Raw genomic sequence first — 54,504 nt, 5'->3', positions numbered from 1 at the left:
CCCGACCCGGCGGCGTGGATCGCTGCGGCGGGCATACACATACAACGGGTCGGCGTTGAGCGCGAGAATGTCGGCATTGGCGCTGCAATAGCCCTGCAGCGCAGTCAGTTCGACGTCCTCGTCGGGCAGGAACAGCCGCGTCGGACCGGCCGCCCCGTTGGGGCTCGCGTTCATCGCTTCCCTTTCATGCCGACATTCTCGCGCTCAACGCCGACCCGTTGTATGTGTATGCCCGCCGCAGCGATCCACGCCGCCGGGTCGGGCTGATGTCCGGCGGCGGCAGCGGCCATGAGCCCATGCATGCCGGCTTCGTCGGTCGTGGCGGTCTCGACGCCGCCGTACCGGGCCGGGTGTTCGCCAGCCCGCACAACCGGCAGATCTATGACGCCTCGCGCCGGGTTGCCGGTGACGGCGGGGTATTACACGTGGTGAAGAACTACACCGGCGACCGGATCCACTTCGGCATCGCCGCCGAGCGGCTGGCCGCCGAAGGCATTCCGGTGGACCGCGTCCTCGTCGACGACGATCTGGCCACCGAGAACGACGAGACCGGTACCGGCCGGCGGGGCACCGGCGCGACCGTCATCGTGGAGAAACTGCTGGGCGCGCTGGCCGATACCGGCGTCGATCTGGTGCAGCTCAAGGAATTCGGTGACCGTGTGGTCGGCGACAGCCGCAGCCTGGCCGTCGCGTCGGGATCCCACACGTCGTTCGCGACGCGCCGGGCGGCGTTCGACATCGCCGAGGGCACCCTCGAATACGGCATCGGCATCCATGGCGAACCCGCACAGGAGTCGACGCGGTCGGCAGGTCTCGAGGCACTCGTGGAGCAGATGGTGACCGCGTTGCTCGACGCCTTGCCGGCCGGCACCGACCGGGTGCTCGTGCTGGTCAACGGGCTCGGCTCGACGACCGCGCTGGAACTCGGGGCGATCACCCGGATCGTCGACCAATTGCTCGGTGCGCGTGGCATTGTCATCGACGGGGCCCTGGTGGGCACCTACATCTCCGCCCTGGACATGCGGGGATTCTCGCTGACGTTGACCCGCTCGGACGATCAACGGGAGGCGCTGTGGCGACACGAGACCGCGGTACCGGGATGGCCGCCGATGTCGTCGTTCGGATCTGCCGAACCCCAGACGCCGGCCCCGACCGTCCCGCCTGCCACCGACGATGACGACCCCTTCCTGCGCTCGGTGACTGAGGTCGTCGAGCGCGCACATGGCACGCTCACCGATTTGGACCAGCGCGCCGGCGACGGCGATTTCGGCGACAACCTGGTGGCCGGAGTGCGCAACGCACACCGCCTTTCGTCGTCGCAGCCGGGACTGAACCGCCTGGCCCGCAGCTTCCTCGACACCGTCGGTGGATCGAGCGGGCCCCTGATCGGTCTGGTGCTCGACGCCATCGCCGCGGAGACGGCGGCGGCCGACCCCTCGCACTACGCGGCCGCGCTCCAACGCGGTGTGGCCCGCGGGATGCAGTCGGTGCAACGCGCCGGCGGGGCGCAGCCCGGCGACCGGACGATGCTCGACGCGCTGGACGGCGCCGGCCGGGCCGGCACTGAAAGCCTCGTCGACGTCGTCCGCGGGGTGGCCGACGGCGCGGCGGGCACGGCGCGGATGCGTCCCCGTTTCGGCCGGGCCAGCTACGTCGGCGAGCGAGCCGTCGGCAGCCCCGACGCCGGGGCAGTGGGTATCGCGCTGTTGATCGCGCTCATCGCCTCCGATCTGGACCCTGGGGTCGCCGCGGACTGCGGCCGGATCACCACCGAGCAGATCGGGCCGGCAGCGGGCGCATGAGCCGAACCCGTGCGCAGCTTCGCGCCGTGGGGCTGACCACCGGACTGGTGGTCTGGAACGGCATGGTCGATCCGCGATTACCGGCCCGCTGGCAGCCGCTGGTGCGGGCCGCGCTCGGCAGTGCGCTGATGCTCCGAACCGGGGCCCGCCCCGGCCTCCGACCCCCGGCTCTGTGGTCCGGCCTGCGGCTGGGCCTGGCAAGCGCCGCGGCGGTGACAGCCGGGGTGGCGGCAAGCTCCGCGGTGCCCGTCGTCCGCGCCGAGATGCGCCGCAAGCCCCTTCCCGAAGCGCCGGGCCGGTGGTTGACGCTGCGCATCCCGCTGGGAACGATCTGGCCGGAAGAAGCCACGTTCCGGGGCGCGCTCGCCACGGTCGGCACCGAGGCCTTCGGCCCGTCGGGCGGTCAACTACTACAGGCCAGTGCGTTCGGGCTGTCTCACATCGCCGACGCGCGGGCCGCGGGAGAGCCGGTGATCCCCACCGTGCTCGCCACCGGCGTGGCCGGGTGGGTGTTCGGCCGGCTCGCGCAACGCTCGGCCAGCCTGGCCGCGCCGATCCTGGCGCATCTGGCGATCAATGAGGCGGGGGCCCTGGCGGTGCTGGCCTACCGATCCGCGCCAGCAGTGCGGCCAACCCGAGAATCACGACGGTGACGAGCAGCGGCCACCAGGTGGGCCAGGCGTAGCCGCTGACCCGCAGCGGGATCAGCACCACACAGACGATGACCAGAGTCAGGATCAGGCGCGGCGCCTGCTGCGCTGCCGTCGACCCGGCCACGCGTGAATTGGCCTCGGTGACAAGTACATACACCACCAGAAGCAGCAGAGCCGGAACCGTCGTCTGCAACTTGCCGATGTGTTCCTGGAACCGGCAGAAGCCGACGGCCAGCACACACATCGCCGCCGGAACCAGCGTCGCCACCTCCGGTCCCGGCCCGAACAGTCGGGCTGCGACACGAGTGGCTGCCCACATCAGAACCAGCAACGCCGCCGAGGCCAGACACAACGCCCCGGCGGCGAACCAGTAGATGCCGGCGTCGGAGTAGAACTCCGAGATCACCAACGACAGATTCACGGCAGTGATCTGGAAGCCACCGGTGGTACCGACGTTGACGGCGACCAACAGCGCCAGCGCACTCAGCGCTGCGACGCCCACTGCCGCACCCACCGGACGAGCCACCGACTGCAGCCGACCGCTGACCACGGTTGCCGCTTCGAAACCCACCAAACCGAGGCCGAGCGGGATGACGGCCGCCGTGGCCAACAGCACTGATCCGAACTGTGTCGAGGAGACCTGCACCGGCGGCGTTCCCGCCACCACCCGAGCCGCGACCGCCAGCGCCAGGTACAGAAACACCAGCAGGCCCGCGCCGGCCAGGGCCGCAGCCGTCGCACCCACCGCGCGAGTGGGCAGGTATGCCACCACGGCACCGGCGATCACCACCACCGCCACCGCCCATCCCGGCCACCACCAACCGGCCAGCGCGGTCTCCAGATCCGGCGCCCCGGTCAACGGCTGCAACGCCAGACTGAGTGCCGCGCCCACCCCCAGCAACACATAGGCCGCCAGTTGGACCAGGCTGGTGAACCGACCCGCGGCCGGACCGACCGTGGAAGCCACGAGGTCACCGGTCGATACCGCGTCCGGCGCATTCCGGCGCAGCCGGGCGAACGCGAAGATCAGAACGGCCGCAACGGATGCCGCGCACAAGGCGGCCACGCCGTGGAACGCCGACGCGCAGATCGGTGCGAGGGACAACCCGACCGCGCGCCATGCCGGCAGTGCAGGAGGCCAGGTGGCGGGCTGCTCCACGCTCACCGGCACTGCGCGTTTAGGCATCGGCGTCACCGCTCATCAACGTCCCCCTCCGCGGGAAAGAACCCCTGGCTCAAGATCGTAGAGTCGTCACGGATTGATCGTGGGTTCGCCGACTTGACGACCCCAGACGTAGTCGATGAAAATCGGCGAGCCGAGCTCGACGTGGTTGTACGGGGCGATCGACAGGCCGGTGTCCATCACCAGATACGGCGCCGGCCACAGGTCGCGCGTGATCTTCTGCCAACAGCCCGGTCGGCCCTCGGGCCCACCGCTGGCGTTGACCCGCGGCAGATTGTCCGGATACACATAGGCGTTGCCCACCCCGATGCTCGACAGGGTCCCGGTGACATCCAGCGAGTATCCGTTGTCGCCGCCGAAGGTCTCCCAGAACGCCGGTGCCACATCGTGATAGTTGCGGATCGTGCAGAACAACTGCCCCTGATACTTGTCGAACAGTTGCGACGTCGGGATCAGATCCTGGGCCCCGCGCTGCAGATACGGACCGCCCCGTTCGAGAATGTCGGAACCGGTGTCGGCGAACCCGATCGCTGCGATCAGCGCCGCGTCGAGGCGCCCGCGCTGGGAATTGACCGTGGCCGCGCTGCGCGCCGCGTCGGCCAGTCCGTCGAACAGGTCGGGCCCGGCCGCCGCATAGCGTGCGCCGAGTTCGGCCAGTGCGGCGATGTCGTGGCGCAGCGCAGGCAGCCGCGGGTTCACCTGGTCAAGGATGGCGTTGCCGTCGGACAACGACTGGCCGAACTCGCTGCCCAGGCCGGACAACGCCTGCGCGGTGGCCGACAGGGTCTGGTTCAGCTTGATCGGGTCGATACGTTCGGTGATCGCCGTGATCGTCTCGAACAGGCTGTTGAACTCGGTGGTGACCGCGGTGACGTCGATCGGGGTGGTAGTTGAAACCCGTTGCGGGCTCGGGTTTTTCGGCGAGGTGAAGGCCACGTACTTGTTGCCGAACACTGTGGTGGCCGCGATCGAGACCTGCACGTTGGCCGGCAGCAGAGCAAGGTATTTCGGTGTGATGTCCAGGCGTACCAGGGCCCGGACCGGATCTCCGCCGTCCGTGTCGACCGAGGCCACCCGGCCGATCGGCACCCCGTTGTAGGTCACCTTCGAACCCGGGTCGAGCACCAGACCGGCCCGCGCGGCCAGCAGGGTCAGCGGTGCCTTGGCCTCGAACGCACCCCGGAACTGCGCGGCGATCAATCCCAGTGCCAGTGCGAGGACCGCAAGAAGCACCGCACCGGCCGTGCGATACGGCGGATGGCGGTGATCGGCAAACACTTTGCGAGACTCTATGACATGGCCGCACGAGGCAGTGTCGATCCGCAAAAGACCCGGGCAGCGGTTGGCGCCGTGGCCGACTGGTTGCGTGACCCGACCCAGCCGGAACCGGTGCGCGCCGAACTGGCCGACGCCGTCCGGCTGACCGCCCGCACCCTGGCCGCCGTCGCCCCGGGCGCCAGCGTCGAGGTACGGATACCGCAATTCGTGGCGGTGCAGTGCATCGAGGGGCCCCGCCACACCCGGGGCAACCCGCCCAACGTGGTGGAAACCGACGCCCGCACCTGGCTGTTGCTGGCCACCGGGCTCCTCGGACTCGATGCAGCCGGGGCCGCGGTGCAGATGTCGGGATCACGGGCCGGCGAGGTGGACCGGTGGCTGCCGCTGGTGCCGCTCGACCCCGAAGGCCACTGAAGGGCACTGACTACCGGAAGTACGGATACTCCTGCACCCAGTGGAAGCCCCGGTTACGCAGGGTGAACTGGTCGAGGTCGTAGCGATCCAGCCAGATCCCGACATTCCGGCCGGACAGCTCACCGGTCAGCTGAAGCTGCTGCGGCGACGGTCGGGTCGCGGTGAGCGCGGCCAGCGGGGAACCGTCCGGTCCCGACAATGTCAGGTGGTCTCCGTCGACCTTGACCGGCGCGTCCACCAATTCACCGGTCATTCGCTGATAGGTGACCACCTCGGGGGTGTCGAAAACGACGCGCTGCCAACGGTGCTGGTCGGTAATCAGCGGCGGGGCGGTCCTACCGTCGACGTCGAACCGGCTCACCGTCCAGATCCCGTACAGCTCGGGCTTGTCGCGGCCACCGCCATACTCGGTCCAGCTCTGCCAGCTGGTCAGGACGCAGCCGGCCACCATCCAGATACCCAGCAGGCCCTGGACCCGTGCCGCGATGGTGTTCGCGCGCGCAGACGCGAAGAGGTCAGGTTGGCGGGCCGGCCCCGTGTCGCGCTGCAACACCAGGAAGTCCGCCAGCCGGCGGTACTGCGGCGCCAACAACACCAGCCCCATCAACAGCAGATGCCCGGAGAGAATCTTGACCGGCACGTCGAAGGTCATGTTCAGCAGGAACACCTGCGCCATGGCGGACACGCCCAGCAGTGCGCCCAAGGTCGCGGTCCGCGGAACGAAGAGCAGCAGCCCGGCGAGGACCTCGACCGCGCCGAGCGCCATCTCGTACGGATATGAACTGCCGACCTGCAACCACAGCACCGAGGCGGGACTGAACTCGCCGTACGGGCGCAGCAGGGCCGCCAGCGGAGGGGCCGGCATCTGCGTCGGGACCAGCTTGGCGAACCCGTAGAACAGCATCTGCCCGGCCACACACAACCGGAGGAACGTCAGAAACCAGGCCCACAACCGGGCATAGTCGCGACGCCCCCGATCCACCAGTGACCACACCGCGGTACCCACGACTGCGACGACCGCCAGACAGAACACCATCACCCAGATCGCGGCCTGGTCGCCGCTGCCCGAATCCCGGTGCAGCACCGCCTCGACCCCGAAGACATGCGAGCCGACCCAACGCAGCAACGGCTCGAGCATGGTCATCTGCCACATCACGGCCCGGTCCGGCAACCAGTGGCCCACCACACCGAGGAACGCGAACAGGATCTGCGCGAACATCAGGCTGAACAGACCGAAGTACAGGAAGCAGAACCGGAATGCGATCTTCGTCACCTCCGGCCACGCCGGCAGCGGGGTGTCATCCCCGGCTGTCGGACTCGTGGTTTGCAGCGTCTCCGGGAGTTGGCGTGTCACGAAAACCATCCTTGCCCTTGGCATGTAGTGGGTCGACGAGGTTATCCCGACGTTGACGGGTGCGGCGTGTCACACCGTCGGGCGGCGCGTACGGAAATGCGATCGCCTCCTGGGCTGTTGAAAACCTTGATGCCACACCGGCCATTCGATTCTTTTGTTGGGCCGGCTGGACCGTAGACTCAGTTATGTCACCAACCGCCGCCCCGGGAGCAGCCCTATCGTGACTGGTCAGCAACTCGACGAGAACGAACCGCGCGAGGAGTGCGGCGTATTCGGGGTCTGGGCCCCGGGTGAAGACGTCGCCAAGCTCACGTACTACGGCCTGTACGCACTGCAGCACCGAGGGCAGGAAGCCGCCGGAATCGCAGTGTCGGACGGGTCGCAGATCCTGGTGTTCAAAGACCTCGGGTTGGTCAGCCAGGTGTTCGACGAACAGACTCTGGCCGCCATGCCGGGTCACGTCGCCGTCGGCCACTGCCGCTACTCCACCACCGGGTCGACCACCTGGGAGAACGCCCAGCCGGTATTCCGCAACACCGCGGCCGGCACCGGCGTCGCACTCGGCCACAACGGCAACCTCGTCAATACCGCTGAACTGGCCACCCGGGCCCGCGAGGCCGGGCTCGTCGATGTGCGGGCCGCGCAGGCAGCGCTCACCGCGACCACCGATTCCGACATCCTGGGCGCGTTGCTGGCCCACGGCGCCGCCGACGCGACCCTCGAGCAGGCCGCCCTGGAACTGCTGCCCACCGTGCGCGGGGCGTTTTGCCTGACCTTCATGGACGAGAACACCCTCTACGCCGCGCGCGATCCGCACGGTGTGCGTCCGCTGGCGCTGGGCCGGCTCGACCGCGGCTGGGTGGTGGCATCGGAAACCGCCGCGCTCGACATCGTCGGCGCCTCCTTCGTCCGCGACATCGAGCCGGGCGAACTACTGGCCATCGACGCCGACGGGGTGCGCTCCACCCGGTTCGCCAATCCCGAACCCAAGGGCTGCGTCTTCGAATACGTCTACCTCGCCCGCCCGGACAGCACGCTGGTGGGCCGCTCGGTGCACGCCACCCGCGTCGACATCGGCCGGCGGCTGGCCCGCGAACATCCCGTCGACGCCGATCTGGTGATCGGCGTCCCGGAGTCGGGCACGCCGGCCGCGGTCGGCTACGCGCAGGAATCCGGTATCCCCTTCGGGCAGGGCCTGATGAAGAACGCCTACGTGGGCCGCACGTTCATCCAGCCCTCGCAGACCATCCGCCAGCTGGGGATCCGGCTCAAGCTCAACCCGCTGCGAGAGGTGATCCGCGGCAAGCGGCTCATCGTCGTCGACGACTCGATCGTGCGCGGCAACACCCAGCGCGCGTTGGTGCGGATGCTGCGGGAGGCCGGAGCGCTGGAGGTGCACGTGCGCATCGCGTCGCCGCCGGTGAAATGGCCCTGCTTCTACGGCATCGACTTCGCCACCCCGGCCGAGCTGATCGCCAACGCCGCCTCTGCCGAACACCCCGGCGAGATGCTCGAGGCCGTGCGGCATGCGATCGGCGCCGACAGCCTGGGCTACATCTCTCAGCAGGGCATGATCGCCGCCACCGAACAGCCTCCCACCCGGCTGTGCTCGGCCTGCTTCGACGGCAACTACCCGATCGAGCTGCCCGGCGAAGCAGCGTTGGGTAAGAACGTCGTCGAGCAGATGCTTGCCACCGCGGCTCGTACCGGGGTCCCGGTGACGGCCGACAACGACAACGTGTCGGCGCTCAGGCGTCCCTGACGTCGCGCCGCGGCTGACGGGTCCCTGACGCGCGCTTAACACCTCCTGCGCTGTACCCCCGAAACAGCGGGGCGGTAGCCTTGCATCCGATGACTAAGGGCGCCGAACAGCACGGCATCGCCGAACAACACAGCATTTCCTATGCGTCGGCCGGAGTGGACATCGAAGCCGGTGACCGCGCGGTCGAACTCTTCAAACCACTCGCCGCCAAGGCCACCCGCCCCGAGGTCCGGGGCGGCCTGGGCGGCTTTGCGGGACTGTTCGCCTTACGCGGCGGATACCGCGAGCCGGTACTGGCCGCCTCCACCGACGGCGTCGGCACCAAGCTGGCCGTCGCCCAGGCCATGGACAAGCACGACACCGTCGGCTTGGACCTGGTCGCCATGGTGGTCGACGACCTCGTGGTGTGCGGAGCCGAGCCGCTGTTCTTGCAGGACTACATCGCCGTCGGGCGCACCGTCCCCGAGCGGGTCAGCGCCATCGTCGCCGGTATCGCCGAAGGGTGTGTGCAGGCCGGTTGCGCGTTGCTGGGCGGGGAAACGGCCGAGCACCCGGGCCTGATGGAACCCGATCACTACGACATCTCCGCGACCGGTGTCGGCATTGTCGAGGCCGACGACGTGCTCGGGCCCGACCGCGTCCGCCCGGGCGATGTGATCATCGCGATGGCGTCGAGCGGGCTGCACTCCAACGGCTACTCATTGGCCCGCAAGGTGTTGCTGGAGATCGACCGGATGAACCTGGCCGGCCATGTCGAGGAATTCGGCCGGACGCTCGGTGAAGAGCTTCTCGAGCCGACCCGCATCTACGCCAAGGACTGCCTGGCGCTGGCCGCCGAAACCCAGGTCCGCACGTTCTGCCACGTCACCGGCGGTGGCCTGGCGGGCAACCTGGAGCGCGTCGTGCCGCACGGACTGACCGCGGAACTCGATCGCGGCACGTGGACGCCGGCACCGGTGTTCCAGATGATCGCCCAGCGCGGACGCATCGAGCGTGCCGAGATGGAGAAGACGTTCAACATGGGCGTCGGGATGGTCGCGGTCGTCGCCCCCGAGGACACCGACCGTGCGCTGGCCATCCTGACCGCACGGCACCTGCAGTGCTGGACGCTGGGAACCGTCGAGAAGGGCGGCAAGGACAGTGTGCGCGCCCAGCTGGTCGGACAGCATCCGCGGTTCTAGGCAATCAGACAAGGTCGCGCTGGTAAGCGTTCTGCGTAACCAGCGCGACCTGTCTCTGAGAGCTGCGACGGAGTGCTGACGGCTCAGCGCCGCCAGTCATCCTCACCCGACCATTCGTCGGCGTCGTCATTGACGTCACCGGAATCGGGAGATCCCGACAGCTCACGTTGGAGCTGACTGAAGTCGGTGTTCGGTGAGCTGTACTTCAGCTCACGTGCAACCTTGGTCTGCTTTGCCTTCGCCCGGCCGCGGCCCATGGGGGGACCCCCTCGCGCAATAACGGAGCGGCCCAATTACTAGGCGGCTCCGATCTGTGTGTCTTTATTGTCCTGCCGACACTTTACCGTGCCCCGGCGGGAAGTGCTGCCAGGCCCTGCCGCACGGTGACCGGCCCAGGGGTTCGACGGCTCAACGGCCCCGCAGCCGCTCGACAGCGGCGCGACCGGCCCCGGCCGTGGCATCCGCTGCAGGCAGCGACTCCGGATCGATCGCGGCGGGCACTTGCGGCTCGCTTCCGGCCATCAGCTCGGTATCGGCCGGCAATCCCCGCTTGAGCAGTGCCAGAGCGATCGGTCCCTCGTCGGCATGCTCCACGACCGTGCCGATCCGGCCGACGTTGCGTCCGCCGGCGGTCACCGGGTCCCCGGTCGCCGGTCGCTCCGCACCGCCGTCGAGGTGCAGAGTCACCAGCATGCGGGGCGGTTTGCCCAGGTTGTGGACCCGCGCGACGGTCTCCTGGCCGCGGTAGCAGCCCTTGTCGAGGTGGACGGCGCCGACGCCGGGGCCGCCGATCCAGCCGACCTCGTGTGGAATGGTCCGCTCATCGGTGTCCACGCCCAGCCGGGGGCGGCGGGCGGCCACCCGATGCGCCTCGTACGCCCAGACACCGGCCGGGCGCACCCCGGCGTCGGTGAGCTTCTGCAGGTAGATGGGCACGGACTCGCGCGGCACCACCAGGTCCAGTTCGAGGCCCGCGGCCGGGAGCCTGCGGACGAATCCACCGCCGGACAGGGGCGTGGCCGTCGACTCTTCGGGCAGCTCGTCACAGCCCAGGGCCTTGATCACCGCCCCGTCGGCCAAACCCGGGCCGAGCAGCGACAGCACCGCCAGATCGGCCGGTTCGATCTGCACCTCGGCCCAGAACACCATCTTGCGCAGATAGGCCAGCAACGGCTCGCCGCGCCATGGCTCGGTGTCCAGGTAGGTGATCCCACCGAGGTCGGTCTGAATCCAGTGATCTTCGACACGGCCCTGCAGATCCAGGCTGAGGTTCTCGGTGACCGCCCCGTCCGGCAGGGCACTGACATGCTGGCTGGAGATGCTGTGCAACCACGTCTGACGGTCCTTGCCGGTCAACGTGAGCACCGCGCGGTGGGACCGGTCCACCACGACCGCGCCGCGATCGGCGGCATGTTGTTCACCGAGCGGATCACCGTAATGCCACGCGGCGCCTGCGTCGGGACCGGCCTCGGGCGCCGGAACTGCCGGCGGTAGTGCAGTCATACGCCAACTCTACGTTCGCGGCTGATCGCGCCCTCGGTGCTCTTGGCGCTACGCTGGCGCCCCATGGCAAGCCCACCAGCCGTGCTGGTCACCCTTGACGGGCAGATCCACGATCCCGACGTCCCGCTGCTGCACGCCGACGAGCTGGCCGCGGTCCGCGGCGACGGGGTGTTCGAGACGCTGCTGGTCCGGGACGGCCGGCCCTGCCTGCTGGAGGCGCACCTGGCCCGGCTGACGCAGTCGGCCAGGATGCTCGACCTGCCTGCCCCCGACCTGGATGCCTGGCGGGCCGCCGTCGCGCTCGGAGTGGGGCACTGGGCCGCCGGTCACGACGCCGAAGGCGTGCTGCGGTTGGTCTACAGCCGCGGTCGGGAAAGCGGTTCGCCGCCCACGGCATTCGCCACCATCGGTGCGGTCGCCGATCGGGTGGCCGGGGCCCGGCGCGACGGGCTCGCGGCGATCACCCTCGACCGGGGCCTGCCCCGCAGCGCCAGCGATCTGCCATGGCTTGCCGCCGGGGCCAAGACCCTGTCCTATGCGGTGAACATGGCGGCGCTGCGGCACGCCGAACGCCACGGGGCCGGCGACGTGATCTTCGTCAGCTCGGACGGCTACCTCTTGGAGGGCCCGCGTTCCACCGTGGTGATCGCGACCGCGGACACCGACGGTCACCCGCTGCTGTTGACCCCACCGCCGTGGTATCCGATCCTGCGCGGCACCACCCAGCAGGCGCTGTTCGAGGTGGCCCGCAACAAAGGGTACGACTGCGACTTCCGCGCCCTCACACCCGCGGATCTGCTGACCGCACAAGGGGTTTGGCTTGTTTCCAGTATCACGCTGGCCGCGCGTGTGCACACCCTGGACGGGCAGCGGTTACCGGACGCGCCCCTGGCTGCCGAGATGGCGACGCTGATCGACGCGGCGCTGCGCAGTGACCGTTGAGCGGCGGATAAATCGCTTGTCGGGTTGCGCGGACGGGGGTACCTTCGTGGGCACACAGGGAAGGAGGTGGTCCGTCAAATTGAGTGACTTATGGACATGTGAGGTGGCTGCCCGCTAGCAGCGTCGGGGTATTGCCCGCAGCGCGCTGGCGAATTCCCCGCAGCCACCCGGCCCCCGAGCCTCCGGTTTGTCCAACCAGGTACTACGGCTCGGGGGCCGCCCCATATCTGGGTCCGGCGGTTATACGTGCGTTGTGCGGGTCAGCTGGGGCCCGGCGCCAGCGTGGCACACGCTTTGGTGGCCTGCTGCCAGGTCTGATCGTCGACGCCGGCGGGCGGGCCGGCGACCGGCCCGGGCGCTGCCGGCACCCCGTGCTCGGTCAGACAGTGGGCGTACGTCCCGTGCTCGGGCGGTGGCGAGGTCGGGGCGGGCTGCGGTCCCCCCGACGAGCAGGCGGCAAGGATCGCAGCCGCGGCAAGCAGACCCGCCGTGATGATCGGGCGGCGCATCAGCCGACGAACCGTGACAGTCGGGCCGACAGGTGCGGTACCAGACCGCCGTCGGCATCCACGCGTTCCTCGACGTAGCCGAGATCGCCGCCTTCGACGATGCCGTAGAGCCGCTTGGCGCCGCCGACCAGCAGGCCCGACTTACTGCGGGCCAGGGCATCGGTGACCAGTTCCCAGGAGGCCTGGGTAAGTGGCTTGCCGTAGAAGAGTTCGACGTAGCCGGCCGAATGGGCCAGCAGCAGTTCGATGGCCTGGGATTCGTCGCGGCCGGTCGGATCGTCGGGATCGGTGACGAAGCGCCAGAAGCCGGTTTCCCGCAGGCCGGGGGAGTCGTATTCGCCGGATTCGGTCAACCGCCAGGAGCGGGAGTCCCAGTTCAGGTAGTCACCGCCGTCGTGGGAGACCACGATCTGCTGGCCGAACCGGTAGTCGCCGTTGGTGTCGCGGCCTTCGCCCTCGCCGCGCCAGACGCCGACCAACGGCAACAGCGCCAGGAGCGCATCGTTGAGTTCGACGCCGTCGCGCAGGTTGGCGGTATCGGCAGGTAACGGCAGGTCATCGAAGACCGGAATGTTGCGGCCGGCGGTGACCTTGGCGCGTTCGGCAGCAGCTGCCAAGGCCCGATCACCCGAGCCCGGCTGAACCGCCGGGGCGTCGGCCGGCACGTCCCGGTCGGAGGTCACGACTCGTCGGTGACGAGGCGGTACAGCGCGTACAGCGCGAACCACGTGATGACCACGACGGCCGCGACGAGCATTATCTCGAAGAAGAGCACCACGGTTGTGAGTCTAGTTCCTAGTCGGTGGGGTCGGCGTCCCGGGTCGGGGCGCCCTATACCAGTCGAACGTGAGCCTGGGTGCGAGAAATCATCGAAAACTCGCCCCCAAGCTCACGTTCGAGCAGCAGGCCTTAAGCGACCTTGACGTCGACCTCGTGGATGCCGGCACCGGCCGGGGCCACGCTGGCATCGCCGTTGCCCGCCGGGGACAGGGCGCGCAGCGTCCAGGTGCCCGGGGCGGCGAAGAAGCGGAAGTCACCGGTCGCCGAGGCCACCACCTCAGCGGTGAACTCGTCGCTGGAGTCCAGCAGACGCACGAACGCGCCGCCGACCGCCTGGCCGGAGCCGTCCACCACGCGACCGGTGATCACGGTTTCCTTCTCCAAGTCGACGCCGGCGGGCAACGTCAGTCCTTGCTTCGGTGCAGAGCACATATCAACTTCCCAACTCGATCGGGGCGCCCACCAGGGAGCCGTATTCCGTCCAACTGCCGTCGTAGTTCTTGACGTTCTGGTGTCCCAGCAGCTCCTGCAGCACGAACCAGGTGTGCGACGAGCGCTCACCGATCCGGCAGTAGGCGATGGTCTCCTTCTGACCGTCGAGGCCGGCCGCGGCATACAGCTTGGCCAGCTCCTCGTCGGACTTGAAGGTGCCGTCGTCGTTGGCTGCCTTGCTCCACGGAACGTTGATGGCGCCGGGGATATGCCCGGGCCGCTGGCTCTGCTCCTGCGGCAGGTGCGCGGGCGCCAGGATCTTGCCGGAGAACTCGTCCGGTGAACGCACGTCGACCAGGTTCTTCGCACCGATCGCGGCGATCACCTCGTCGCGGAAGGCGCGGATGTTGTTGTCCGGGGCCTTGGCCGAGTACGAGGTCGCCGGGCGGCTGACGGCATCCTTGACCAGCGGGCGGCCGTCGAGCTGCCAGCGCTTGCGGCCACCGTCGAGCAGCTTGACGTCGTTGTGGCCGTACAGCTTGAAGTACCAGTACGCGTAGGCCGCGAACCAGTTGTTGTTGCCGCCGTACAGGATCACGGTGTCGTCGTTGCTGATGCCCTTGTCACTCAACAGCTTCGAGAACTGCTGCTGGTCGACGAAGTCGCGCTTGACGGAGTCCTGCAGGTCGTCCTTCCAGTCCAGCTTGACGGCGCCGGGGATGTGCCCTTCGTCGTCATAGGCGCTGGTGTTCTCGTCGACCTCGACGAACACCAGGCCGGGGGTGTCGAGATTGTTCCCGGCCCATTCGGTCGAGACCAGGACGTCGGAACGTGCCATGTACGAATTCCTTTCGATTACTTCAGGTTTGAGTTTCAGGCGGGTTGGGTGGCGGATGCCGGACGACGCAGTCGCGCCACCAGCGGGTAGATCTGGCAGCCCAGGCAGATGCCGAAGGCTGCGTTGAGGAAGGCCGCCACCAACGCGAACGCGGTGGCGGTCAGCCCGAGGGCGTAGATACCGGACGCGAATCCGACGGTACCGACGACGGCGAACACCAAGCCGACCAGCTGGGCGAACTTCAGCGGTGCCACCGGTTCACGTTCGGTGACCGGCCCCAGGCGCGGGGCGATGACGGCGGCGAACAGCCGGCCGTAGGGATGCGTGCGCGGACCGCCGGCGGCGCCGACGGCGAACACCAGGGCCTGGGCACCCAACAACACCGCGGCCACCGGTTCACTCACGCCGGCAACCAGCAGGGTGGCGATCAGTACCGCGGTGGTGACCCAGGCGGCGAAGCGTGGCCCCCGCACGTCGACCTGCGAAGGCGCACCGCCGGCGGCGGGCCTGGTCGATGTCGATGACATGTGGAAAAACTCCTGTTGTTGTGAAGGTCTGGTGGTGTGCAGGCTCAGGGCACGAGACCCGAGCGGGCGCGCAGAAGCGCGCAGCTGCCCTCAACAGCAACAACAACAGCAGCAACCCGCGACGCGGCACAGATCAACTGCGCGGCGCTTGGTGAGCACAAGCTCAAGGCGGGCTGACACGAGCGACAGCTTACCCAATGACCGCCGCGTCAAGCCAACAGCGGTTCCAGCGCCGAGCGCAGGTCAGCGGCCTTGGGGACCCCGCTGGTGCGGTACCGCGGCCGGCCGTCGCGGTCGAAGATGATGGTGGTGGGCAGCGACAGCACCGAAAGCCGCCTGGCGGCTTCGGGATTGGCATCCATGTCGATCTCGACATGAGCAACGTCGGGCAGCTCCGCGCAGACCTGGTCGACCACTCGACGCACCCCGGCGCACGGCCCGCACCACTCGGCCGAGAAGTGCAGCACGGTCGGACCGGTGTGCGACAACCCCAGATCAGCGGTGTCGACGTCGGCGGCTTCCTCGCCGGCCTTGATCATCCCGGAACGCAACGTGATCAACCGGCCGAGCACGAAGGCCACCCCCAGTGCCGCGATGAGCACCGCGATCGCCGTCACCAGGGAGGCGCTCATGACTGCCGGAACCCCGCCAGGTCGATCGTGACCCCGGGTTCGATGCCCTCGATGATCACGTCTGAACCGCGCGCACCCGCGGTGGTCGGGACGATACCGAACGGCAGTTTCTGCCCGGTGATTCTGTGGCTGAACTCCGAGAGCACGGCCGCGATCTTGTCGTCGGGCACGGGCTCGTCGGCAGTGCCCGGGCCGGTCAGGATCCCGGTCGCGGTCAGCACCAGGGTGGTGTCGTCCGCCTCGGCGAACGACAGGTCGACCGAGACGCTGACCCGTTTGTCGAGTCCCGACGCCTTGGGCGTTCCGGTGAAGACGAGCCCCTGGCTGCTGGAGATCCCGGACTCGGTGGTGCCCCCGGTGGCGTCGTTGGACTCCCGCGCCGGTGCCTCCACCAGCAGGTCGTCGATGCCCATGTACCGACCGATGTGGGTGGAGTCGATGATGATGCGGCTCTCGGCCTTGTCGACGTGCATCTTGGCGTCAGGCCGGATCAACCATGACGCCTCGGCGAGATCGATTCCGTGCAGCGTGGCCTCGAGCGAGGCCTTGCCGACCACCGGATGGTCGACGCCGCCCGCTCGGATCTCGACTTCCCGGTACTTGTGGTTGCGGACCTGGGTGAGGAACGGGAAACCCAGAATCGCGACCCACGGATCCCAGCTCAGTCCGGCCGCGCTGCGGATGTTGCGGGCCAGTCGGTACTCGGCGTAGATCGCGGAGCCGAAATCGGCGCCGACGACGCCGACGACGAGCGCGGTCACGGTCGCGGTGAGCCCGATCAGCAGTCTGCGCACCGCCACATTGTCGCCCACGGGCGACGGATCAATCCGCTCGGCGCGGCTGATCCGCTGGTGAGGCGTTATCGTTACAACACTAATGGCCGGTAACGGCTTCATGTCAGTCATGAATCCGACCGTGCGGACACCGGGGTCCGGGCGATCGTGGGAGTGATTGCCGGCGCGCCGGAGGACCTGTTGGATCTGCTGCTACTGACCGTCGACCCGCATCCCGAGTCTGTCCTGCCCTCCCTGTCCCTGCTGGCCCACACCGTGCGCACAGCACCGACAGAGGTGTCCTCGCTGCTGGAAGCGGGCAGTGCCGATGTGGCGATCGTCGACGCGCGCACCGACCTCGCGGCCGCTCGGGGCCTCTGTCGACTGCTGGGGACCACGGGCACGTCGGTGCCGGTGGTCGCGGTGATCAACGAAGGCGGTCTGGTGGCCGTCAACCATGAGTGGGGATTGGACGAAATCCTGCTGCCGGGCACCGGCCCGGCCGAGATCGACGCCCGGCTGCGGCTGCTGGTCGGCCGGCGCGGGGGCGGCGCGAATCAGGAGAATGTCGGCAAGATCACCCTCGGTGAGCTGGTGATCGACGAAGGCACCTACACCGCGCGGCTACGGGGACGTCCGCTCGACCTCACCTACAAGGAGTTCGAGCTGCTCAAATACCTCGCCCAGCACGCCGGGCGGGTGTTCACCCGGGCCCAGCTGCTCCAAGAGGTGTGGGGCTACGACTTTTTCGGCGGCACCCGCACGGTCGACGTGCACGTCCGTCGACTGAGGGCGAAGCTCGGGCCCGAGTACGAAGCACTCATCGGCACCGTTCGCAACGTCGGGTACAAGGCGGTGCGTCCGTCCCGCGGCCGCACTCCCGCCGCCGAGTCGCCCGACGCCGAACCCGACGATGGTGACGCCGACGACGAATTCGACCCCACCCACGACGCCGGCGAGCCGTTGGCCGGGAGGCTGCCCAGCCAGTGATCGAACTCGACTGGCGCGCCGGGCTGTCCCCGGCCGAACAGACCCGTATCCGTGACCTCATCGCCGCCGCCACCGACAGCGACGGGGTGGCCCCGGTCGGCGATCAGGTGTTGCGCGAGCTGAGCCAGGACCGCACCCGGCACCTGGTGGCGACCGACGGTGCCGACCTGGTCGGCTACCTGAACCTGGCCCCGGCCGACGGTGACGACCCGGCCATGGCCGAGCTCGTGGTGCACCCCGACGCCAGACGCCGCGGTATCGGTGCGGCGCTGGCCCGCACCGGGCTCGCCGCGGGCGGCGCGGGCACCAGGATCTGGGCGCACGGCAACCTCGACGCGGCCCAGTCCTTGGCGACGTCGCTGGATCTCACCGTGGCGCGGGAGCTGCTGCAGATGCGGCGACCGCTGACCGACCTGCCGCCGGTGCGGACTGCCGAGGGCGTGCAGATCAGGACCTACGCCGGTCCGCAGGACGACGCCGAGATCCTGCGCGTCAACAACGCGGCCTTCTCCTGGCACCCCGAACAGGGCGGCTGGACCGAACGGGAGATCGCCGAACGACGCGACGAGCCCTGGTTCGACCCGGCCGGACTGTTCGAGGCGTTCGACGCCCAGACCGGGGTGCTGTTGGGATTTCACTGGACCAAAGTGCATGCCGCGTCCCGCGGCGAAGTGCATGGCGAGGCCCACGAGTCCGAGCTGGGTGAGGTCTACGTCGTCGGCGTCGATCCGGCCGCCCAGGGTCGGGGGCTGGGCTCGGTACTGACGCTGATCGGGCTTCACCACCTGGCCGACCGGTCCTGTTCGACGGTGATGCTTTACGTGGAGGCAGATAACTCGGCGGCCGTCGCCACCTACCGGAAATTGGGTTTCGAGGTGTTCAGCGTCGACGCCGCGTACGCCGCCGGTTAACCCGTTTAGCTGTGAACACGCTGAACCTGTTCACTGCCGATTCACCTGCCGTCCGCGAGTTGTCCACTGCGGCCGAATAGGTTGCCGGAGAGTCCGAAGCCGTCAACTGGTCGACTGAAAGTGGGACATGTGAAGCTCATCAGCATTGGCAGGGGTGTAGGCAAGCCGGTCGGGGTCGCGCTCTCGGCGACCGCCATCGCGGCGCTCACCCTGACCGCGTGCGGTAGCGACAACAACACGGGCACCTCCGGCTCCGCGACTTCGGGCGGCACTTCGGCTTCCTCGGCCGAGTGCGTCGGCAAGAACTCCCTGACCGCCGAGGGCTCGACGGCCCAGCAGAACGCGATCGCCGAGTTCAACAAGGTGTGGGGCCAGGTGTGCTCCGGCAAGAATTTGTCGTACAACCCGACGGGGTCGGGCGCCGGGGTCGATCAGTTCATCGCCAAGCAGGTCGACTTCGCCGGTTCCGATTCGGCGCTCAAGGACGATCAGGTCGCCAAGGCCGCCGAGCGCTGTGGCGGCAACGAGGCCTGGAACCTGCCGCTGGTGTTCGGCCCGGTCGCGCTGGCCTACAACGTCGAAGGCGTCGACAAGCTCGTGGTGAACCCCGACGTGCTCGCCAAGATCTTCTCCGGCCAGATCACCAAGTGGAACGATCCGGCGGTGGCCGCGCTGAACGCCGGCACCACCCTGCCGGATCTGGCGATCACGCCGATCTACCGGTCGGACTCCTCGGGCACCACCGACAACTTCCAGAGATACCTGGCCGCCGCCGCACCGCAGACCTGGACCAAGGGCGCGGGCAAGGAGTTCCAGGGCGGAGCCGGCGAGGGCGCGCAGAAGTCCTCCGGAGTGGTTCAGGCCGTGCAGGCCACCCCCGGCTCGATCGGCTATGTCGAGAAGAGCCCGGCCGCCGCCGCGGGTCTGCCGTACGCCGAGATCGACAGCGGCGCCGGAGCCGTCCCGCTGGACGACCAGTCGACCACCAAGGCCGTCGGTGCGGCCAAGTTCGAGGGTGAGGGCAAGGACCTCGTGCTGGACCTGAACGCGCTGTACGCCTCGAAGGAGGCCGGGGTTTACCCGCTGGTGCTGGCCACCTACGAGATCGTGTGCTCCAAGGGCTACGACGCCGACACCGCCGCGGCCGTCAAGTCCTTCCTGACCGTGGCGGCCAACGAGGGGCAGGCCAGCCTGTCGCAGGCCGGATACATCGCGCTGCCCGACGAGTTCAAGCAGCGTCTGCTGACCTCCGTCGAGGCCATCGCATAGACAGCCCGCTGGCATTAGGGGAGGAATCTGGGCAAGGATGGGTTTTTCGACCATATGACCAACAGGGGCCCTGACGGGACAACAGTGACGACGCCGAATCCATCTGAATCCGGGTCGGGGGAGACGCTCGCCTCCCCCTTCCCGGAGCCAGAACCCATCTCCACCAACCCGTCCAGGGGTGCCAAGGTTCGCCTCGGCGACCGGATCTTCCATGGCCTGGCCGAAGGTTCGGGCATCCTCATCGTCACGCTCATCGCGGCGATCGGGGTTTTCCTGCTGTGGCGGGCAGTGCCGGCCCTGACCCGTAACGAGGAGAACTTCTTCCTCTACGGCGGCAACTGGATCACCACCGACACCTCGGCGATGCACTTCGGCATCTTCGATCTGCTGCAGGTGACGGTGTTCGTCTCGCTGTTCGCCTTGGTGTTGGCGATGCCGGTGGCGCTGGGCATCGCGATCTATCTCACCCAATACGCGTCGCGCCGACTGGCCGGACCGCTGGCCTACCTGGTGGACCTGCTGGCCGCGGTGCCGTCCATCGTCTACGGCGTGTGGGGCCTGTACGTGTTGGCCCCGGCCATCAAACCCTTTGCCGTGTGGCTCAATACGAACCTGGACTGGCTGTTCCTGTTCAAGACCGGCAACGCCTCGGTGGCCGGCGGCGGCACCGTCTTCACCGCGGGCATCGTGTTGGCGGTGATGATCCTGCCGATCATCACCGCGGTGACCCGTGAGGTGTTCATCCAGACCCCGCGCGGCCAGATCGAGGCCGCGTTGGCACTCGGGGCCACCCGCTGGGAAGTGGTGCGCACGACGGTGCTGCCCTTCGGCCTGTCGGGTTACATCAGCGGCGCCATGCTGGGGTTGGGCCGCGCGCTCGGTGAGACCATCGCGCTGCTGATCATCCTGCGCGGCACGCAGACCGCGTTCAGTTGGACGCTGTTCGACGGCGGCTACACCTTCGCCAGCAAGATTGCCGCCACGGCAAGCGAATTCAACGACGAGTACAAGGCCGGGGCCTACATTGCCGCCGGACTGGTGCTGTTCATCCTCACCTTCGTGGTGAACTCGCTGGCCCGGGCCGCGGTCGCCGGAAAGGGGCGCTGATGAGCGCTTGCGCGAAGAGGAGACAGCACAGATGACATCCACTCTCGAACGCCCGGTCAAGGCGGCGGCGTTCCAGGGCGTGAGCCTGCGACGCAAGCTGACCAATCACGTTGCCACCGTGCTGGTGACCCTGTCGGTGCTGATCGCTTTGATCCCCCTGGCCTGGGTGTTGTACGCGGTGGTCGTCCGGGGCTGGAGCGCATTGACTTCGGCCACGTGGTTCACCCATTCCCAGGCCGGGATGACGACGTTCAGCGAAGGCGGCGGGGTCTACCACGCCATCGTCGGTACCGTCCTGCAGGGCTTGGTGTGCTCGCTGATCTCCATCCCGATCGGCGTGATGGTGGCGGTCTACCTGGTCGAGTACGGCGGCGGCACCCGGCTGGGCAGGGTCACCACGTTCATGGTGGACATCCTCACCGGCGTGCCCTCGATCGTCGCCGCGTTGTTCATCTACGCATTGTGGGTGGCCACGCTCGGGTTCGGCCGGTCCGGGTTCGCGGTGTCGTTGTCGCTGGTGCTGTTGATGATCCCGGTGATTGTGCGCGCCACCGAGGAGATGCTGCGTATCGTGCCGATGGACCTGCGTGAGGCGAGTTACGCGCTGGGCGTGCCGAAATGGAAGACGATCGCGCGGATCGTCATCCCCACGGCATTGTCGGGCATCGTCACCGGCGTGATGCTGGCGCTGGCCCGGGTGATGGGTGAGACGGCGCCGCTGCTGATCCTGGTCGGCTACGCCCAGGCGATGAACTTCGACATGTTCAGCGGGTTCATGGGATCGCTGCCGGGCATGATGTACGACCAGATCTCGGCGGGCGCGGGTGCCAACCCGGTGCCCACGGACCGGCTCTGGGGCGCGGCGCTCACGCTGATCCTGCTGATCGCCCTGCTCAATGTCGGCGCTCGGGCGATCGCCAAGTTCTTTTCCCCCAAGAAGGTGTAGGAGTCATCCATGGCCAAGCGGCTGGATCTCAAGGACGTCAACATCTATTACGGTGCGTTCCACGCGGTTTCGGAAGTTTCGTTGTCGGTACAGCCGCGCAGCGTGATGGCCTTCATCGGTCCGTCGGGCTGCGGCAAGTCGACGGTGTTGCGCACGCTGAACCGGATGCACGAGGTGATTCCTGGTGCCCGCGTCGAGGGCTCGGTGCTGCTCGACGGTGAGGACATCTACGGCCCCGGGGTGGATCCGGTGGGCGTGCGCAAGACGATCGGGATGGTGTTCCAGCGTCCGAACCCGTTCCCCACCATGTCGATTCGCGACAATGTGGTGGCCGGGCTGAAGCTGCAGGGCGTGCGCAACCGGAAGACCCTCGACGAGGTGGCCGAGCGGTCGCTGCGCGGGGCCAACCTGTGGAACGAGGTCAAGGACCGGCTGGACAAGCCCGGCGGTGGACTCTCCGGTGGTCAGCAGCAGCGGTTGTGCATCGCCCGCGCGATTGCGGTGCAACCCGACGTGTTGTTGATGGATGAGCCGTGCTCGGCGCTCGACCCGATCTCGACGTTGGCCATCGAGGACCTGATCTCCACGCTCAAGCAGGATTTCACGATCGTGATCGTCACCCACAACATGCAGCAGGCCGCCCGGGTGAGCGATCAGACCGCGTTCTTCAATCTCGAGGCCACCGGCAAGCCGGGCCGGCTGATCGAGATCGACGACACCGAGAAGATCTTCTCCAACCCGACCCAAAAGGCCACCGAGGACTACATCTCCGGCCGCTTCGGCTGACTGCTCGCGGAAGAAGATCAGGGGGTCAGCACGACGCGGGTGCCGGCCGGTTCACCGCCGGCCCATGCCTCGGCCACGTCGGCCAATGCCCGTGGTTGCGTGCGTAAGTCGAGCCGGCCGTCGGCGACCATGGAGAAGAGTTCGGGTAGCACCTCGGTGCGGGCCCGGGTCATCACCTCAGGTGGCACACTGCCGAATCCGACTCCGCTCAGCGTGATCCCGGTGCTGCGCAGCACGCCCGCGTCCAGAGACAACGTGGGCCCGGTCATCGAGCCGATCTGGATGAACCGCGTCGAGTGGTAGTGCGCGGCCGGGTGGCTGGCGGCCAGTGCCGTCAGCACCTCCGTGGCGGGTTCTCCCCACAGGTAGTCCAGCACGGCGTCGAACGGGTGATCGGCGTGCATCTCGGTGACCAGCCGGCCCAGGTCCTGCTCGCCGAGCGTGATCGTGGCATGCGCGCCCGCCGAGCGCAGCCAGGCCAGTCGATCGCTGTTGCGGCCGGCGACCACCACGGACCCGGCGCCGAACATGGTGACGGCCAGTTGCGCTGCCATGGAGCCGGTTACGCCGGTGGCACCGAGTATCAGCACGTGATCGCCAGGCTTGACCGCGGCAGCGTGTGACAGCGCGGTCCACGCCGAGATACCGGGGTTGGGCAGGGCGGCCGCGGTCACCGAGTCCAACTGCTCGGGGACCGTGACGCCGCCGTGGGCGTCGACGAGGGCGCGCTGCGCCATCATCCCGGTGAACCCCAATGCTGCGGTGTAGATACGACGCCCGTCGGCGAGCCGAGCAACGCCGTCCACGCCGGGTATGGCGGGAAGCTGAATTTCCTTGCTGGCGTAGTGTTTTCCCGATACCACGCCCCGGGCGAGGTTGGTCAGGGCCGATGCTTCGACCTCGGCCACCTCGGCGTCGTCGCGCGGTGTGGGCTCGGGTACGTCGGTATAGACCGGCGTTGCGTCCCATTCGGTGACCAATGCGGCTTTCATGGTGGCTCCTTGGTTTCCGGCAATATTGTTTCTGCGGAAACAATATACGCAGACGTGCCGCGGATGGCAAAATAGTTTCCGTGAAAACCAAACTTGAGCTGATCGACGCCATCACCGGACTGATTGCCACGGTGGGTGAACGGCTCGGGAATGACGGGGAAGGTGACGCGGAACGCGATTTCCTGGCGGCTCGATGCCCGCAGCGGTTGCAGCTGCTGGCGCGTTCCCTGCCGACGTCGTCGATGCACCTGCTGGCGGAGATCGCCGAGGGACCTGTCAGCGTGGTGGGGCTGGCGGCCCGTTCCGGGCGGCTCAAGGGCACGGTGTCCAAGCAGGTGCAGCGGCTGGTGGAAGCCGGCCTGGTGGAGCGCACCCCGGTGCCCGGCAACCGCAAAGAGATCGAACTCAGCCTGACTGCCGACGGTGAACTCGTCGCCGACGTGCACCGGGAAATGCACGAGGAGATGGACCGCGGAACCCGCGACTTCTTACTGCGCTACAGCGGTGCTGACCTGCAGGTGCTGGTCAAGGTGCTCGGGGACCTGGCCGCGGCACACAAAGACGGGGTTCGGCTGGTGCCGCCCGCCGGCCGGCCGTGAGTCACTGGTTGGAGGTGACCGATTCTCCGTCCGGGTAGGTGCCGGTGACCTGGAAGATCACCCGGCGGGCCACCTCGACCGCGTGATCGGCGAATCGCTCGTAGAACCGGCTCAACAGCGTCACGTCGACGGCCGCCGTCACGCCGTGCTTCCACTCGCGGTCCATCAACACCGAGAACAGGTGACGATGCAGATCGTCCATCGCATCGTCTTCCTCCTGAATCCGGGCCGCCTTCTCCGGATCCTGGGTGAGCAGCACCTCCCGGGCGGCGTGGCCCAGTTCCACCGCGACCCGTCCCATCTCGGCGAAGTAGCCGTTGACCTCTTCGGGAAGCACATGCTGGGGGTGGCGGCGGCGCGCGATCTTGGCCACATGCAGGGCCAACGCGCCCATCCGGTCCACGTCGGCCACGATCTGGATCGAACCCACCACCGAGCGCAGGTCACCGGCCACCGGTGCCTGCAGCGCAAGCAACACGAACGCCGACTCCTCGGCCTGAGTACTCAATGTGGTCATCTGGTCGTGGTCGCTGATCACCTGTTCGGCCAGCGCCAGATCGGCCTGTAACAGCGCCTGGGTGGCGCGCTCCATCGCAGTACCCGCCAAATCGCACATGCCGGCGAGTTGGTCCGTCAATGAACGCAATTGCTCGTTGTACTGGGTACGCATGGTGCAAGGTTATGCGGTCAGCGGCGTGATAGTCACGGTCCGACGATGAACGACGCGTGAACGCGCCCCCGCCCAGACGCCCGGAACTATTCGCAGGTGGTGTCAGCCGCGTTCGTGACGGTCAGATCCTCCGGCAGATGCGTCGGGCTACTGCTGGCGCCCTTGATCACGTGTACCTGCACCTCCGACCCACTCGGGGTCGGCGGATTCACCGAGTAGAAATCGGTGCCCAGCACCACCTGCACCACGTCGCCCATCCCCGTCACCCGTTCGATCGTCGGGTTGGCGAACGAGCTGGCCACGGTGGCGGCAGCCTCCTCGTTCCCGGGCGAGAAGAACACCGTGGTCGCCGGCAGCATGCTGGGATAGTCGTCCGGAGTGTTGACGTTGAAGCCGTGTTCCTGCAGTTCGGTGGCCGCTGTGGAGGCCAGGCCGCTCTGCCCGGTCGAGTTGGACACCTGCACCGTGACCTGCTGCGGTTCGGTGGTGACCGCGCTGACCGTCTCTCCGCTGTCCGTGGCGGCCGGAACGGGAGCCGCCGTCGCCGTTTCGGGCGTCTGTGACGGCGCTGCGGCCTGCACCGATGACGTCGTCGACTCCGGAGTGCCCGGCACCGGGCTGTTGTCCGGATTCTTCTCACCCGGCAGCGGGTCGTCGTTGATGATCGCGTCGAACAGGGCCCGCATGTCATCGGTGCGCGGCACCTCGTTGCCGTACTCGTCGGCGTATCCGACCGTCGGCACCGTCACGAACGTGATCCGGCCGGCGTTGACGCCCTGCACGGATTGACCCAGGTCGACGAGGTCCTTGGTCTTGATGTTGTCGACGAAGCTGTCGCTGATGAACATGTTGACCACGTTGTTCAGCTTGTTCAGCGAGAAGAAGGTGTCCCTGGAGATCAACGAGCGCAACAACGAGGACAGGAACAGCTGCTGGCGTTTGATGCGGCCGTAGTCACCGTTGTACTCGGTGGTCACCTGGCGGGCCCGCACATAGTTCAGTGCGGTGTGACCGTCGATCATCTGACGGCCGGCCGTGGGCAGGACGGTGCCCAGCTCGTAATCCTCCAGCGGCGTGGTGCTGCACACCTCGACCCCGCCGAGCGCGTCGACCATCTTGGAGAAGCCGGAGAAATCGACGGCCATGAACCGGTTGATGGACAGACCGGACAGCTTCTGGATCACTTTGACGAGGCATTTCGGGCCGCCGAACGCGAAGGCCGAGTTCAGCTTCGTCTCGGTGTAGACCTCGTCGGGTCCGTAGGTTTCGGTCTCCTCGTCGTACAGCGGGCCGTAGGCCGCCGTCTCCGGGTTCCAGGGCTCGCACTGCATCGGGGTGATCGACAGGTCGCGGGGGAACGACACGGCGACGACGCGTTCGCGGTTGGCCGGGATGTTCACCAACATGATGGTGTCCGAGCGGGCACCGCCGGCATCCTCGGTGTCACCGGCGCCCATGCCCGCGTTCTCCCCGAAGCGGCTGTCGGTCCCGACGATCAGGAAGTTCTCGTCACCGAACTGCGCGTTGGGGTCGAGGATGTCGCGCGAGTTGGGATCGAGCGCGGCCACCTTGTTGAGGCTGTTGTTCTTCGAGCTCTGCCACTGCCAGGCTCCGCCGGTGAGGACCAGGGAGAGTACGGCGATCATCGCCGCGATGGCCCGACCGGCCAACATCACCCGATGGTTGCGCTGCGGCCGGTGCTCGTCGGTGTCCTCGCCCCATCCGTCGGCGGGCTCGTCGGCGTCGTGGCCGTTCGGTGCCACCCGGCCGGCGCGCCACGAGGGGCGCGAGCGGGCCAGGTCGTAGTCGTACACCTGGACGGCCGGCAGGACATCGGTTCTCGCGTGGTCGGTCTCGCGGGTGTCGTGCTCGGTTGATGCCGGCTCATACGGCGCGTCGAACGGAGCCTCGAACGTCTCGAAAGGTTCTCCGAACGGCTCCGGGAAGGCCTCGTGGCCGGGAAAGTCCTCCGGAAAGGCTTCGGGGTAATCCTCGGGTCCGCGCACTGCCGGGATGACGTCGGTCGGGTCGGGCACCTGCGGGCGGCTGTACGCCGGCTGGTGCTCTGGCTCCGGTTCGGCGTCGACGACATCCGGGTCGACGGCGTCGTCTGCGTCGGCTACGTCGTCAAAATCGTCAGCATCGTCGGGGTCGAGGCGGTGGCGCGTCGGTGTGAACCCGGTGCCGGCCACCTTGGCGATCAGATCGGCGACAGTTACCCCGTCGGCGTGGCTTCCGGTCGGCTCGTCGAGTGGTGAATCATCGGGTAGGGGCCGATCTTGACGTTCCCACGGCGCGGCGCCTGGCAAAGGCCGCGGCGATCGGGTAAGCCATTGGTTGTCCGACTGACCCTCGGGCGTGCGGTGCCGACGGCCGGGAGTGGCGTTATCACCGTCACTCATGTCCTTACCGGCCTCCGACTCTTCGAGCTTGCGCGAGCGCGTCGGTGCGCATCGCTCCCACTGTTGTGCTGGGCGCTGCTGAGGTTTTCTCCTCATCTCTTCTAGCAGCACTGTGCCGCGCTGGCTACCTGAGCCGGCCGCGGCAAGGTCCTCATCGTACTGAGACATCCTGAGACTGATCTAGACCCAACCTGGTGACAGAGCCATCTCGATGCCGTCTCGACGACAACGGATCAGCCCCCGGAGTTCATCACATCGGCCGCCACCGGCACCGCGCAGTCGTCGGGATCGTCGAGCCAGCCCTCGGGCAGTGACACCGAGGCGGCCGAGCCCTGCCGCCCGCGCGGACCGCCGGCAGCGGCCGGGAAGGGGACGTCCGGGTCGAGTTGACCGAGCAGCTCGTCGAGTTGGGCGCGCGTCTTGACCAGGGCCAGGCCGCGGCGCAGATCGGCCCCGGCCGGAAAGCCGTGTAGATACCAGGCCACGTGCTTGCGGATGTCACGCATGCCCTTGTCCTCGCCGAAGTGCTCACTGAGCAGTTCGCCGTGCCGACGCACGATGTCGGCCACCTCGCCCAATGTCGGGGGCGTGGCGGCCGGGCGGCCGGTGAAGGCCGCCGACAGCTCGGCGAACAGCCAGGGTCGGCCCAGGCAGCCCCGGCCGATCACCACGCCGTCGCATCCGGTGGCGGCCATCATGGCCAGTGCGTCGTCGGCCTCGAAGATGTCGCCGTTGCCCAGCACCGGGACCGTGGTGACGTGAGCCTTCAACGCGGCGATCTGATCCCAGTCGGCCGTGCCCGAATAACGTTGGGCCGCGGTGCGAGCGTGCAGTGCGACGGCCGCGGCGCCCTCCTCGGCGGCGATCCGCCCCGCGTCGAGGTGGGTGTGGTGCGCGTCGTCGATGCCGACCCGGAACTTCACCGTCACCGGAATGTCGGTGCCCTCGACACCGCGCACTGCGGCGGCCACGATCTGGCCGAACAACCGCCGCTTGTACGGCAGCGCCGATCCGCCGCCGCGCTTGGTCACCTTGGGCACCGGGCAGCCGAAATTCATGTCGATGTGGTCGGCCATGCCTTCGTCGGCGATCATCTTGGCCGCCAGGTACGTGGTGTCCGGGTCCACGGTGTAGAGCTGCAACGAGCGCGGTGATTCCTCGGGCGCGAACGTCGTCATGTGCATCGTGACCGGGTGGCGTTCGACCAGGGCTCGCGCCGTGACCATCTCGCAGACATACAGGCCACTGACCGTTCCGGCCCGGGCGATCTCAAGCTCGCGGCACAACGTACGGAACGCCACGTTGGTCACGCCGGCCATGGGGGCGAGCACGACCGGGCTGGGCAACGCGAACGGCCCGATCCGCAGTTGGGATCGGGCCGGCGCTGCCGTTTCGGCGGGGAGAGTTGCTACGACGATGACGACACCAACAGGTTCTTCATGGCCTTCTTCTCGGCCACCTTGCGTTCGCGCTCCAGGCGACGCTCCTTGGCAACCTCGAACTTGTCGCAGGCGTCCTCGAGTTCCTCGACGATGCGGCCGAGATCGTCACGCAGCCGCGCGCCCTCGCCGGTGAAGTCCTCGCGCTCGAAGATGCGCCACTTGCGCAGCACCGGCATCACCACGTCGTCGAGGTGGATGCGCGGGTCGTAGACACCGCCGACGGCGATGACGACGGCCTTGCGGCGGAAGTCGGGCACGGTGTAGCCGGGCATCTTGAAGTTGTCCAGCACCCGGTGCAGCGAGGCCATGCCCTGGTTGGGCGCGATGTCCAGGCCGGCCGCCGAGACGTCCCGGTAGAAGATCATGTGCAGGTTCTCGTCGGCGGAGACGCGCTGCAGCAACTGGTCGGCGATCGGGTCGTCGCAGGCCTTGCCGGTGTTGCGATGGCTGACGCGGGTGGCGAGCTCCTGGAACGACACGTACATCACCGAGTCGAACAGGCTCTCGGCGAACAGGTCGCCCTGCTGGTTCTGGCCGGGGGAGAAGCCGCGGGTGACCTGCTCGACGCGCAGTTCTTCGAGTTCGACGGGGTCGACCGCGCGGGTGACGACGAGGTAGTCGCGCAAGGCGATGCCGTGACGGTTCTCCTCGGCGGTCCAGCGGTTGACCCACTCGCCCCAGGCGCCGTCCATGCCCATGTTCATCGCGATCTCGCGGTGATAGGAGGGCAGGTTGTCCTCCGTGAGCAGGTTCTGGATCATCGCGGTCTTGGCGACCTCGGACAGCTTGGACTGTCCGGGCTCCCAGTCCTGCCCGCCGAGCGCGTAGTAGTTCTTGCCGTCCGACCAGGGGATGTAGTCGTGCGGGTTCCAGTCCTTACGCATCCGCATGTGGCGGTTGATGCTGGTTTCGACGACAGGCTCGAGTTCGTGCAGGAGCTGCAGGTCGGTGTATTCCTGCGACATATGCCCTCAACTCTCCGTGGCGCCCCTCCGGGACGCTCAGTTATCTGTACCTGTTGGTTGCAGTCAATATATCTGTGTAACCCGGTGACATTCAAGTTACTCCGCGTGTGTCATACGAGCGCTGCGGCGCGCGGTTTGCGACGGTACGATCCGCAGTCACAGGCGTTGGTTACCCACACTCGGAGGTTGGGCACACGTGAAGAAGCTCATCGTCGTCGGCACCGGAGCTGCCGTCGCCACCGGTGCGGCGGTATCCCTTCTTTTCGGGTCGGGCCTCGCGGCCGCTGCGCCCGACGTGGTGGGGCAAACCTACTCGGACGCCTCGGCCGCGATCGAGGACAGCGGCGCGAGCGCCAAGGTTGCCGTGACCGTGGGCAGCAAGCTTTCTCAGGGCGACTGCATCGTCACCAATGCGTGGGACGCTCCGTTCGTGCGCGACGGTGGCGGCGAGTTCGGCCATGCCGACGGCGAGGTCATGGTCGCGCTGAACTGCGACGGTGCCCACGCCACCGCCAACCACTCGGGCGCCTCGATTGCCAGCCCGGCAGGTCGTGAGGCCAAGGCCGCTGATGATCTGGAGGCTGCGAAGCAGGCGTACGCCGAGCAGCAGGCCCAGCTCGCCGAGCAGGAAGGGCTTGCCGAGGCCAGCACGCCCGACGAGTAGCCGTACCCGTTCGCCTTGCCGCCACATAGCGTTCACGCGCAATTCCTTTCTGCGCCATAGCATTTCATTGGTCTCTCGGTAACCTCGCGCACTGACGTTGCAGTCGGTGATGAGCGTGAGGAGTCGGGCGCTGATGAGGAATCTCGTCGTTTCTGGGGTCGGAGTGGTCGCTTTCGCTGCCGCGGGACTTTTCGGTGCGGGTGGGGCGTCTGCCGCCCCTGATGTGGTGGGTGACAAATACGGAGACGCCGCCGCGACGATCGAGGACGACGGCGGTACGGCCAAGGTCGCGGTGACCGTCGGCAGCAAGCTGTCGCAGGACGATTGTGTGGTCACCCATGCCTGGGACGCCCCGTTTGTGCGCGATGCCGGCGACGAGTACACCCACGCGGACGGTGAGGTGATGCTCTCCCTCAATTGCGAGGGCGGGTACGCGTCGTCGACCCACTCCGGCGCGTCAGTGGCCAGCCCGGCCGGCCGCGAGGCCAAGAAAGCCGCCGACGAGGCTGCCGCCGAGCAAGAAGAACTCGCCGAAGCCAGCACGCCCGACGAGTAGAAGTCACGGTCTGTGAACCGGCCCCGCGGCTAGAATTCAACTAGCTCCCCGTAGCTCATGGCATGGGTCATGGGTCGTGGGGCGACTCAAGGCACTACCGAAAGCGCTGCCGCCCCACTCCGGGAGAGATCACCGGACGGGAAGGTCGGGTCAGATGAAGATCGCGATTGGGTTCGGAAGTGTTTTTGCCACGTCGGCGGCGGGAATCGCGCTTGCGATGACCGGCGCTGGGACCGCCGGTGCGTCCCCGGCCGTGGTCGGTCAGACATACAGCGATGCGGTCAGCGCGATCGAGGGCGGCGGTGGCTCCGTGCACGTCGCGGTCACGGTGGGCAGCCGGTTACCGCGCGATGAATGCATTGTCACCCACGCGTGGACTGTCCGACCGCTCGTGCCGCAGACCTCCGACACCTACTTCGAGTACCGCGAGGACGTGACCCAGGTGGCGCTCAATTGCGATGGAGACCATGCCACCGAGACCCATCCCGGGGCGTCGATCGCCAGCGAGGCAGGCCGGGAGGCCAAGGCTGCCGAAGACGAGGCCGCCGCCGCGCAACAGCCGATCGTCGAGGCCAGTACGCCCGACGAGTAGCGCGGATCAGAAACTGCCGACCCGGCCGACGAGCATGTCGACGCAATAGTCGATGAACTGTTCCCGGCTGGCCGGCAAGCGGTCGTCGAGGTAAGCGGTGAACAGCGCGGTGAGCGCACCGATCAGACTCGTGGCGACCATGGCCTGACGGACCGGGTCGGCGATCCGGGTCAGCTTCCGCTGCAACAGCCCGATGAAGTTGGGCATCCACTCGGCGCCGGACCGCGTCAACACCGGCTCGGATTCCGGGGCCAGGAGCAATACCCGGCCCCGCATGGGGTCGTCGACCATGAGGGAGACGAACTGCTCGACCGCCTCGCGCGGCGTGACGGCGGTCGTCAATGCGGACATCGCCCGGGCGCAGACGTCGTCATAAACCGCCCGGACGAAAGTGTCACGGTCGGCGAAGCTCTCGTAGAAGTACCGTTCGGTGAGTGCGGCAGCCCGGCACACGGCCCGTACCGTCAAGGCCGGTCCGTCGGATCTGCCCAGCAACGTGACGCCCGCGGTGATCAGCTCGTCGCGGCGACGGGCCGCACGTTCCGGCAGAGGAACGCCCGACCATCGGCCGCGTCGTTGACCGGAGGGCACATCTACTCCTAGCGTCCGGGGCAACTGAGGTTGTCACACCTGCGACACAAGATACTTCTGAGCCAGGCTCGGTGACCAGCAGATCCGCGGGCGCTCCGGCCGCTCTGGGTGCCGGGAAACAGGGCTCCGTCGGTGCCTCAGCGTCCGACGAGCGAGGAGTACTGCGGGCAGTAGACCTTGACCGCGCCCCACACCACGTGGGTGGCCTGACCCTTGTCGATGCCGGCTTTATTACGAAGCTGGTTGATGATGCCCCGCACCGTGCGGGCCGGCTCGATCTTGCCCTTCTCGACCGCATCACAGACGCCACGTCCGACCGTGCCGGCCTCCTCGGCCGAGTTGGTGGGGACGCCCAGATCCTTGACGATCGTGAAGAACTGGTCGTCTTGAGCGGTGGCGTGCGCCGGTGCGACCCCCACAGCGGCGCCTACGGCCAACGCGGCAGCGCAGATCGCCGTGGCTGTGACGCGAATGCTCAGGCGCCCGGAGGACATGCGGTGACTCCTTCATCGAAAACGGCCGACCTCGCGCTCAACGATAAACGGGCCGGCCCGAGCGCGCTCGCCCATGTGGCCCAAGCCCACACCTGTGAGGTCGCCGTAGCCGAGCTGCTACCCGTGTGAAATTGGGTGGCAACGGTTTCCGCCCAGGCTGTCGCCATGACGACCATTTATGACCAGATCGGCGGCGCCGAGGCACTCGAGACCGTCGTCGACGATTTTTACCGGCGGGTGCTGGCCGACGACCAACTGGCCGGGTTCTTCAGCGGCACCAACATGGCCCGGCTCAAGGGCAAGCAGGTGGAGTTCTTCGCCGACGCGTTGGGCGGACCGGTGGCCTACAGCGGGGCGCCGATGCGTCAGGTCCATCAGGGCCGCGGGATCACCATGCACCACTTCAACCTGGTGGCCGGTCATCTCGGTGACAGCCTGGCCGATGCCGGAGTGCCGGAGGCGCTCGCCGGGCAGATCATCGCTGCGATCGCGCCGCTGGCCGACGAGATTGCCACCGCGCGGAGCGCGTGAACGGCGACCGTGAACCCGCCTTGCGGCGGGTGTCTGGTGCCCCCAGTAGGGCTCGAACCTACGACCTGCGGATTAAAAGTCCGTAGCTCTACCAACTGAGCTATAGGGGCGCGAGAAGACAGGGTACAAGATGACGCAAATTGGTGTTGCGACCACACGGTTTGAGGATTTGGGCATCTGTACCCTAAGCTATCGAAGCTCCCAACGAACGAGGTTGACGAGTGCCCCGGAGAGATTCGGATTAGGCCCCCATCGTCTAGTGGCCTAGGACGCCGCCCTTTCACGGCGGTAGCACGGGTTCGAATCCCGTTGGGGGTACGCAACACGGAAACGTGGAGCATGCAGGAAAAGTAAGGCCCTGTGGCGCAGTTGGTTAGCGCGCCGCCCTGTCACGGCGGAGGTCGCGGGTTCGAGTCCCGTCAGGGTCGCCATCACGGCGAGGCAGTTCGGTTTGCAAGAGCCGGTGCCTTCCGGCCAGGTAGCTCAGTTGGTACGAGCGTCCGCCTGAAAAGCGGAAGGTCGCCGGTTCGATCCCGGCCCTGGCCACTGAGAGAACCCACCGGCGACGGTGGGTTTTTCTGCTATCTGGGGACGTTGCTCAGGAGCCCGAATCTGACACATGTGACACATCGGCTTCCTATTCTCCGCGGCGGTCTACGAGGTGACACATCTCGTGTCACGTCGGCCAAACCTTCGACGACCTCTGGATTCCCGACACCGTGAACGACGGTTCGATTTCTACGGCCTTGTACCAGTTCTTTGCGGCGTACTTTCACCAGGACTGGGATCTGGAAGCCGACGACTGGGAAGGAATTGTCGGCGGCTACGCGACCGATCACCCGAGCGCAGAGTCCTTACTGGCGTTGGCCCAGGAGATCGACGGCCTGTGCGCAGCCCGCTCGGAGCCGCACCTCGAAGAGTTTCTCGTGAACACTGTCGGCGTCTACTACGGCCCCGAGCCGCTGACCTACAAGGAGTGGCTAGCCCAGATCGCAGACCGGTTGCGCCAGTACGCCGCCGAGCTCGGCAACGGCAACGCGTCCTTGCGTTGATCTCGACACCGAACTGTTGGTCACGGCTATGACGAAGACGCTCGCCGCGAGCGGTCTCGACGAAGTGCCGCAGTGATTTGCTGTGGAGGATGACGTGGCTTACATGCCGGGGCAGCTGCTGTTCTGGCGGCCGGCGCGGCGATGATCGGCGGCGTGGCTACCCGCCGGGGCTACACCGTGCGCAGCACCTTGTTCATCGGCTTGCCGCGCGCCAGCTCGTCGACGAGCTTGTCGAGGTAGCGGATGTTGCGCATCAGCGGATCCTCGACCTCCTGTACCTTGACCCCGCACACGACACCGGTGATCAGCGAGGCGTTCGGGTTCAGCGAGGCGTCGGCGAAGAACTCCGCGAATGTCGTCTCGTCGTCGAGGTGGCCCCTCAGCGTCATCTCGTCGAACCCGGTCAACCAGCAGATGGCCTCGTCGAGTTCGGCCTGGGTGCGGCCCTTGCGCTGCATCTTCGCCAGGTAGTGCGGGTACACCGCCGCCACGGCGGTGCCGAAGATCCGGTGCTCCATGCGTCGAGGCTACGGCGTGGTGACCTTTCTGCCCGCCGTGCCAGACTTCGTTCGTGACCGGCAGCGTGGATCAGATCCCCAAGGCCACCACCGAGTGGACCGCTCAGGCCGGCGACGCCCGCCGGGCAACACTTTCAATCCTGCGGCAACCCGCGATGTGGAAACGGCTGCTGACATTCACCACGGTGGTCGCCGCGATCGCCGCAGGCGTGTACGTCGTCAACGGCAGCGGGTGGCTGGTCGGGTTCGTGATATTCGCGGGGGTGGCCGTGGTGTACGCGGCGTTCGCTCTCACTGTCAGTCTGGTGTGCGCCTACATCCCGAATCGGCGCGTCCTGCGCACTGGATCGCGGTGGGCCGCCGGCGGCGATGAAACCCGAATCCGTATCGACACCCCTGCGACCACCCTGGTCATCGACCGCAGCAACATCATCTCGGTCCGCACGGCCGGTGCGCTGATCGTGCTGCGGGTACGCCCCAAGCAGGTTCTCGGCATCCCGACAGCGCTATTCGCCGATCCGGCACTCATCAGCCTCATCGACTGATGCGACCGGCGTCGAGTACGGCGAACTCACGCGGTAGGGGGAATCTCCACCGGATGCTCACCGAAAGGATCGATGACGATCCCCGCACTTCTCATGAGTTCGATCGAGCGGTTGGTGTCCATCACGGTCTTCACGTCACCTTCGAGGACCATGTACGCGGCCCGGTTCATCCGCTCATAGAAGGCCTTCATCGAGTCAAAGGTCCGAAAAACCGGTACATACCGCACGCCATCTCGTTCCAGCAGGAACAGTTTCTGCCGGCCGTCCTTCGTGTCCCCAAAGGGCGTGGAGTAGAACACTTTCAGCCGCCAAACATCAGCGTCGTCGGCGGGCGGAACGGTCGCGCCTGACGATGGTGTGAAGCGACCAGGGGAGCGGACAGGCGCCGGCGGGCCGGCAAGAGCATGGGTGACCTGCTCGCGCACCACTCGCTCCAACTCGTCTCGGTCAGGGGGTAATCCCGGTGCATGCCCGGGTTCGGCAAGCAGCACAACAGGTTTGGTGAGCCCTGCAACGGTCACGGTGCCGACGGGTGTCAGCAGCGTGCCCGGCAGGATGGCAACCTCACGCTCTTCAGGGTGGCGTGAGAGCGGCCCGACGAACCGACCCGTGACGGTGACGATCGCCGCGACCCGGTCTGCCGTGAAGTTCTCGGTGGCGATCCGTGGATCAGCCGACGTGGGAAGAACCGCCGTCACCGTAAAAGACTCCCGCGGCGGCGGACCGCTCATGCCGCGGTAGGTGATTCCCGGCGTAGCGGGAAGCGTGGCAATGGCATCAGGCACTCGCACAGCTGTGTATACCACCGCAACCGGCTCGTGGGACCGCACGCCGATTCTTTCTCGAGCCTTGACGGAACCGCACCTTGGTCACTTTTTAGCGCGGTTCTCCGTCGCTGCATCGTCGTACGCTCTCCACCATGACCGACGGGTTCCTCGAGGAACTGGAAGCCCATGCCGAAGTTCGTCTCGGATTGCGTGCGGCCAACGCACTGGGGATGTTGCGGGATCGGTGGGTGTTCGTCGGGGAGGACCACGATGTCCTGCGCGCGCTGACCGAGCAGCTCGGCAAGGACCCTGAATACCGTGAATTCGCGCAGCGCATCCTCACCCTCGCGGACTCGCGACTGGCGGCCATCCATGAGGGGACCGAGCCGTTCGTCGCCGACAAGGCGTTCACCGCGGCCGACGCACGGGTGATCGAGCGAGCTGCGCTCGTCGCGCTCAGTCTGGACGCCGACTGGGCCGAGCCCATCCCCCGATTACTCGGACGAGCCGCCATCGCACCCCAGGCGGCAGCCAAATCAGCGCCGTCCCAGGCGGCGGCTTTCGCGTTGGCGCGGGCCATCATGGCCGCGCCGACCCCCGAGAGTGTGGCGGGTCTCGCCGACACCACGCGCGACGTACGGCACGCCGGGCTCAAGAAGAAGTTCGCCCGGTACACGAAGGAGGCTCGCCGGGCGATCGGCGGGCGCCCGGACGTCGCCTTACGCCTACCTCTCGAAACCGCGCCCACAAAGGCCCAATTGACCACGTGGACCAAGGCGTTGGAGGCGGGATGGCTCGTGGGCGCGTCGTGGCCGTATCAGACCTGGGTCGAGGCGGCCTTCGCCGCGCCGGTCGCTCCGATCAGTGCCGGCCTGGTCTGGCGGATCGTCGACGGGCCGGCGTTCCTCGGCGCACCGGGCGACTTCGCGGACGCGGAGGGCCGCCCGGTGACCGTCCCGGCCACCTCCAGGATCCGGCTCTGGCACCCCGCCGCGGCGGCTCCCGCCGAACGGAGCGCGTGGCGGCTTCGCGTCCGAAGCCTGCGACTGGTGCAGCCTTTCGTGCAAGCGTTCCGCGAGCACTACACCGGTGTTGACGCCGACCGGTTGGTCGCGGTGCACGCGATTCTGAACGTGCGGCAACTGAGCGGGCTGTACCGGGCGGAGGGATGGACCAGCGAAGGCCACGAGACCATCGCCCGACGGGTCGGGATGGTGGGTGCGGAGATGTGGTTCAACGCCCCGGTGTACCCGGGCTCGGGCGTGGAGACATGCAGTGCGGTAGGCCTGCGGGTGGGCGCCGTGGGAATGGCCGCCGACGGCTCGGTGACACTTGCTGCCGAGGGATGCGACGACGTGGTCGCGGTGTGCGAGATCATGCGCTCGGCGGATCTGATCCTCAGCGCCTCCACGGTCGCGCACGACGGCGGCGCCTCGACTCAGTCACCGGCGGGGGTACTCGCCACGCGACGAGTGGTTCTCGAGCACATCCTGGCCGAACTCGGCTCGGCCGAGCCGGTCGAGATCGGCCAAAGGCACCTGGGGGTCAACGGATTCAGGATCAGCCTGGCCACGGGCCGCGTCACCAGGGACGGTGACCCGGTCGAGGTCACACCGAAGAAGCGCCACGGGCTGTGGCAACCGGCCGCGGACCGATTGTTGACGACGATCGTCGGAACCGTCGTGGCGCTTCTCGAAACCTAGATCTGCCAGTCGTTGGAGCCGTCGTACCGGGTGTAGGTGCCGGTCGAGTTCTGCACGATGATCGGATCGCCGGGCTTGACGGTGTCAAAGAACCACTTCGCGTTGGCGGGGCTGATGTTGATGCAGCCGTGGCTGACATTGCGTTTGCCTTGATCGGCGACAGACCACGGCGCGCTGTGCACGAAGTCGCCGCTGTCGTCGAACCGGACGGCCAGATCGACCGTCAGCTTGTATCCGTTCGGCGAGTTGACCGGGACACCGTAGGTGGACGAATCCATCACCACCGACGGCAGTTTTTCTTGCACGTAAAACGTGCCGTTCGGAGTTTGGTGGCCGCCGGATGCCTTGCCCATCGACATCGGGATGGTTTTTTCCACGGTCCCGTTGCGGGTGACGGTCAGTTGGTGGGTGGTGTCGTTGGCCGTGGCCACCAGTGCGTCGCCGACGGTGAAGTTGGACACCGTGCCGGCGGCATCGACGGTGACGGCGGTGTGTGCCGGCCAGAAGCTCAGCGGACGCCAGCGCAGTTGCGTCGGGGTGATCCAGTAGAACTTGCCGGGAACCTCCGGGACCGACGAGATGTGGATGGCGTTTTCGGTGGCGCCGGCATCGTCGACGGGGCCCGGGAAGTTGATGATGACGGGTTGGGCAACGCCGACGGTCGAGCCGTCTGCGGGCACGAGCCTCGGTGGCTCGAACGGTGCCGGATCTGCCTGTGCGGCACCGGCGCCCAGTACCAACGCACAGCCCACCATCGAAGCCGCTGCGGCTGCCCGCAATGCGCCGAAAAGTCTTCCCGTCGTCCCGTCGCTCATCTCACCATCGTGTCACGCTGGTCGGACCGCTCGGTGTTTCACCGCCCTACCCACCGCCACCAGCGGGTCCGTCGTGTCTCGACGCCGGCATGTGCGTCACGTTTGTGCCGGCACACCTCGCCGGCCGCGGCCACCGCGACCGGATCGAAGCCCGACGGCACCGGGCCGCCGGCCACCAACGCCCGCACAAGGGCCTCCTGTCGCTGAGCCAAGGAGTCGGTCATGTCCATGCCTTCCGTGCCCAGGTCGTGATCGGTGCGGTCCCCGCGGCCGCGGCGATCGCATCCAGCTCGTCGAACAGTTCTGCGGCCGGTGGGTAGCGGCCGTCACGCTCCAGCATGAACGGCGTATCCACCCGCTCACGTAATGCGGTGACCAGCTCGAGCACTTCGGCAGGTGTCCGGTTGGTGTGGGTGTCGTGGTAGAAATCCTCGCCGTCGCGTCCGCCCGCGACGTGGCTGTAGGCCACCCGCTCGATCGGTAGCCGGGCCAGTTCCCGTTGCGGGTCCAGACCCCGATTGCGGGCATTGGCATAGACATTCGCCACATCGAGCACCAGGAGCGCCCCGGTGCGTTCGACCAGTTCGGTGAGGAACTCCGACTCGCTGAGATCCGATTCCGGCCACTCCACGAACGAGGCAATGTTCTCCACCGCCAACGGCACCGGCAGCTGGTCGGTGACACATTGGATGTTGCGCGCCAACACATCCAGCGCTTCGTGGGTGCGGGGGACCGGCAGCAGGTGGCCCGCCTCGATGCCGCCGGCGCGGACGAACGCGACGTGCTCGCTGACCAGTGGCGACCCCAGCGCCTGTGCGCACGCCGCCAACCGGCGGACCCGGGCCGGTTGCAGCGCCTCCACGCCACCCAACGACAGCGCCACCCCATGCGGGATCACCGGGACGCCGGCGGCCGCCAGGTCCGTGAGCATCGGCTCCGGTCGGGCCCGGCCGCGCCGCACCGGCACCGATTCGGCGATCACCTCACAGAACCCGGGCGTCAAATCGGCGATCACGCCGGCGATCTCGCGGCGCCAGCCCAGGCCCAGGTCGCCCAGTGCGGGCACGGCGCGGTCCGTGGTCATCCGCCGCACCCACCACAACCGCCGCATCCTCCGCAACCACCACCACCGCCGCCGTCGCCGCCGCAAGAGGCCCCGCAGCCACCGCCGTCGCCGCCGCCGGAATCGCCGCCGGCAAGTTCCACAGAGCTCGAGTAGTCACCGTCGATCGCCCACAGCGCGCCGGTGCCGAACAGGGCGGCGGACAACGCCACCCCGACCGGACCGTAGGTCTCGAACGCGGGGCGCTTTGCCGGATCGAGGTAACGCAGCTCAAGCTGCCTGGCGGCCAGCAGCTTACGACCCGCACGGGTCAACCGATTCACCTCGAGCAGGTGCGGAAGCACGAGCGTCGCGCACAACACGGTGGTGACCACCACCGCGGCGAACGTCACCGCCAGGCGAGGTTGCTCGGACAGCGAGGGTCCCAGGTAGATGGCGTAGCCCACGCCGACTGCCAGGACGGCGATCAAAGGTGCTGTGCCCCATCGCATGCGGGCTCGTTCGGCAGAGCTCCGCACCAGACCGCGGTCGCTCAGGTGCTGTTCCAGGGCAGCCAGGTCGTTTTCGGAGTCGGCGAACAGGCCCGGCACCGTGTGCTCCGGATCGGTGGCAGCCCGGGCCAGCACCCGCTCGGCGAACGGATCGGCCTCCTGGGACTTCACCGCCGGGTCCACCCGCCGGTTTCCGGTGATCCGGCCACTGGCGCGCAGGCCGGCCAGGGCGGTGACCACCGGGGCGATGTTCGAGCGTAGGAAGGCCAGCTCGGTCGGGTTCAGCGGTTCGGTCACCGCAGGCTTGCGCGGCGTCATCACGATCCGCCAGATCACCGCGAAGATCATTGCCGCGGCCAACCCGGCCAGATAGCCGTATCCCGCATCGGACATCGCCGACGCGTACCAATCGATGAGCTTCTCGATCGACATCACAGTCACCTCCCTGGTGTTCGGTCCAGATCACCGTGCCGCGGCTGTGCCGGTTACCGGTCACAAGTTTCAGACGGGTCGGGTGGTTGTCGGCCCGGCTGGATCAGCCAGCGTGCACGGCGGAAGACAGAAGTCGGTGAGGCTGCCATGGCGGTTGCATGAGGAAGTCGCGCAGTACGAGGCCCGGAACAGCGCGATGTCACAGTAGACACACTGCGCCTCGTGGACCTTATCTGTAACATCGCCCTCAGAAGCATCGATAATCACGCGTGTCGCAATTTGTTGGGGGTGAAGCTGTGCGCCGAGCGTTGGCGGCCACCATGCTGGCGCTGACGGTGGCGTGTGGTGGGGTGACCCCGGCGATCGCCCAGGCCGCCCCGCCGGTGGCCGGAAAGGACTTCACCAAGCCTGCGATCGTCATCCTCGGCTACGGGCTCAAGCCCGACGGTTCGATGCGTGCGATTTTGTATCACCGCGTGCTCACCGGCCTGGCGATCGCCCAGGCGTTCCCGCAGGCCCCGGTCATCGTCACCGGCGGCAACCCGCAGAACGGCCGGAGCGAGGCCGCTCAGATGCGCAATCTCCTTCTCATGCTCGGCTTTCCGGCCAACCGGATCATCGTCGAGGACCGGGCCAACAGCACGGTTCAGAACGCACAGTTCTCGGTTCCGTTGGCGAAGAAGGCCGGTGCCACGGGCATCATCGTGGTGACGTCCTCGACCCATCAGGGTCGCGCCGATCAGAACTTCGCCGATGCGGGCGGCAACGTGCTGGCCACGGTGAGCTTCCCGGACGGCAACCCATCGGTGAACATCGCCCAGTTCGTCCGCGATGTGTTGAGTCCGTTGACGCCGATCGGTTGAGTGTCGGCGACTACGCTGGATGTTGTTTGGACGAAAGTGTGACGACGATGCGTAAGGCAAATCGGCTCTCCCGATTGCTCGCCGGGTGCTGCGCCGCGGCCGTCGCCCTGGCCCCGGTGGCCACCGCCCAACCGGAGCCGTTCGATCCGACCGGTAATCGTTCCGGTGGGCCGGTACCCACGGTCAACGGTGTGCCGTGCGTCGGCGGAGGCCTGGGTGTATGCCTGAGTTTTCGGCAGAACCATCCGCCCAGTGCCAATTCCGAAGCGCGCTCGAGCTTCGGACACAGCCCCACTGTGCGGCGCTGACCGGCATTACGATGCAGGCCGAGATGAACAGTTCCACCACCGCTGCTGTGCCCGAGAAGGGCGCTGCGACCGACAAGAGTGAATTCCGATCACGCCTGCTCAACGCCCTGATCGAATCGATCATCGAGGTCGGCTACCAGAACACCACGGTGGCCGATATCGTGCGACGGGCGAAGACTTCTCGGCGCACCTTCTATGAGCAGTTCGCCAGCCGTGAGGACTGCTTTGTGGCCCTGTTGACCAGTGTCAACGCCAAGCATGTGCGTGAGATCGGCGGCGCGGTCGACCAGCAGGCGTCGTGGCAGGCGCAGGTGCGCCAGGCGGTCGAGGCGTGGATCGGCTCCTACCAGGCCCACCCTGAACTGATGGTGGCCTGGATCCGTGATCTGCCGACTCTGGGGGCTGCCGCGCGGGCGCTGCAACGCGAGTCGATGGAGAAGTTCATCGCCTTGGTGCAGGCGATGACGAGCACCGAGGCGTTCCGCTCGGCCGGGGTGGAGATCTCGCGCCGGCGCACCATCATGATGCTGGGTGGATTGCGGGAGCTCACGGCGATCACCGTGGAGAGCGGTGGGCAGATCGGAGAGATCACCGAGGACGCCGTGCTGGCCTGCACTGCGATGCTGACGCCGCTCACCTGACCGCGCCGCATCCCGTCGATGATCGTAAACAGCGGCAGCAGAATGACATTGGCGAAGGCCGAGATTTGCCGGCGTGTCATCGAGAAGATCGCGCGGGTGGCACCGGATTTCGAGCGCCGGATCATCCGGCACACCACGTTCACCCCGCGGCACATGGGCACCATGTTCGGTGCGCCCGGCGGTGACTACTGCCACGGCCTGGTCCATCCCGAGCAGATGGGGCCCAGCCGGCCAGGGCCCAAAGACTATGTCGGCCAGCCGATTCCGATCGGCGGGCTGTACCTGACCAGCGCTGGGTGCCACGGTGGCCCGGGCATCACCTTCATCCCGGGTTATAACGCCGCCAGGGCCGTGCTGGCCGAGTAATCTCCCGGTATGGCAACCAGTGATTCCCGTGAAGTAGTGATCGAGGCGACGCCGCAGGAGGTCCTCGACGTCGTCGCCGACGTCGAGGCCACGCCCAGCTGGTCGCCGCAGTACCAGCGCGCCGAGATCCTCGAGACCTACGACGACGGCCGGCCCAAGCGCGTGAAGATGACGGTGAAGGCCGCCGGGCTGACCGATGAACAGGTGATCGAATACACCTGGGGCGAAAACAAGGTCAGCTGGACGTTGGTGAGCGCCGGCCAGCTCAAGGCTCAGGACGCCAGCTACACCTTGACTCCCGACGGAGCCAAGACCAAGGTCCGGTTCGACATCTCGATCGACCTGTCGGTGCCGCTGCCCGGCTTCATTCTGAAGCGAACCATGAAGGGTGGCGTGGAGACCGCCACCGAAGGCTTGCGCAAGCAGGTGCTCAAGGTCAAGAAGGGTTAGCCCGCCGGTTAGGGTGCCTCCCATGACGAAGACGGGACCCCTGGCCGGAGTGCGCGTGATCGAACTCGGTGGCATCGGCCCCGGGCCGCACGCCGCGATGATGTTGTCGGACCTGGGCGCCGACGTGGTCCGTGTGCGTCGCCCGGGCGGCCTGACGATGCCGGCCGAGAACGTCGACCTCCTGCACCGGGGCAAGCGGATCGTCGACCTGGACGTCAAGGCCGAGCCGGGCAAGTTGCTGGAGCTGGTCGCCAAAGCCGATGTGCTGCTTGACTGTTTCCGGCCCGGCACCTGCGAACGGCTGGGCATCGGTCCGGCCGAGTGCGAGGCGGTCAACCCGCGGTTGATCTTCGCCCGCATCACCGGCTGGGGTCAGGACGGTCCGTTGGCCACCACGGCCGGCCATGACATCAACTACCTGTCGCAGACCGGGGCGCTGTCGGCGATCGGATACCGCGACCGCCCGCCGGTGGCGCCGCTGAACCTGGTCGCCGATTTCGGCGGCGGTTCGATGCTCGTCGTCATCGGCATCGCCACCGCCCTGTATGAGCGGGAACGCTCGGGTGTGGGGCAGGTGATCGACGCGGCCATGGTCGACGGGGTCAGCATGCTGTCGCAGATGATGTGGACCATGCGGGCCACCGGTGTGTTGCGCGACGAGCGCGAGTCGTTCCTGCTCGACGGCGGCGCCCCGTATTACCGCACCTATGAGACCTCCGACGGCGGCTACATGGCGGTCGGTGCGATCGAACCGCAGTTCTTCGCGCAGCTGGTCGCCGGGCTCGGATTGGACGCCGCCGCGATCCCCGGGCAGTTCGAGTTGGCCCGGTATGACGAGCTGCGCGACATCTTCACCGAGCGGTTTGCCACCAAGACCCGCCAGGAGTGGACGGAGATCTTCGCCGGTACCGATGCCTGCGTGACGCCTGTGCTCACCTGGGGTGAGGCTGCCGAGAGCGAGCATCTGCTGGCCCGCTCGACGCTGGTGTCGGTCGACGGTGTGGCCCAGGCCGCGCCGGCCCCGCGGTTCTCGCGGACAGCAACCGGCACACCCGGTCAGCCACCGCAGACGAGCACCAGCATCGACGACATCGGCTGGGCCTAGATCGGCACCGAGAGTCTTTGGTCCCTGGCCATCGCGGCGCGCAGCGGCCACGATGAAGGTGTGACTTCCTCGGACACTCCGGTTGTGGTTGGAATCGACGGCAGTGACGGCGCGCTCGCCGCGGCCCGGTGGGCGGGCGCGCTCGCCGAACGGTTCGGCGCGCCGCTGCGCATCGTGCACGCGCTGCCCTCTCTGGGCCGCAACCTCACCCAGACCGCAGCCGCCCTGACCGCCGCGATGGTGTCGTATCAGCAGGACATGGCGCAGGCGTTCCTCAAGGCTGCCGAACAGGCCGTTCACGCCGAACGCCCCGAGCTGGAAGTGACCGCGGTCTCGTTCAACGAACCTGCCGATCAGGTGTTGATCGAGGCCAGTCGGCAGGCACGCCTGATCGTTCTCGGCGGTAAGACGGTGACCCCGGCCGCGGCGCTGCTGCTCGGTTCGACGGCGCTGTCGGTGGCCACCCGGGCCGCGTGCCCGGTGGTGGCCTTCCGTGGCGATCAGGTGGCGCCGGGCGACGGTCCCGTCGTCGTCGGGGTCGATGACAGCCCCGCCGCGCAGGCGGCGTTGGCGATGGCGTTCGAATTCGCCGACCGGTTCGGCTTGCCGCTGAATGCGGTGCGGTCGCTGTCGTTGGCCGCGCCGGCCGAGACCGGGGTCAGCATCCCGCTGCTGATCGACTGGGACGGTGTGGAATCCGCTGAACTGACCGCGCTGACGGAGGCGGTCGATGTGCACAACAAACGGCACCCCGCGGTCGCGGCCAAATGTTTCGTCGAGCCCGATTCACCCGGCAAGGCGCTGCTCAAGCACGTCACCGAATCCGGACTGGTGGTGGTCGGCTCCCGCGGCCGCAACGCGCTGGCCGGTGTTCTGCTGGGGTCGACGAGCCTGAACCTGTTGCACCACAGCCCGGTTCCGGTGCTGATCTGCCGCGCACTGACACAAGGAGATTCGCATGAGTGACCATGACGTCCGGCACGGAATCGTCGTCGGCGTCGACGGGTCGCCGTCGTCGGATGCAGCGGTGGCCTGGGCCGCGCGCGATGCCCAGCTTCGCGGTGTCGAGCTCACGCTGATGCATGCACTGCCCGGGGCGATGTCGCCGGTCTGGCTCGATGTCGCCCTGCCCGAGGAGTATCTGCAGTACCAGGACGACCAGGCACGGGACGTTCTCGACGCCGCCCGCCGGATCGCCGTCGAAGCCACTACCGCGACGTCGGGGGCGCACCCGCTGCGGATCGTCGACAAGGCAGTGCCCGGGCACGCGGTCGCCACCTTGATCGAATATTCGCGGCGGGCCGATCTGGTGGTCGTCGGTTCCCGCGGGCTGAGCAAATGGGGGCGTCGGCTTCTCGGGTCGGTGAGTTCCAGCCTGGCCCAGCACGCCCATGGGCCGGTAGCGGTGATCCCGGAGGATGCGCCGGCGGCCACCGCGCCGGTGGTGGTCGGGGTCGACGGATCGCCGGCGTCCGAGCTGGCCACCGAGATCGCGTTCGACGAGGCGTCGCGGCGCAAGGTAGAGCTCGTCGTGGTGCATACCTGGACCGATGTGAACTTCGAGTTCCCCGACATCAAGTGGGACGATCTGACGCCGCGTGCCGAGCGGGCGCTGGCCGAACAGCTCGCCGGGTGGGGCGAGCGGTACCCCGACGTCGTCGTGCGACGGGTGGTCATGCCCGACCGGCCCGCCCGTCAACTGCTGACGCAGGCCGAGTCGGCGCAACTGGTGGTGGTCGGCAGCCGGGGCCGAGGCGGATTCACCGGGATGTTGCTGGGGTCGGTCAGCTCTGCCGTCGTCCATTCCTCCGCCGTTCCGGTGATCGTCGCGCGTAGCTGAAATCCCGTCCGGTTCGGGACCTGGCCACTACATTCGGTCGTATGGCAGTGCGGGCCTCGCGGGAGGCCGTGTTCGATGCCTCACCGGAGGCGATCATGGCGGTGCTCGCCGACGTCGAGGCGTTGCCGGCCTGGTCGCCGGTGCATCGACGGGTCGATGTGCTCGATCGGTATCCGCATGGTCGCCCCCATCACGTCAAGACCACGGTGCGGCTGCTCGGTGTCACCGACAAGGAGATCCTCGAATACCACTGGGGTGAGCACTGGATGGTCTGGGACGCCGAGGCGAATCTGCAGCAGCGCGGCCAACACGTCGAGTACAACCTGACTCCCGAGATGGACCGCACCCGGGTGCGGTTCGACATCATCGTCGACCTGGCGATGCCCATCCCGGACTTCCTGGTCCGCCGGGGCAAGAACCTGGTGCTCGACGTGGCCATCGAGCGGCTGCGGCGGCAGGTCACGGGTAATGCTCACCGTGCGTGAAACGGAATGGCCGCACGTCCGCGGACCGTTGGTGCCGGTATGCCGACCGGAGTCGTCCTTGCCCTGAACCCATCCGCCTCGAACGTTGTGGATGACGCGATCTCACAGGCCCGCGCCGCGTATGCGGCCGGGGTTCGCCGGCTGTGGCTGGCCCAGCAGTTCGACGTCGACGCCATCACCCTGGCCGCGCTGATCGGGACCGCGGTGCCCGACCTCGCCGTCGGTACCTCGGTGGTGCCGCTCAATCCACGTCACCCACTGGTGGTGGCGTCGGCAGCGCAGACTGCACAGGCCGCCGCCCACGGGAACTTCACATTGGGCATCGGCCTGGGGTCACACGCCCCCGAGCAGCGCGCCTTCGGCACGGTGTGGCCCGATCCGGTGGGCCGGCTGCGTGAACATCTGCAGGTGCTGCGTTCGATCTTCCACGATCGCGCGGTCAGCTTCCACGGCAGCGAGTTCAGCGCGGACCCCGAGTGGCCCGTGCACGTGCCCGGTGGTGCGCCGGTGCCGGTGTACGTCGCCGCGATGGGGCCCAAAGCGCTCGCGGTGACCGGGGAACTGGCCGACGGAACGCTGCCGTATCTCGCCGGACCGCGCACGATCGGCGAGTTCATCGTCCCGACGATCACCGCCGCGGCCACCGCGGCGGTGCGGCCGCAACCCCGCGTCGTGGCCATGGTGCCCGCCCTGATCGACGATGACGCCGACGCCGCCCGCGACGCTGCAGCGCAGAAGTTGGAGTTCTACGAGACCATCCCGTCATATCGGAAAGTCATTGCCCGAGAACAGGTTTCCCATGTTGCGGAGCTGGCGGCGGTCGGGTCGGCGACGCAGGTACGCGCCCAGTTGCAGCGTTACCTCGACGCCGGCGCCACCGAGGTGGCGCTCAGCCCGATCCGGACCGAGGCGGACGATCTGGCCGCGCTGTGGGAGGTGGCCGCCGCCCTCCGATAGCCGATAGCGGGAATCGGCGGCCATACCATCTGCGCTCCGGTCGTGGGCCGGAATCGGGCGACAATGTGTCGCCATCTGCGGTGGATTCCTTACATGATGACAGGGCGGGGCGGCCGACGGGACTGGCAGCATGACAGGCCACACGTCAATTCCGTCCAAAGGGTGATCGCCGTTGTCTCGCACGCTTTTCGACCCCCGGCCGCCGGAACCCGTTGCGCCACAGGAAGTATCCGGCCGCCCGGCAATCCCGGTCTACCGGTCCCCGCGCAACCTGCCGCCACCGGCTCTCGACGAATGGAGTTGGCAGCTGGACGGCAGCTGCCGCGACCATCCGGCCGAGGTGTTCTTCCCCGACGAGGTGCGGGGTCGCAAGCTTCGCCGCCAGGAGGAGGCGGCGAAGGCGATCTGCCTGCAATGCCCGGTGCTGAAGCGGTGCCGGGAACATGCTCTGACGGCACCGGAGCCCTACGGCATCTGGGGGGCGATGACGGCCAGGGAGCGTGCCGTCACACTGTGCAGCAGGTTCGGTTCCTGACGATCGGGCCGGATCACCGGCGGGGCCGCAAGACCCCGAGCCGTCGGATCGCCTCTTCCAACGTGTCGTCGCGCTTGCAGAATGCAAAGCGCACCAAGTGTTTCCAGGCATCGGCAGGGGCTTCGCAGAAAGCTGACATCGGTATCGCCGCCACCCCCGCTTTGTGCGGAAGCTCGGCGCAGAACTGCGTGCCGTCGGAATAGCCCAACGGTCGCGGGTCGGCGCACAGGAAGTACGTGCCGCGGCTGTCGTGTACCTCGAACCCGATATCGGCGAGCGCGTTGCCCAGCCGGTCCCGCTTGGTCCGGAACGATTCGCGCAGATCGGCCACCCAGCCGTCCTCGTGATCCAGGGCGTGGGCCACCGCGGGCTGGAACGGTCCGCCGCCCACATAGCTCAGGTATTGCTTGGCGGCGCGGACGCCGGCGATCAGGTCGGCAGGCCCGCACGCCCAGCCGATCTTCCAACCCGTGACGTTGAACATCTTGGCCGCGCTGGAAATGGTCACGGTCCGGCCTGCCATGCCCGGATAGCCGGCCAGTGGGCGATGCTGGACCCCGAAGACCAGGTGCTCGTACACCTCGTCGGTGATCACCAGCAGATCGTGCTCGATCGCCAGCGCCGCGATGGTGCGCAGCTCGGTGTCGGAGGCCACCGCACCGGTCGGGTTGTGCGGTGAGTTGAGGATGAGGGCTTTCGTCTGCGGCGTCACCGCCGTGCGCAGTCCTTCGACGTCAATCCCGAACCCGGCACCGTCGGCGACCATGGGAACCACCCGGCGGACGCAGCCGGCCATCGCGATCACGGGCGAGTAGGAGTCGTAGAACGGCTCGATCACCAGGACCTCCGACCCTGGCTCGACCAGGCCCAGGACCGAGGCGGCGATGGCCTCGGTGGCGCCGACGGTCACCAGCACCTCGGTGTCGGCGTCGTAGTCGATGCCGTAGTGGCGTTTGCGCTGTGCGGCGATCGCGGCGCGCAACTCCGGGATACCGAGCCCGGGCGGGTATTGGTTGTGGCCGCCGGAGATCGAGTCGATGGCGATTTTGAGCATGTCGGCTGGGCCGTCCTGGTCGGGGAAGCCCTGGCCCAGATTGACCGCGCCCAGTGCGGTGGCCAGTGCAGACATCTCCGCGAAGATCGTCACTTCGTACGGCTGCAGCCCTCTGACAGTCATGGTGCCAAAGGGTAGTGCGGGAATGATCGGCATGCCGGTGGCGCTTTAGAGCGGCGTGACCCACAAACTGAGCGCCGACGCCGCACTGCTGCAGCCGATCCAGGTGGGTGACACCGCCGCCACCAACCGTCTGTTCATGGCACCACTGACGCGTTCCCGTGCCGACGCCGACGGCGCGCCCTCACCGCTGGCCGCGCAGTACTACTCGCAGCGGGCCGGCGCGGGCCTGATCATCAGCGAGGCCACCGCCGTCGCCGAGACCGCCAACGGCGCGTACATGAACACCCCGGGCCTCTACACCGACCGTCACCAGCACGGCTGGGCGGAGATCGCAGCGTCGGTGCATGCCGCGGGCGGCAAGATGTTCGTCCAGCTCTGGCACGTCGGCCGCTTGGCGCACCCCGAGATCAGTGGCTTCGAACCGGTCGCGCCGTCGGCGATCGCCGCGGACGTACTCACCCACACGCCCACGGGTAAGCAGCCGCTGCCGACGCCACGTGCCCTCGACATCGCCGAGATCCCGGGCATCGTCGAGCAGTTCCGCGCCGCCGCACGGCGCGCGATCGACGCGGGCATGGATGGTGTGGAGATCCACGGCGCCAACGGCTATCTGCTGCATCAGTTCGCCTCCGATGTGGTCAACCAGCGCACCGACGCCTACGGCGGTTCGCCGCAGAACCGGGCCCGGTTGACCGCCGAGGTGGTCGAGGCCGTCGTCGACGAGATCGGCGCGGGCCGGGTCGGTGTGCGGATCTCGCCGGGGAACACCGCGGGAGGAATGCGGGAGAACGACACGATCGGCACCTACGAGGCCGTGCTGGAGCGCATCGCGCCGTTGGGCTTGGCATATCTGCACGTCGTCATCGACCCGGCGGCGCACGATTTCGGTGTCATCCGCGCGCTGTGGCCGGGAACGTTCGTGCTCAACACCGGGCGCGCCAACGGCACGGATTTCTGCCAGCTGGAGAGTTACGCCGAGTGGGGTGCGATCAGCGCGGCCGCGGTGGGGCGGGCGTTCTTGGCGAATCCCGACCTGATCGACCGGTTGGTGTTGGGTGCCGAACTCAATGAGCCCGAGCCGACGACGTTCTATGCACCGGGGCCGGTCGGCTACACCGACTACCCGACGCTGGCCGAGGTCGAGGAGCCCCGCTCTGCCTGACGTGTGCGCCCGGTGCCGCGCCGTTTTCTACGTCAGGGTCGCTGCGGCGCGCGATGCACAGCCCCCATGTCGAAAACGGCGTTTGGGTGTGGCCTGGTGTGGCGGCGCCTCACCCCCGTTTTCTACGTCACGGTCGCTGTGCCACGCGATGCGCAGCCTTGGCGTCGAAACCGGCGGCGAGGCCGGGTCGGTCAACCGCGGTTCAGGGAGATGCTGAGCACAGGCCCAACCAACGGGTTGGGCGAGGCTGATACGCTGCCGATCAGAGGACTGCCCACATTCGCTGGACGGTTCCACAACCCAACCTGAACCTGAACGCCGATACGGCAGGGGAGCAGACATGTCCGAAGAAGCCTTCATCTACGAGGCGATCCGCACGCCGCGTGGCAAGCAGCGCGGCGGCGCACTCAACGAGATCAAGCCCGTCAACCTGGTCGTCGGCCTGATCGAAGAGATCCGCAGCCGCTACCCCGACCTGGACGAGACGCTGATCAGCGACGTCATCCTCGGTGTCGTCTCGCCGGTCGGCGATCAGGGCGGCGACATCGCCCGTACCGCCGGTCTGGTGGCCAAGCTGCCCGAGACCACCGGTGGTTTCCAGCTCAACCGCTTCTGCGCCTCGGGCCTGGAGGCCGTCAACCTGGCCGCCCAGAAGGTCCGTTCCGGCTGGGACGACCTGGTGCTGGCCGGTGGTGTCGAGTCGATGAGCCGCGTTCCGATGGGCTCCGACGGTGGTGCCTGGGCCTCTGACCCGGAGACCAACTACCGCATCGGCTTCGTCCCGCAGGGCATCGGCGCCGACCTGATCGCCACCATCGAGGGCTTCTCCCGCGAGGACGTCGACGCTTACGCGGCGCGGTCGCAGGAGCGCGCCGCGGCAGCCTGGTCCGGCGGCTACTTCGCCAAGTCGGTCGTCCCGGTCAAGGACCAGAACGGCCTCGTGGTCCTCGACCATGACGAGCACATGCGTCCCGGCTCCACCGTGGAGAGCCTGGGCAAGCTGAAGACCGCGTTCGACGGCATCGGCGCGATGGGCGGCTTCGACGACGTGGCGCTGCAGAAGTACCACTACGTCGAGAAGATCAACCACGTCCACACCGGTGGCAACAGCTCGGGCATCGTCGACGGTGCCGGCCTGCTGCTGATCGGTAGCGAGAGTGCAGGCGCTTCGCAGGGCCTGACCCCGCGCGCCCGCATCGTGGCCACCGCCACCAGCGGCGCCGACCCGGTCATCATGCTCACCGGCCCCACCCCGGCCACCAAGAAGGTGCTGGACCGGGCCGGCCTGACCGTCGATGACATCGACCTGTTCGAGCTGAACGAGGCGTTTGCCTCCGTGGTGCTGAAGTTCCAGAAGGACCTCAACATCCCCGACGAGAAGCTCAACGTCAACGGTGGCGCGATCGCGATGGGCCACCCGCTGGGCGCCACCGGCGCCATGATCACCGGAACCATGGTCGACGAGCTCGAGCGTCGCGGCGCCAAGCGTGCCCTGGTCACGCTGTGCATCGGCGGCGGCATGGGTGTGGCCACCATCATCGAGAGGGTCTAAGGAAAAGTCATGGCAGAGAACACCATTCAGTGGGACAAGGATGCCGACGGCATCGTCACCCTGACGCTGGACGACCCGACCGGTTCGGCCAACGTGATGAACGAGCACTACAAGGAATCCATGCACAATGCCGTGGAAAAGCTTGTAGCCGAGCAGGATTCGATCACCGGTGTGGTGATCACCAGCGCGAAGAAGACCTTCTTCGCCGGTGGTGACCTCAAGGGCATGATGAACATCGGCCCGGACGACGCCGCCGAGGCGTTCGAGATGGTCGAGACCATCAAGGCCGACCTGCGCAAGCTGGAGACGCTGCCCAAGCCCGTCGTGGCCGCCATCAACGGCGCCGCGCTCGGCGGCGGCCTGGAGATCGCGCTGGCCACCAACCACCGCATCGCCGCTGACGTCAAGGGCAGCCAGATCGGCCTGCCCGAGGTCACCCTGGGCCTGCTGCCCGGCGGTGGCGGCGTGGCCCGCACCGTGCGCATGTTCGGTATCCAGAAGGCCTTCATGGAGGTCCTCTCGCAGGGCACCCGCTTCAGCCCGGCCAAGGCCAAAGACACCGGCCTGGTTGACGAGTTGGTCGGTTCCGTCGACGAGTTGGTCCCCGCCGCCAAGGCTTGGATCAAGGCCAATCCCGAGGCCCACACCCAGCCGTGGGACGTCAAGGGCTACAAGATCCCCGGTGGCACCCCGTCCACCCCGGCGCTCGCCGCGATCCTGCCGTCCTTCCCGGCGCTGCTGAAGAAGCAGCTCAAGGGCGCCCCGATGCCGGCACCGCGGGCCATCCTCGACGCCGCCGTCGAGGGTGCGCAGGTCGACTTCGACACCGCGAGCCGCATCGAGAGCCGTTACTTCGTCTCGCTGGTCACCGGCCAGACCGCCAAGAACATGATTCAGGCGTTCTTCCTGGACCTGCAGGCCATCAACGGCGGCGCTTCGCGTCCCGAGGGTATCGCCAAGCAGGAGATCAAGAAGATCGGTGTGCTGGGCGCGGGCATGATGGGCGCCGGTATCGCTTACGTGTCGGCCAAGGCCGGCTATGACGTCGTGCTCAAGGACGTCAGCATCGAGGCCGCCCAGAAGGGCAAGGCGTACTCGGAGGGCCTGGAGGCCAAGGCGCTCAAGCGTGGCAAGACCACCGAGGAGAAGTCCGCGGCGCTGCTTTCTAAGATCACCCCGACCGCCGATCCGCAGGATCTCAAGGGCGTCGACTTCGTGATCGAGGCGGTGTTCGAGAACCAGGAACTCAAGCACAAGGTGTTCCAGGAGATCGAGGACATCGTCGAGCCCAACGCGCTGCTCGGCTCGAACACCTCCACGCTGCCGATCACCGGTCTGGCGACCGGCGTGAAGCGCCAGGAGGACTTCATCGGTATCCACTTCTTCTCACCGGTCGACAAGATGCCGCTGGTGGAGATCATCAAGGGCGAGAAGACCTCTGACGAGGCGCTGGCCCGGGTGTTCGACTACACCCTGGCCATCAAGAAGACCCCGATCGTGGTCAACGACAGCCGTGGCTTCTTCACCAGCCGCGTGATCGGCACCTTCGTCAACGAGGCGCTGGCCATGCTGGGCGAGGGCGTGGAGCCCGCGTCGATCGAGCAGGCCGGCTCGCAGGCCGGTTACCCGGCGGCGCCGCTGCAGCTGAGCGATGAGCTCAACCTGGAGCTCATGCACAAGATCGCCGTCGCCACCAAGGAAGGCATCGAAGCTGCCGGCGGCACCCACGTGCCGCACCCGGCCGAGGCCGTGGTGGAGAAGATGATCGAGATCGGTCGCCCGTCGCGTCTGAAGGGTGCCGGCTTCTACGAGTACGTCGACGGCAAGCGGACGCAGCTGTGGCCGGGTCTGAAGGAGACCTTCAACTCCGGAAGCTCGTCGATCCCGCTGCAGGACATGATCGACCGCATGCTGTTCGCCGAGGCGCTGGAGACCCAGAAGTGCATCGACGAGGGTGTGCTCACCTCGACCGCTGACGCGAACATCGGCTCGATCATGGGTATCGGCTTCCCGCCGTACACCGGTGGTTCGGCCCAGTTCATCGTCGGTTACCAGGGTGAGCTCGGCGTCGGCAAGGAGGCCTTCGTGGCCCGCGCCAAGGAACTGGCCGCCCGCTATGGCGACCGCTTCCTGCCGCCGGCCTCGCTGGAGTCTTAAGCACCAAACGTCAAAAGCCCCCGGCGCAAGTCGGGGGCTTTTGCGTGCTTGGACATCGAGATTGCGCTCAGGGCTGTTGATTTCGAGATTTCACGACCCTGTACGCATCTCGACGTCAGCCGGGGTTCGAATACACCCGCGTGGGGGTGATCAGCACCGCGGCACGGCGTTCTTCGCGCATGACGCGGTCGTAGGTGTCCCAGTCGTCGTGGGTACCTCCGGCCGCCTCGAAGACGGCGCGTAACAGCAGCCGTAACGCCTCGGCGTCGGTGTCGGGATCGGGATCGTCGGGCCCGATGATCTCGGCGGTGCCCTCGACCGTCACCCATTGCCAGCCGATCCCCGGGGCCCCCCCGCCGGGCCGGGGTGGGGGCGGCAGGTGGGGGGGTTTGGGGGGCCCCCCCCGGGGGCCCCGGGGGCGCCCGGGAGGGCGGGGGGGGGGGGGGGCCG

General features: G+C 67.6%; 60 protein-coding genes, 4 tRNA genes and 2 pseudogenes. 37 read left to right on the top strand and 29 right to left on the bottom strand.

The window, feature by feature from the left end; translation table 11 throughout:
- Positions 1-194: 194 nt before the first annotated feature.
- Positions 195-1,802 (top strand): dihydroxyacetone kinase subunit DhaK, encoded by a 1,608-nt coding sequence (locus A5740_RS28950; protein WP_256386380.1) that lies wholly within the window; start codon positions 195-197, stop codon positions 1,800-1,802.
- Positions 1,799-2,455: a CPBP family intramembrane glutamic endopeptidase gene (locus A5740_RS21390; protein WP_076197350.1), complete on the top strand. Its 657-nt coding sequence runs from the start codon at positions 1,799-1,801 to the stop codon at positions 2,453-2,455. Before A5740_RS28950 ends, A5740_RS21390 begins: the two co-directional genes overlap by 4 nt.
- On the opposite strand, the gene A5740_RS21385 is transcribed toward A5740_RS21390, so the two are convergent.
- On the bottom strand, positions 2,376-3,641 hold the full coding sequence (locus tag A5740_RS21385) for a hypothetical protein (protein WP_076197349.1): 1,266 nt from the start codon (positions 3,639-3,641) through the stop codon (positions 2,376-2,378). The two genes, A5740_RS21390 and A5740_RS21385, sit on opposite strands and share 80 nt — an antisense overlap.
- Positions 3,642-3,707: 66 nt before the next feature.
- A complete protein-coding gene (locus A5740_RS21380) occupies positions 3,708-4,916 on the bottom strand; it encodes an MCE family protein (RefSeq protein ID WP_076197348.1) in 1,209 nt (402 codons plus the stop codon).
- Between the two features lie 18 nt (positions 4,917-4,934).
- Here A5740_RS21380 and A5740_RS21375 point away from each other — a divergent pair, with 18 nt between their 5' ends.
- The gene (locus A5740_RS21375) at positions 4,935-5,330 is read left to right on the top strand and encodes a sterol carrier family protein (RefSeq protein ID WP_076197347.1); all 396 of its coding nucleotides are present in this window, start codon (positions 4,935-4,937) and stop codon (positions 5,328-5,330) included.
- Between the two features lie 10 nt (positions 5,331-5,340).
- On the opposite strand, the gene A5740_RS21370 is transcribed toward A5740_RS21375, so the two are convergent.
- A complete protein-coding gene (locus A5740_RS21370) occupies positions 5,341-6,693 on the bottom strand; it encodes a DoxX family protein (protein WP_371454784.1) in 1,353 nt (450 codons plus the stop codon).
- Positions 6,694-6,904: 211 nt separating this feature from the next.
- Here A5740_RS21370 and purF point away from each other — a divergent pair, with 211 nt between their 5' ends.
- Entirely contained in the window at positions 6,905-8,446 is a 1,542-nt protein-coding gene (gene purF, locus A5740_RS21365; RefSeq protein ID WP_076197346.1) for an amidophosphoribosyltransferase, read from the top strand.
- A gap of 89 nt (positions 8,447-8,535) precedes the next feature.
- A complete protein-coding gene (gene purM, locus A5740_RS21360) occupies positions 8,536-9,627 on the top strand; it encodes a phosphoribosylformylglycinamidine cyclo-ligase (protein ID WP_076197345.1) in 1,092 nt (363 codons plus the stop codon).
- A gap of 83 nt (positions 9,628-9,710) precedes the next feature.
- Here purM and A5740_RS21355 read toward each other — a convergent pair whose 3' ends face one another.
- Positions 9,711-9,884, bottom strand: coding sequence for a DUF3073 domain-containing protein (locus tag A5740_RS21355; protein WP_019342977.1), 174 nt, complete (start codon positions 9,882-9,884; stop codon positions 9,711-9,713).
- A 151-nt stretch (positions 9,885-10,035) separates the two neighbouring features.
- Positions 10,036-11,130: a folate-binding protein YgfZ gene (locus tag A5740_RS21350; RefSeq protein WP_076197344.1), complete on the bottom strand. Its 1,095-nt coding sequence runs from the start codon at positions 11,128-11,130 to the stop codon at positions 10,036-10,038.
- A gap of 63 nt (positions 11,131-11,193) precedes the next feature.
- Between A5740_RS21350 and A5740_RS21345 the strand changes: the two genes are divergently transcribed.
- Positions 11,194-12,072, top strand: coding sequence for an aminodeoxychorismate lyase (locus tag A5740_RS21345; protein WP_076197342.1), 879 nt, complete (start codon positions 11,194-11,196; stop codon positions 12,070-12,072).
- Positions 12,073-12,332: 260 nt separating this feature from the next.
- On the opposite strand, the gene A5740_RS21340 is transcribed toward A5740_RS21345, so the two are convergent.
- The 8 genes from A5740_RS21340 to lmeA all read right to left on the bottom strand — a co-directional run bounded on the left by A5740_RS21340 (position 12,333) and on the right by lmeA (position 16,602).
- Entirely contained in the window at positions 12,333-12,581 is a 249-nt protein-coding gene (locus A5740_RS21340) for a hypothetical protein (protein WP_076197340.1), read from the bottom strand.
- A complete protein-coding gene (locus tag A5740_RS21335) occupies positions 12,581-13,264 on the bottom strand; it encodes an FABP family protein (RefSeq protein WP_076197338.1) in 684 nt (227 codons plus the stop codon). Before A5740_RS21335 ends, A5740_RS21340 begins: the two co-directional genes overlap by 1 nt.
- Before the next feature lie 226 nt (positions 13,265-13,490).
- Positions 13,491-13,793 (bottom strand): DUF1416 domain-containing protein, encoded by a 303-nt coding sequence (locus tag A5740_RS21330; protein WP_044520476.1) that lies wholly within the window; start codon positions 13,791-13,793, stop codon positions 13,491-13,493.
- 1 nt (position 13,794) lies between these two features.
- Positions 13,795-14,631, bottom strand: coding sequence for a sulfurtransferase (locus A5740_RS21325; protein WP_076197336.1), 837 nt, complete (start codon positions 14,629-14,631; stop codon positions 13,795-13,797).
- Positions 14,632-14,666: 35 nt separating this feature from the next.
- Positions 14,667-15,158: a DUF4395 domain-containing protein gene (locus A5740_RS21320; protein ID WP_076197334.1), complete on the bottom strand. Its 492-nt coding sequence runs from the start codon at positions 15,156-15,158 to the stop codon at positions 14,667-14,669.
- A 90-nt stretch (positions 15,159-15,248) separates the two neighbouring features.
- Entirely contained in the window at positions 15,249-15,338 is a 90-nt protein-coding gene (locus tag A5740_RS29415) for an Ms5788A family Cys-rich leader peptide (protein ID WP_350222965.1), read from the bottom strand.
- 29 nt (positions 15,339-15,367) lie between these two features.
- Complete coding sequence (locus tag A5740_RS21315) at positions 15,368-15,790, bottom strand: thioredoxin family protein (RefSeq protein WP_076197332.1); 423 nt, start codon at positions 15,788-15,790, stop codon at positions 15,368-15,370.
- The gene (lmeA, locus tag A5740_RS21310; RefSeq protein WP_076197330.1) at positions 15,787-16,602 is read right to left on the bottom strand and encodes a mannan chain length control protein LmeA; all 816 of its coding nucleotides are present in this window, start codon (positions 16,600-16,602) and stop codon (positions 15,787-15,789) included. Before lmeA ends, A5740_RS21315 begins: the two co-directional genes overlap by 4 nt.
- Positions 16,603-16,761: 159 nt before the next feature.
- Here lmeA and A5740_RS21305 point away from each other — a divergent pair, with 159 nt between their 5' ends.
- From A5740_RS21305 to pstB, 6 genes are all read left to right on the top strand, one after another.
- Positions 16,762-17,553: a response regulator transcription factor gene (locus tag A5740_RS21305; protein ID WP_254849283.1), complete on the top strand. Its 792-nt coding sequence runs from the start codon at positions 16,762-16,764 to the stop codon at positions 17,551-17,553.
- Positions 17,550-18,464, top strand: a complete 915-nt coding sequence (gene mshD, locus A5740_RS21300; RefSeq protein WP_076197328.1) for a mycothiol synthase — start codon at positions 17,550-17,552, stop codon at positions 18,462-18,464. Before A5740_RS21305 ends, mshD begins: the two co-directional genes overlap by 4 nt.
- Before the next feature lie 129 nt (positions 18,465-18,593).
- Positions 18,594-19,733, top strand: coding sequence for a phosphate ABC transporter substrate-binding protein PstS (gene pstS / locus A5740_RS21295; protein WP_076197326.1), 1,140 nt, complete (start codon positions 18,594-18,596; stop codon positions 19,731-19,733).
- Between the two features lie 54 nt (positions 19,734-19,787).
- Positions 19,788-20,840, top strand: coding sequence for a phosphate ABC transporter permease subunit PstC (gene pstC, locus A5740_RS21290; protein ID WP_076197324.1), 1,053 nt, complete (start codon positions 19,788-19,790; stop codon positions 20,838-20,840).
- Between the two features lie 31 nt (positions 20,841-20,871).
- A complete protein-coding gene (pstA, locus tag A5740_RS21285; protein WP_076197322.1) occupies positions 20,872-21,786 on the top strand; it encodes a phosphate ABC transporter permease PstA in 915 nt (304 codons plus the stop codon).
- A gap of 9 nt (positions 21,787-21,795) precedes the next feature.
- Positions 21,796-22,572: a phosphate ABC transporter ATP-binding protein PstB gene (gene pstB, locus A5740_RS21280; RefSeq protein ID WP_076197320.1), complete on the top strand. Its 777-nt coding sequence runs from the start codon at positions 21,796-21,798 to the stop codon at positions 22,570-22,572.
- A gap of 17 nt (positions 22,573-22,589) precedes the next feature.
- Here pstB and A5740_RS21275 read toward each other — a convergent pair whose 3' ends face one another.
- Positions 22,590-23,564 (bottom strand): zinc-binding alcohol dehydrogenase family protein, encoded by a 975-nt coding sequence (locus A5740_RS21275; RefSeq protein WP_076197318.1) that lies wholly within the window; start codon positions 23,562-23,564, stop codon positions 22,590-22,592.
- An 80-nt stretch (positions 23,565-23,644) separates the two neighbouring features.
- Here A5740_RS21275 and A5740_RS21270 point away from each other — a divergent pair, with 80 nt between their 5' ends.
- Positions 23,645-24,163: a MarR family winged helix-turn-helix transcriptional regulator gene (locus A5740_RS21270; RefSeq protein ID WP_076197316.1), complete on the top strand. Its 519-nt coding sequence runs from the start codon at positions 23,645-23,647 to the stop codon at positions 24,161-24,163.
- Between the two features lies 1 nt (position 24,164).
- Here the strand turns inward: A5740_RS21270 and phoU are convergent, their stop codons facing one another.
- From phoU to A5740_RS21250, 4 genes are all read right to left on the bottom strand, one after another.
- Positions 24,165-24,833, bottom strand: a complete 669-nt coding sequence (gene phoU, locus A5740_RS21265; protein ID WP_076197314.1) for a phosphate signaling complex protein PhoU — start codon at positions 24,831-24,833, stop codon at positions 24,165-24,167.
- Positions 24,834-24,919: 86 nt separating this feature from the next.
- On the bottom strand, positions 24,920-27,235 hold the full coding sequence (locus tag A5740_RS21260) for an LCP family protein (RefSeq protein ID WP_083654312.1): 2,316 nt from the start codon (positions 27,233-27,235) through the stop codon (positions 24,920-24,922).
- Positions 27,236-27,468: 233 nt separating this feature from the next.
- Entirely contained in the window at positions 27,469-28,602 is a 1,134-nt protein-coding gene (gene dusB, locus A5740_RS21255) for a tRNA dihydrouridine synthase DusB (protein ID WP_076197310.1), read from the bottom strand.
- A 41-nt stretch (positions 28,603-28,643) separates the two neighbouring features.
- A complete protein-coding gene (locus tag A5740_RS21250) occupies positions 28,644-29,642 on the bottom strand; it encodes an acyl-ACP desaturase (RefSeq protein ID WP_076197308.1) in 999 nt (332 codons plus the stop codon).
- A 196-nt stretch (positions 29,643-29,838) separates the two neighbouring features.
- Here A5740_RS21250 and A5740_RS21245 point away from each other — a divergent pair, with 196 nt between their 5' ends.
- The 3 genes from A5740_RS21245 to A5740_RS21235 all read left to right on the top strand — a co-directional run bounded on the left by A5740_RS21245 (position 29,839) and on the right by A5740_RS21235 (position 31,454).
- Positions 29,839-30,306 carry a hypothetical protein gene (locus A5740_RS21245; protein ID WP_076197306.1) on the top strand — a complete coding sequence of 156 codons (468 nt, stop codon included), beginning with the start codon at positions 29,839-29,841 and terminating at the stop codon, positions 30,304-30,306.
- A gap of 133 nt (positions 30,307-30,439) precedes the next feature.
- The gene (locus A5740_RS21240; protein WP_076197304.1) at positions 30,440-30,862 is read left to right on the top strand and encodes a hypothetical protein; all 423 of its coding nucleotides are present in this window, start codon (positions 30,440-30,442) and stop codon (positions 30,860-30,862) included.
- Between the two features lie 154 nt (positions 30,863-31,016).
- Positions 31,017-31,454 carry a hypothetical protein gene (locus tag A5740_RS21235; RefSeq protein ID WP_076197302.1) on the top strand — a complete coding sequence of 146 codons (438 nt, stop codon included), beginning with the start codon at positions 31,017-31,019 and terminating at the stop codon, positions 31,452-31,454.
- Between the two features lie 6 nt (positions 31,455-31,460).
- Here the strand turns inward: A5740_RS21235 and A5740_RS21230 are convergent, their stop codons facing one another.
- The gene (locus tag A5740_RS21230; protein WP_076197300.1) at positions 31,461-32,045 is read right to left on the bottom strand and encodes a TetR/AcrR family transcriptional regulator; all 585 of its coding nucleotides are present in this window, start codon (positions 32,043-32,045) and stop codon (positions 31,461-31,463) included.
- A gap of 137 nt (positions 32,046-32,182) precedes the next feature.
- The gene (locus tag A5740_RS21225; RefSeq protein ID WP_076197298.1) at positions 32,183-32,539 is read right to left on the bottom strand and encodes a DUF732 domain-containing protein; all 357 of its coding nucleotides are present in this window, start codon (positions 32,537-32,539) and stop codon (positions 32,183-32,185) included.
- A 165-nt stretch (positions 32,540-32,704) separates the two neighbouring features.
- On the opposite strand from A5740_RS21225, the gene A5740_RS21220 reads away from it, so the two are divergent.
- A complete protein-coding gene (locus tag A5740_RS21220) occupies positions 32,705-33,070 on the top strand; it encodes a group 1 truncated hemoglobin (RefSeq protein WP_076197296.1) in 366 nt (121 codons plus the stop codon).
- Positions 33,071-33,104: 34 nt separating this feature from the next.
- Here the strand turns inward: A5740_RS21220 and A5740_RS21215 are convergent.
- Positions 33,105-33,180 (bottom strand) — tRNA-Lys (locus A5740_RS21215).
- A 135-nt stretch (positions 33,181-33,315) separates the two neighbouring features.
- Between A5740_RS21215 and A5740_RS21210 the strand changes: the two genes are divergently transcribed.
- From A5740_RS21210 to A5740_RS21195, 4 genes are all read left to right on the top strand, one after another.
- Positions 33,316-33,388, top strand: a tRNA-Glu gene (locus A5740_RS21210).
- Between the two features lie 36 nt (positions 33,389-33,424).
- Positions 33,425-33,501 (top strand) — tRNA-Asp (locus tag A5740_RS21205).
- 41 nt (positions 33,502-33,542) lie between these two features.
- Positions 33,543-33,616, top strand: a tRNA-Phe gene (locus tag A5740_RS21200).
- 173 nt (positions 33,617-33,789) lie between these two features.
- Positions 33,790-34,122, top strand: coding sequence for a contact-dependent growth inhibition system immunity protein (locus tag A5740_RS21195; RefSeq protein ID WP_076197294.1), 333 nt, complete (start codon positions 33,790-33,792; stop codon positions 34,120-34,122).
- 170 nt (positions 34,123-34,292) lie between these two features.
- Here A5740_RS21195 and A5740_RS21190 read toward each other — a convergent pair whose 3' ends face one another.
- Positions 34,293-34,640, bottom strand: coding sequence for a DUF2200 domain-containing protein (locus A5740_RS21190; RefSeq protein ID WP_076197292.1), 348 nt, complete (start codon positions 34,638-34,640; stop codon positions 34,293-34,295).
- Positions 34,641-34,693: 53 nt separating this feature from the next.
- Here A5740_RS21190 and A5740_RS21185 point away from each other — a divergent pair, with 53 nt between their 5' ends.
- Complete coding sequence (locus A5740_RS21185) at positions 34,694-35,185, top strand: hypothetical protein (protein ID WP_076197290.1); 492 nt, start codon at positions 34,694-34,696, stop codon at positions 35,183-35,185.
- A 26-nt stretch (positions 35,186-35,211) separates the two neighbouring features.
- Here the strand turns inward: A5740_RS21185 and A5740_RS29205 are convergent, their stop codons facing one another.
- On the bottom strand, positions 35,212-35,490 hold the full coding sequence (locus tag A5740_RS29205; protein WP_076197359.1) for an SseB family protein: 279 nt from the start codon (positions 35,488-35,490) through the stop codon (positions 35,212-35,214).
- A gap of 614 nt (positions 35,491-36,104) precedes the next feature.
- Between A5740_RS29205 and A5740_RS21175 the strand changes: the two genes are divergently transcribed.
- Entirely contained in the window at positions 36,105-37,655 is a 1,551-nt protein-coding gene (locus A5740_RS21175) for a DUF4132 domain-containing protein (RefSeq protein ID WP_076197288.1), read from the top strand.
- On the opposite strand, the gene A5740_RS21170 is transcribed toward A5740_RS21175, so the two are convergent.
- From A5740_RS21170 to A5740_RS21155, 4 genes are read right to left on the bottom strand one after another with little or no spacing between them, the layout of a single operon-like run.
- Entirely contained in the window at positions 37,652-38,470 is an 819-nt protein-coding gene (locus A5740_RS21170) for a L,D-transpeptidase family protein (RefSeq protein WP_076197286.1), read from the bottom strand. The genes A5740_RS21175 and A5740_RS21170 overlap by 4 nt on opposite strands.
- A gap of 38 nt (positions 38,471-38,508) precedes the next feature.
- Positions 38,509-38,694, bottom strand: coding sequence for a hypothetical protein (locus tag A5740_RS21165; protein WP_254849281.1), 186 nt, complete (start codon positions 38,692-38,694; stop codon positions 38,509-38,511).
- Entirely contained in the window at positions 38,691-39,554 is an 864-nt protein-coding gene (locus tag A5740_RS21160; RefSeq protein WP_076197357.1) for a DUF692 domain-containing protein, read from the bottom strand. The genes A5740_RS21165 and A5740_RS21160 overlap by 4 nt, the downstream gene beginning before the upstream one ends.
- On the bottom strand, positions 39,551-40,456 hold the full coding sequence (locus A5740_RS21155) for a TIGR04222 domain-containing membrane protein (RefSeq protein WP_175616317.1): 906 nt from the start codon (positions 40,454-40,456) through the stop codon (positions 39,551-39,553). Before A5740_RS21155 ends, A5740_RS21160 begins: the two co-directional genes overlap by 4 nt.
- 320 nt (positions 40,457-40,776) lie before the next feature.
- Here A5740_RS21155 and A5740_RS21150 point away from each other — a divergent pair, with 320 nt between their 5' ends.
- The 11 genes and pseudogenes from A5740_RS21150 (at position 40,777) to A5740_RS21100 (ending at position 48,006) form a co-directional block, all read left to right on the top strand.
- The gene (locus A5740_RS21150) at positions 40,777-41,319 is read left to right on the top strand and encodes a YdcF family protein (protein ID WP_076197355.1); all 543 of its coding nucleotides are present in this window, start codon (positions 40,777-40,779) and stop codon (positions 41,317-41,319) included.
- A 47-nt stretch (positions 41,320-41,366) separates the two neighbouring features.
- On the top strand, positions 41,367-41,627 hold the full coding sequence (locus tag A5740_RS21145) for a hypothetical protein (RefSeq protein ID WP_175616316.1): 261 nt from the start codon (positions 41,367-41,369) through the stop codon (positions 41,625-41,627).
- A gap of 23 nt (positions 41,628-41,650) precedes the next feature.
- Positions 41,651-42,268, top strand: coding sequence for a TetR/AcrR family transcriptional regulator (locus A5740_RS21140; protein WP_076197353.1), 618 nt, complete (start codon positions 41,651-41,653; stop codon positions 42,266-42,268).
- 54 nt (positions 42,269-42,322) lie between these two features.
- Positions 42,323-42,634: pseudogene (locus tag A5740_RS21135) on the top strand (NAD(P)/FAD-dependent oxidoreductase); the annotation flags it as partial.
- 9 nt (positions 42,635-42,643) lie between these two features.
- Positions 42,644-43,084, top strand: a complete 441-nt coding sequence (locus tag A5740_RS21130; RefSeq protein ID WP_076197280.1) for an SRPBCC family protein — start codon at positions 42,644-42,646, stop codon at positions 43,082-43,084.
- Between the two features lie 22 nt (positions 43,085-43,106).
- Complete coding sequence (locus A5740_RS21125) at positions 43,107-44,189, top strand: CaiB/BaiF CoA-transferase family protein (RefSeq protein WP_076197278.1); 1,083 nt, start codon at positions 43,107-43,109, stop codon at positions 44,187-44,189.
- A gap of 60 nt (positions 44,190-44,249) precedes the next feature.
- The gene (locus tag A5740_RS21120) at positions 44,250-45,155 is read left to right on the top strand and encodes a universal stress protein (protein ID WP_076197276.1); all 906 of its coding nucleotides are present in this window, start codon (positions 44,250-44,252) and stop codon (positions 45,153-45,155) included.
- On the top strand, positions 45,148-46,029 hold the full coding sequence (locus A5740_RS21115) for a universal stress protein (RefSeq protein ID WP_076197274.1): 882 nt from the start codon (positions 45,148-45,150) through the stop codon (positions 46,027-46,029). The genes A5740_RS21120 and A5740_RS21115 overlap by 8 nt, the downstream gene beginning before the upstream one ends.
- Positions 46,030-46,070: 41 nt before the next feature.
- Entirely contained in the window at positions 46,071-46,514 is a 444-nt protein-coding gene (locus A5740_RS21110; RefSeq protein ID WP_076197272.1) for an SRPBCC family protein, read from the top strand.
- Between the two features lie 39 nt (positions 46,515-46,553).
- Positions 46,554-47,471: a TIGR03564 family F420-dependent LLM class oxidoreductase gene (locus A5740_RS21105; protein WP_076197270.1), complete on the top strand. Its 918-nt coding sequence runs from the start codon at positions 46,554-46,556 to the stop codon at positions 47,469-47,471.
- Between the two features lie 172 nt (positions 47,472-47,643).
- On the top strand, positions 47,644-48,006 hold the full coding sequence (locus A5740_RS21100) for a WhiB family transcriptional regulator (RefSeq protein WP_371454783.1): 363 nt from the start codon (positions 47,644-47,646) through the stop codon (positions 48,004-48,006).
- A 13-nt stretch (positions 48,007-48,019) separates the two neighbouring features.
- Here A5740_RS21100 and A5740_RS21095 read toward each other — a convergent pair whose 3' ends face one another.
- Complete coding sequence (locus tag A5740_RS21095) at positions 48,020-49,183, bottom strand: pyridoxal phosphate-dependent aminotransferase (RefSeq protein ID WP_076197268.1); 1,164 nt, start codon at positions 49,181-49,183, stop codon at positions 48,020-48,022.
- Positions 49,184-49,238: 55 nt separating this feature from the next.
- On the opposite strand from A5740_RS21095, the gene A5740_RS21090 reads away from it, so the two are divergent.
- The 3 genes from A5740_RS21090 (at position 49,239) to A5740_RS21080 (ending at position 54,054) form a co-directional block, all read left to right on the top strand.
- Complete coding sequence (locus tag A5740_RS21090) at positions 49,239-50,345, top strand: alkene reductase (RefSeq protein ID WP_076197266.1); 1,107 nt, start codon at positions 49,239-49,241, stop codon at positions 50,343-50,345.
- Positions 50,346-50,685: 340 nt separating this feature from the next.
- A complete protein-coding gene (locus A5740_RS21085; RefSeq protein ID WP_076197264.1) occupies positions 50,686-51,897 on the top strand; it encodes an acetyl-CoA C-acetyltransferase in 1,212 nt (403 codons plus the stop codon).
- Positions 51,898-51,906: 9 nt separating this feature from the next.
- Positions 51,907-54,054 carry a 3-hydroxyacyl-CoA dehydrogenase NAD-binding domain-containing protein gene (locus tag A5740_RS21080; RefSeq protein ID WP_076197262.1) on the top strand — a complete coding sequence of 716 codons (2,148 nt, stop codon included), beginning with the start codon at positions 51,907-51,909 and terminating at the stop codon, positions 54,052-54,054.
- Positions 54,055-54,169: 115 nt separating this feature from the next.
- Here A5740_RS21080 and A5740_RS21075 read toward each other — a convergent pair.
- Positions 54,170-54,504 (bottom strand): annotated as a pseudogene (locus A5740_RS21075) (hypothetical protein); the annotation flags it as partial.

Source organism: Mycobacterium sp. GA-1841, from assembly GCF_001954135.1.
GTDB lineage: Bacteria > Actinomycetota > Actinomycetes > Mycobacteriales > Mycobacteriaceae > Mycobacterium.
This window is presented reverse-complemented; position numbering and strand designations above follow the sequence as displayed.

Coding starts and splice junctions, on each gene's coding strand:
- A5740_RS21330 (WP_044520476.1), bottom strand. CDS start 13,793: ATGTGCTCTGCACCGAAGCAAGGACTGACGTTGCCCGCCGGCGTCGAC.
- A5740_RS21080 (WP_076197262.1), top strand. CDS start 51,907: ATGGCAGAGAACACCATTCAGTGGGACAAGGATGCCGACGGCATCGTC.
- A5740_RS21175 (WP_076197288.1), top strand. CDS start 36,105: ATGACCGACGGGTTCCTCGAGGAACTGGAAGCCCATGCCGAAGTTCGT.
- A5740_RS21325 (WP_076197336.1), bottom strand. CDS start 14,631: ATGGCACGTTCCGACGTCCTGGTCTCGACCGAATGGGCCGGGAACAAT.
- A5740_RS21375 (WP_076197347.1), top strand. CDS start 4,935: ATGGCCGCACGAGGCAGTGTCGATCCGCAAAAGACCCGGGCAGCGGTT.
- A5740_RS21155 (WP_175616317.1), bottom strand. CDS start 40,456: ATGTCGATCGAGAAGCTCATCGATTGGTACGCGTCGGCGATGTCCGAT.
- A5740_RS21165 (WP_254849281.1), bottom strand. CDS start 38,694: ATGACCGACTCCTTGGCTCAGCGACAGGAGGCCCTTGTGCGGGCGTTG.
- pstB (WP_076197320.1), top strand. CDS start 21,796: ATGGCCAAGCGGCTGGATCTCAAGGACGTCAACATCTATTACGGTGCG.
- pstC (WP_076197324.1), top strand. CDS start 19,788: ATGACCAACAGGGGCCCTGACGGGACAACAGTGACGACGCCGAATCCA.
- purM (WP_076197345.1), top strand. CDS start 8,536: ATGACTAAGGGCGCCGAACAGCACGGCATCGCCGAACAACACAGCATT.
- A5740_RS21095 (WP_076197268.1), bottom strand. CDS start 49,183: ATGACTGTCAGAGGGCTGCAGCCGTACGAAGTGACGATCTTCGCGGAG.
- A5740_RS21390 (WP_076197350.1), top strand. CDS start 1,799: ATGAGCCGAACCCGTGCGCAGCTTCGCGCCGTGGGGCTGACCACCGGA.
- A5740_RS21320 (WP_076197334.1), bottom strand. CDS start 15,158: ATGTCATCGACATCGACCAGGCCCGCCGCCGGCGGTGCGCCTTCGCAG.
- A5740_RS21345 (WP_076197342.1), top strand. CDS start 11,194: ATGGCAAGCCCACCAGCCGTGCTGGTCACCCTTGACGGGCAGATCCAC.
- A5740_RS21260 (WP_083654312.1), bottom strand. CDS start 27,235: ATGAGTGACGGTGATAACGCCACTCCCGGCCGTCGGCACCGCACGCCC.
- A5740_RS21125 (WP_076197278.1), top strand. CDS start 43,107: ATGACGAAGACGGGACCCCTGGCCGGAGTGCGCGTGATCGAACTCGGT.
- A5740_RS21275 (WP_076197318.1), bottom strand. CDS start 23,564: ATGAAAGCCGCATTGGTCACCGAATGGGACGCAACGCCGGTCTATACC.
- A5740_RS21355 (WP_019342977.1), bottom strand. CDS start 9,884: ATGGGCCGCGGCCGGGCGAAGGCAAAGCAGACCAAGGTTGCACGTGAG.
- A5740_RS21105 (WP_076197270.1), top strand. CDS start 46,554: ATGCCGACCGGAGTCGTCCTTGCCCTGAACCCATCCGCCTCGAACGTT.
- A5740_RS21085 (WP_076197264.1), top strand. CDS start 50,686: ATGTCCGAAGAAGCCTTCATCTACGAGGCGATCCGCACGCCGCGTGGC.
- A5740_RS21350 (WP_076197344.1), bottom strand. CDS start 11,130: ATGACTGCACTACCGCCGGCAGTTCCGGCGCCCGAGGCCGGTCCCGAC.
- A5740_RS21145 (WP_175616316.1), top strand. CDS start 41,367: ATGCGTAAGGCAAATCGGCTCTCCCGATTGCTCGCCGGGTGCTGCGCC.
- A5740_RS21190 (WP_076197292.1), bottom strand. CDS start 34,640: ATGGAGCACCGGATCTTCGGCACCGCCGTGGCGGCGGTGTACCCGCAC.
- A5740_RS21385 (WP_076197349.1), bottom strand. CDS start 3,641: ATGCCTAAACGCGCAGTGCCGGTGAGCGTGGAGCAGCCCGCCACCTGG.
- A5740_RS21220 (WP_076197296.1), top strand. CDS start 32,705: ATGACGACCATTTATGACCAGATCGGCGGCGCCGAGGCACTCGAGACC.
- A5740_RS21235 (WP_076197302.1), top strand. CDS start 31,017: ATGAAGATCGCGATTGGGTTCGGAAGTGTTTTTGCCACGTCGGCGGCG.
- A5740_RS21370 (WP_371454784.1), bottom strand. CDS start 6,693: ATGGTTTTCGTGACACGCCAACTCCCGGAGACGCTGCAAACCACGAGT.
- A5740_RS21115 (WP_076197274.1), top strand. CDS start 45,148: ATGAGTGACCATGACGTCCGGCACGGAATCGTCGTCGGCGTCGACGGG.
- A5740_RS21150 (WP_076197355.1), top strand. CDS start 40,777: ATGCTGGCGCTGACGGTGGCGTGTGGTGGGGTGACCCCGGCGATCGCC.
- A5740_RS21315 (WP_076197332.1), bottom strand. CDS start 15,790: ATGAGCGCCTCCCTGGTGACGGCGATCGCGGTGCTCATCGCGGCACTG.
- A5740_RS21240 (WP_076197304.1), top strand. CDS start 30,440: ATGAGGAATCTCGTCGTTTCTGGGGTCGGAGTGGTCGCTTTCGCTGCC.
- A5740_RS21110 (WP_076197272.1), top strand. CDS start 46,071: ATGGCAGTGCGGGCCTCGCGGGAGGCCGTGTTCGATGCCTCACCGGAG.
- A5740_RS21250 (WP_076197308.1), bottom strand. CDS start 29,642: ATGTCGCAGGAATACACCGACCTGCAGCTCCTGCACGAACTCGAGCCT.
- A5740_RS21130 (WP_076197280.1), top strand. CDS start 42,644: ATGGCAACCAGTGATTCCCGTGAAGTAGTGATCGAGGCGACGCCGCAG.
- A5740_RS21140 (WP_076197353.1), top strand. CDS start 41,651: ATGAACAGTTCCACCACCGCTGCTGTGCCCGAGAAGGGCGCTGCGACC.
- phoU (WP_076197314.1), bottom strand. CDS start 24,833: ATGCGTACCCAGTACAACGAGCAATTGCGTTCATTGACGGACCAACTC.
- A5740_RS21340 (WP_076197340.1), bottom strand. CDS start 12,581: ATGCGCCGCCCGATCATCACGGCGGGTCTGCTTGCCGCGGCTGCGATC.
- A5740_RS21225 (WP_076197298.1), bottom strand. CDS start 32,539: ATGTCCTCCGGGCGCCTGAGCATTCGCGTCACAGCCACGGCGATCTGC.
- pstA (WP_076197322.1), top strand. CDS start 20,872: ATGACATCCACTCTCGAACGCCCGGTCAAGGCGGCGGCGTTCCAGGGC.
- A5740_RS21170 (WP_076197286.1), bottom strand. CDS start 38,470: ATGAGCGACGGGACGACGGGAAGACTTTTCGGCGCATTGCGGGCAGCC.
- A5740_RS21160 (WP_076197357.1), bottom strand. CDS start 39,554: ATGACCACGGACCGCGCCGTGCCCGCACTGGGCGACCTGGGCCTGGGC.